Here is a 54,776-nt window from a genome sequence, read left to right as displayed (position 1 = left end):
GCGGTGGTGGGGCAGGCCTCTTCGCACAGGCCGCAGAAGATGCAGCGGGAGAAGTTGATGCGAAAGAACTCAGGGTACCAGCGACCATCTTCCCGCTCGGATTTTTGCAGCGAGATGCAGCCGACCGGGCAGGCCACCGCACACAGGTTGCAGGCCACGCAGCGTTCGTCGCCGTCCGGATCGCGGGTCAGCACGATGCGGCCGCGATAGCGGGGCGCCGCATAGACGGCCTGCTCCGGGTAGTTGAGGGTCTCGCGGGGGCGCCAGGCATGGGAGAACACCATGCCCAGGCTGCGTAACTGGGTGCCGACACCCTTGATGATGTTAATAATTTTCATAGTCGTGCCTCACTGCACATTCATCAGCACCACAGCCCGTACCGGCTGCATCCCGTGCGGGATGCAGGGCGGCGGGCAAGCAGACGTTCCAGCCAAACGGCATCACAATTTTTCTGTCCATCGGGGCCTCACTGCGCATTCATCAGCACCACGGCGCCGGTGACCAGCATGTTGAGCAGGGTCAGCGGCAGGCAGACTTTCCAGCCAAACGACATCACCTGGTCAAAGCGCGGGCGGGGTAGAGAGGCCCGCAGCAGGATGAAGAACACCATGAAGCAGGCGGTCTTCAGGGCAAACCAGATGAAGGGCGGCAGCCAGGGGCCGTGCCAGCCACCGAAGAACAGGGTCACGATGAGCGAAGAGATCAGCACGATGCCGATGTATTCGCCCACGAAGAACAGACCCCACTTCATGCCCGCATACTCGATGTGATAACCGTCGGCGAGCTCCTGCTCGGCTTCCGGCTGGTCAAACGGATGACGGTGGGTGACGGCGACGCCGGCAAACAGGAAGGTGATGAAGCCCAGGATCTGGGGGATCACGTTCCACAGTCCTACCTGGGCTTCCACGATATCGCGCAGGTTGAAGCTGCCGGTCTGGATGACGATGCCCATCAGCGACAGGCCCAAGAACACCTCGTAGGAGAGAGTCTGAGCCGAGGCGCGCAGGCTGCCGAGCAAGGAGTACTTGTTGTTGCTCGACCAGCCGGCGAACAGCACGGCGTAGACCGCCAGCCCCGCGATGGCCAGGATGTAGAGCAGCCCCACGTTGAGGTCCGCCACGCCCCAGGTGGGGGTGATCGGCACCACCGCAAACGCCAGAATGAAGGCGGTAAAGGCGATGATGGGGGCCAGCACGAAGATCCGCCGATCGGCGAAGGGCGGGATCCAGTCCTCCTTGAAGAACATCTTGATCATGTCGGCCGCCAGCTGCAGCAGGCCGAAGGGACCTACCCGGTTGGGGCCGTAACGATCCTGCCACAGCGCCAGCAGACGGCGCTCGATGAAGCTCATGAAGGCGCCGGCCCCCACGATCCCCACCAGCACGATCAATGCCTTGCCGATTTCCAGCAACAGATCGATCAGAGAGTCGCTCATGCGATGGCCTCCTGCAGGTTGGCGAGATATTGCTGGTGCAGGGCGGTCGGCAGACCGTTGACACCAAGCGGCAGGCCCACCAGACCGGCGGTCAGATGCTCGCTCAGACGCAGGGTCAACCGCCAGTGGTGGCCACCCCAGGAGAAGGCGACCTGGCTGCCGGCACTGAGGGCGAGACGGTTGGCGTCGGCCTGGTTCAGCACCAGCACGGGCTCGCTCATGCGGGCCTGGATGACCGGGCTTCTGGCAGACAGCTCTTCGCCGCCAAACAGCTGGTCATAGCTCACCACCTGCAGCGCCTCTTTGGCACTGAACGGGGCGGGGACGGTGTCGAACCAGCCGAGGCTCTCCTCGCCCGCTTCCAGCAGACGGCGACCGGGATCCCCGGCGCGCAGGTTGCCACCCACTTCATCCTGGAACTTGTTCCAGGCGGACGGGGAGTTCCAGCCCGGTGCCCAGGCGAACGGCACCTGTTGCAGCGGCTGGCGGGCACCGGCGTAGCCTTCCATGGAGAAGTTGAAGGGTGAGTCGGGATCCTGGGCGACTCTGGGCTCGCTCACGTTCTGATCCGCCAGCATGGAGGTGCGGCCACTGTAGCGGTGCGGCTCGCGGGCGAGCTTCATGCCGCGGATGCGCAGACCGGCGTTGGGCGCGGCCTCGCGCATGCTGGTCAGCAGCGGAGCGCTGGCGGCGCAGGCACTGCTCACCTCGTCGAAGGTGTTCCAGCGCAGCGGTTTGCGATCCAGCGCCCCTTGCAGGGCGGCCAGCCAGCGCCAGCTCTCGCGTACCTGGATGTCGGCGTTGTAGAAGGCGGGGGCATAGACCTGGAAGAAGCGTTGGGCGCGACCTTCCATGTTGATGAGGGTACCGTCTGCCTCGGCGAAGCTGGCGGCAGGCAGCACCAGGTCCGCCTTCTGGGCGGTGCCGGTGTCCTGGTGATCGACCACCAGCAGGTGCTGCAGGCGGTCGATGGCGGCATCGACGCGGCTGCGCGGTGCGCGGCGGTAGAGATCGTTCTCGAGCATCACCAGCGCGAGCTTCTCTTCTCTTTCGATACGCTCGAGGGCGGCTTCCAGCGGGGCGGCATTGCCGGCCAGCATGGCCAGCCCCAGGCTGTTGCTCTCCTGAGCGACCAGAGCGAGCTCCACGGCCTGGCCACGGCCCTTGAGGGCGCGGGCGATGTTGCTGGCCGCCTCGAGCAGCGCCTGGCTGCGGGCACCGGTGCCGGCGATGATGAGCGGCTTCCTGGCATTGCCGAGCAGTGCGGCCCAGCTGGCGGCCAGGGCCTGTTGCTCGGGGGCGAGATCGGTCAGGGCAGGGGCGCTGCCATCGAGCAAATGGGCGATGGCGAAGCCGAGGCGCGCCTGATCCGCGTGGGGGGCGTGCAGGGTGCCGCTCGCCACGTCGTCCAGTCGGGTGGTGTCGAGACTGGTGATGAGCAGCGGGTAGCGCTCGTTCTGGGCCAGGGTCTGCACCGCGGCGACCTGCCACAGATCCACCTTCAGCTTGCGGGCGATCTCGCGGCCCTTGCCCTTGACCGCCTGGCGCAGGGCCAGGGCAATGCGGGCGGCGGTCTGGGTGACATCCTCGCCGAGCACCAGCACGGCGTCGGCCTCTTCCATGTCGCGCAGGCTGGGGGTACGCACGCCACCGTGCTGCAGGATCTGCAGCATCTTCTGCAGGCACTCCCATTCGCTTTGCTCGACGCCGCTGTAGAAGTTGGCGGCACCCACCAGTTCGCGCAGGGCGAAGTTGCTCTCAAGCGACGCCCGCGGCGAGCCGATGCCGATGACGCCGGCGGCGGTGCGCAGGGCATCGGCGGCCCGGTTCAGGGCACCATCCACCGTGATGGCCAGCCTGTCATTGCCATCCTGCAGCAGGGGCTGGCGCGGGCGGTCGGTCAGATTGACGTGGCCGTAGCCGAAGCGGCCGCGGTCGCACAGGAAGTAGTGGTTCAGGGCGCCGTGATAGCGGTTCTCGATGCGGCGCAGCTCGCCATAACGCTCACCCGGGCTGATGTTGCAGCCGACCGAGCACCCCTGGCAGATGCTGGGGGCGAACTGCATGTCCCACTTGCGGTTGTAGCGCTCGGAGTGGGTCTTGTCGGTGAACACGCCGGTGGGGCAGACCTCCACCAGGTTGCCGGAGAACTCGCTCTCCAGGGTGCCATCCTCGACCCGGCCGAAGTAGACGTTGTCATGGGCGCCGTAGACCCCGAGATCCTCGCCGCCGGCGTAGTCCTTGTAGTAACGGACGCAGCGATAGCAGGCGATGCAGCGGTTCATCTCGTGGTTGATGAAGGGACCCAGATCCTGATTCTGGTGGGTGCGCTTGGTGAAACGGTAGCGCCGGCTGTTGTGGCCGGTCATCACCGTCATGTCCTGCAGGTGGCAGGCGCCACCCTCTTCGCACACCGGGCAGTCGTGGGGGTGGTTGGTCATCTGCCACTCCACCACCGTCTTGCGGAACTCCTTCGCCTCTTCGTCCTCGATGGAGATATAGGTGCCATCGGTGGAGGGGGTCATGCAGGACATGACCAGGCGGCCGCGCTTGTCGTCGGCATTCTGATACTGCTTCACCGCACACTGGCGGCAGGCGCCGACGCTACCGAGCGCCGGGTGCCAGCAAAAATAGGGGACGTCCAGCCCAAGGGAGAGACAGGCTTGCAGCAGGTTATCTGCCCCGTCTACCTCGAACTCTTTACCGTCTACATGAATGGTGGCCATACAACTTCCCTGACTTCAATGAGATAAATTCTGTGGCTCGCGCCGGTTCAGCGGGCCCGCAGCGGGCACGCTGTGCGCCTTACCAGCGCTCGCCCAGCAGGTTGGGCTGGATACCCTTGAGCTGCTTGTGACTATCCTGCGGCGCCCTGACGCCGGCCTCGAATTCGGAGCGGAAATACTTCATCGCACTGCCCAGCGGCTCGATGGCGCCAGGGGCATGGGCGCAGAAGGTCTTGCCCGGGCCGAGGAAGCTGACCAGCTGCTCCAGGGTGGCGAGATCCCCAGGCTGACCCTCGCCTCGCTCCAGCGCGCGCAGCAGCTTGACGCTCCAGGGCAGGCCGTCGCGGCAGGGGGTGCACCAGCCGCAGGACTCGCGGGCGAAGAACTCTTCCATGTTGCGCAGCAGGGAGACCATGTTGATGCTGTCATCCACCGCCATGGCAAGGCCCGTGCCCATCCGGGTGCCGACCTTGCCGATGCCGCCGGCGTACATCTGGGCATCCAGGTGCTCGGGCAGCAGGAAGCCGGTACCGGCACCGCCCGGTTGCCAGGCTTTCAGGCGATAGCCGGGCTTCATGCCGCCGGCGTAGTGCTCGAACAGCTCGCGGGCGGTGATGCCAAACGGCAGCTCCCACAGGCCGGGGTTGTTGACCTTGCCGGAGAAGCCCATCAGCTTGGTGCCGTGATCTTCCGAACCCGGCAGCGCCAGCCCCTGATACCAGGCCACACCGTTGCCGATGATGGCGGGCACGTTGCACAGGGTCTCGACGTTGTTGACGCAGGTGGGCTTGCCCCAGACGCCGGAAACGGCGGGGAAAGGGGGCTTGGCGCGCGGGTTGGCGCGGCGCCCTTCCAGGGAGTTGATGAGCGCCGTCTCTTCGCCGCAGATGTAACGACCCGCGCCGGTGTGGACGAACAGCTCGAAGTCAAAGCCCGAGCCCAGAATGTTCTTGCCGAGCAGACCGGCAGCCTTGGCCTCTTCGACCGCCCGGCGCAGGTTGGCCGCGGCATCGACGTACTCGCCGCGCAAAAAGATGTAGCCACGGTAGGCCTTGAGGGCCTTGGCCGAGATGATCATCCCCTCGATCAGCAGGTGGGGCAGCTGCTCCATCAACAGCCGATCCTTGTAGGTGTTCGGCTCCATCTCGTCGGCGTTGCAGAGCAGGTAACGGATATTCATGCTCTCGTCTTTGGGCATCAGGCCCCACTTCACGCCGGTGGAGAAACCGGCGCCGCCACGACCCTTGAGGCCGGCATCCTTGACGGTGCCGACGATCTCGTCCGGGCTCATCTGGCCCAGTGCCTTGCGGGCCGCATCGTAACCCTGCTTGCTCTGGTATTCATCCAGCCAGACCGGCTGGCCGTCGTCGCGCAGCCGCCAGGTGAGGGGATGGGTCTCGGCCGCGCGGGCGATGCGGTTGGCGGTACCAAGGGATGCCAGACTCATGGGTAAGCCTCCAGGGTCTTGAGCAGGCTGACGGCGTCGAGCCCACCGTAGGTGTCATCGTCGATCATCAGCGCCGGCCCCTTGTCGCAGTTGCCGAGGCAGCAGACCGGCAGCAGGGTGAAGCGGCCGTCGGCGGAGGTCTGGCCGGGGGCCAGGTTCATCACCTCTTTCAGGCCGGCCAGCAGTTGCTCGTGGCCGTTGATGTAGCAGACCATGCTGTCGCAGACGCGGATGATGTGGCGACCGACCGGCTGGCGGAAGATCTGGCTATAGAAGGTGGCGACCCCCTCCACGTCGCTGGCGGGGATACCGAGCTCGGCGGCGATGGCGTGGATGGCACCGTCAGGAACCCAGCCGCGGGCCTGCTGCACTATCTTGAGCGCTTCGATACTGGCGGCACGGGGATCTTCGTAGTGGTGTTTCTCATGCTCGATGGCATCGCGTTCTGCCTGGCTGAGGACGAAATCGTTCCCCTTGCCCTGGCATGAACTCTGTCCCTGCGGGGACGGATTGTGTTGGCACTGACATTGCTGGCTCATGGCATAACCTTTTGTGGCTTGTTCTTGTTGTCGTGTAACGGGTCTTGGTAACAGCCGTTACTCAACGGTCCACATCCGACATAACGAAATCGATACTGCCCAGATAGACGATGAGGTCCGACACCATCTGGCCACGGATCACCGAGGGGATCTGTTGCAGGTGAGCAAAGCTCGGGGTGCGGATCCGGGTCCGGTAGCTCATGGTGGAGCCGTCGCTGGTCAGGTAATAACTGTTGATCCCCTTGGTCGCCTCGATCATCTGGAAGGACTCGGCGGCCGGCATGACCGGGCCCCACGACACTTGCAGGAAGTGGGTGATCAGGGTCTCGATGTCCTGCAGGGTGCGCTCTTTGGGTGGCGGCGTGGTGAGCGGGTGATCCGCCTTGAACGGCCCTTCCGGCATGTTCTTCATGCACTGCTCTATGATGCGCATGCTCTGGCGCATCTCCTCGATGCGCACCAGGGCGCGATCGTAGGCATCACCGTTGGCACCGACCGGCACCTCGAATTCGAACTGATCGTAGCCGGAGTAGGGGCGCCACTTGCGCACGTCGAAGTTGAGGCCGGTGGCGCGCAGACCACCGCCCGTGGTGCCCCAGGCCAGCGCCTGTTCGGTGTTGTAGGCGGCGACGCCAATGGTGCGGCCACGCAGTATGCTGTTGCGCATGGCGGCCTTCTCATAGTCCATCAGCCGCTTGGGCAGCCAGCTCAGCAGGTTGTCCTGCACCAGTCGCTGCCAGCCGACGGGCAGATCGTGGGCCACGCCGCCGATGCGGAACCAGGCCGGGTGCATGCGGGCGCCGGTGATGGCTTCGATGATGGTGTAAATCCGCTGCCGGTCGGTGAAGGTGAAGAAGACCGGGGTCATAGCGCCCACGTCCTGAATATAGGTACCGATGAACAGCAGGTGACTCTGGATGCGGAACAGCTCAGCCAGCATCACCCGGATCATGTCGACCCTCTGTGGCACCTTGATGCCGGCCAGCTTCTCGACCGCCAGCACGTAGGGCAGGTTGTTCATCACGCCGCCCAGGTACTCGACCCGGTCGGTGTAGGGGATGTAGCTGTGCCAGGACTGGCGCTCGCCCATCTTCTCGGCACCGCGGTGGTGATAGCCGATATCGGGCACGCAGTCGCGGATCTCCTCGCCATCGAGCTGCAGTACCAGGCGGAAGGCACCGTGGGCGGAGGGGTGGTTGGGGCCCAGGTTCAAGAACATGTAGTCCTCGTTCTCGTTGCCCCGGCTCATGCCCCACTCTTCCGGTTTGAACATCAGGTTGCCCTGCTCCATGTCCTGCTTGGCGGCATCGAGCATGAAGGGATCGAATTCGGTGGCGCGCGCCGGATAATCCTTGCGCAGCGGGTGACCCTGCCAGCTCTTGGGCATCATGATGCGGGTCAGGTGCGGGTGACCGTCGAAGTTGATGCCCATCAGATCCCACACTTCCCGTTCATACCAGTTGGCGTTGGGGTAGTGGCGGCTGACGGTGGGCAGCGTCAGATCCCCCTCCTTGAGCGGCACCTTCAACATCAGGTCGGCGTTGCGATCGATGGAGATGAGGTGATAGAAGACGGTGAAGTCGCTGTCGGGCAGATCGTGACGATGGCTGCGCATCCGCTCGTCGGTGGCGCTCAAGTCAAACAGCATCACGAACGGGGAGGGCAGCTTTTTAAGGAACCCCATCACGTCCAGCAGCAGCTCGCGGGAGAGCCAGACCACCGGCACGCCGGTGCGGGTATTCTGGATGGTGAAGCGTTCGGCACCGAAATGGGCAAACAGCTCGCCGACTACCTGAGCGTCTTTGTGATCACTCGGTTGCCACTGGGCCATGGCGTAGTTGCTGGGAAATTCTCGAGTCAGTTTCATGGTCAGATCTCATCCGGCGTGCGCAGGTTGGTGACGTTGATCCGCTCGCCACGCTTGCGGTCCTTCTCGGCAGGCATCTGGGGGCGATAGATGCCCTGATCGCCCACCACCCAGGAGAGAGGACGGCGCTCCTTGCCGATGGAGTCCTGCAGCAACATCAAGGCCTGCAGGAATGCCTCGGGACGGGGCGGGCAGCCCGGAATGTAGACGTCGACCGGCAGGAACTTGTCGACGCCCTGAACGACCGAGTAGATGTCATACATGCCGCCCGAGTTGGCGCAGGCCCCCATGGAGATGACCCACTTGGGTTCGAGCAGCTGTTCGTACAGGCGCTGGATGACCGGGGCCATTTTGATGAAGGGGGTGCCGGCGATAACCATGAAATCGGCCTGGCGCGGTGAGGCCCGGATGACTTCGGCGCCGAAGCGGGCCACGTCGTGAGGGGAGGTGAAGGCGGTACACATCTCTACGTAGCAGCAGGAGATGCCGAAGTTGTAGGGCCAGAGGGAGTTCTTGCGGCCCCAGTTGACCGTATCCTGCAGCACCTCTTCGAGGCGCCCGATCATGATGCCGCGTGAGGCCTCTTGAGCCAGGGGATCCTCGACGGTCTGGCGCTGTTCCTGGGGGTAGCGCTCAACCGGCGCATCCGGGTCAATCCGGGTCAGGGTGTACTTCATGGTGCAACCTCAAAGGAATAATCAGTAATTCAGTCTGGCTTCTTGTCGGTCAGGACGCGTTTTTTCGGTGCCCAGTCGAGGGCGCCAATGCGCCACAGGTAGATGAGGCCTACCAGCAGCAAGGAGATGAAGATGGTGGCCTCGATGAAGCCGACCCAGCCGCTCTCCCGAACGGAGACAGACCAGGCAAAGAGATAGAGCGCTTCCACGTCGAAGATGACGAAGAACATGGCAACCAGATAGAACTTGGCGGAGAAGCGCAGGCGGGCATTGCCCACGGAGTCCACGCCTGATTCGAAGGGCTTGTTCTTGGCTCGGCCGTAGGCGCGGCCTCCCAGCAGGGCTGCCAGGCCGATCATGATCAAGCAGATACAGATGGCCCCAACTACATAGACAGCAAAAGCCCAATGCTGGACAGCAATATCAGCAAACATAGGAGTTTTCCCTAACCAAATTAATCACGAGACTTAACAAGGATGTTACGTATTATGCCACTTCGATACTGATTTACATGTCATTTCAGGGGATTAATTATTAATCAGCGGGAGGAAAATCGTATTTTGCTAGCGGGGTCAATGTTCCTATTTGAGAATCATTTTCACTCGCTTTTGTGATGGGGGGAAAATCGTGGGGCAGTTCGAAAAATAAACTAATCGAAAATGGCGAGACCCCGCCGGGCGGGGTCTGCTGGATCAGGGTTTGAGGACGGGGAGGGACTCTTCGGCGGCCTTGCCCTGGGAGAGGGTGATCTCGACCCGGCGATTGGCCTGCCGGTGTTCCGGGGTGTCGTTGGGATAGCGGGGCTGGGCATCCGCCACCCCCTGCGCGATGATCCGGGAAGCATCGAGCTTGGGGTTGGTGAGCAGGGTGTGCACGATGGAGGCCGAACGCAGCACCGACAGCTCCCAGTTGCTGCGATAGAGCTCTACCGGCGCCTGCGAGTTGTCGGTGTGACCTGTGACCACCACCTTGCCCGGGATATCCGCCAGAATGCCGGCGATCTTGTTGACCAGCGGAATGAACTGGGGCTGGAGGAAGGCGGAATCGGCCGGAAACAGCGCCTTCTCACCGATGCGGATCACCAGCTGGCTGCCCAGTTGTTCCACCTCCAGATCCTTGGATTCAATCTGTGCCTTGAGCTGCTGCTCCAGCTTCTTCTTGGTGACCTGCACCCACTCTTGTTCCTTGGTTTTGTGAGGCCAGGACTCCGTCGCACTCGGCTTCTCAGAGGCGCCTATGGTCTCGTTGAAGGGATCCGAGGCCGCCGCGGGGGCATCTTTCTCCAGCACGGTCTCCTTCTCGGGGCTGCTCGGGGTAGTCTTGGATTCCGGCTCAAGAATGCCGGTCCCCCCTTGCATGACAGGTGAACCGGCGGGAGGAGAGATCAGGCCTATTTTACCCAGCGATTCGATGAAGCCTTGGATCAGCACCCGGGTTTCAGACTGCTTGGCCATCGCGAAGGAGTAGAGCACCACGAACAGGGCGAACAGCAGGGTCATGAAGTCGGCATAGGAGACCAGCCAGCGTTCGTGGTTCTCCGGCGCCTCAGCCTTTTTCTTTTTTGCCACCATGGCCTCCTAAGTAGGGTTCGAGGGTGACTTGCAGACGTTGTTGGGATTCGCCGTCCACGATGCAGAGGATGCCGGTCAGGGTCATCTCCTTGTAGTGGCGGATCTGGTGGGCAAAGGCCTTGTAGCGGTTGCCAAAGGGCAGGAAGATGAGGTTGGCGGCCGAAACCCCGTAGATGGTGGCGATGAAGGCCACCGCAATGGCGCCCCCCAGCTTGTCCGGGGCATCCAGCAGCCCCATGGCGTGAATGAGGCCAAATACCGCCCCCACGATCCCCATGGTCGGGCAATAGCCCCCCATGGCCTCATAAAACTTGACGGTCTGCTCGAGGTCCTCCTGCTCGAACTCGATCTCGTTTTCCAGCACCTCGTGGATCTTGGTCTTCTCGTAACCGTCGACCATCATCTGTACCCCCTTTTGCAGGAAGGGATCCTTGATGTCGTCGATCATCCCTTCCAGGGCCAGCATGCCGCTGCGCCTGGCGTTGCCCGCCAGGTTCTCCAACAGCTCGGCCTGCTCCTGCATGTCGAGTTTGAGAGGGGTCAGCAACCACTTGAAACGCTTGAGGGTGCTGCCGACGACGGAGAAGGGGAACTGGGTCAGAGCGGCACCGATAGTACCGCCGATCACGATGAGGAAGGCGGGCAGATCGAGCAGGGCGCTGGGGTGGCCGCCCTCGATCATGTTGCCGCCCAGAATGGCGATCAATGCCAGAACCAGGCCGATTAAGCTCATTTATTACGCATCCCTGAAGATTGATAATGGCTAGTGTAGCTACTTAAGTATCAGTTTTTCAAAATGATATCCAATCGGTGAGCAATAAAGTGCGTTAGCGTCAGCTGCCGCCTGGGAGAGGTGTTTTCCGGATGGAAAGGGGTGTGCCACCAAGGTGGACGTTGCTGCCAGCAAAGGGAATTTGACGCTGCTGTGGTCTTGCGTTTGAGGCGCTTGGCTGCAGAGGTTGGCAGGCGGCGGAATGCTACAGCCAGCCATCAGGCAGGCTGTTCAAATGGGCGGTGAGATCGGTGCGCCATGGAGTGGAGCATTGCCAGCAGGACTGTCTGGAGGATAGATAGTGGCTGCCGGCCTGCTCGACGCTGGGTGAGAGGGCCGCTTTCGTCAGAGTCTGAAAGCAAAAAACCGACCATCTGGTCGGTTCTTTAAATTTGGCGGTGAGGGAGGGATGATTCGCCACTGCGTGGCTCACCCCTTCGGGGCGGCCTGCGGCCGTTCATCGCCGCAAGCTGCTCTGCTCGAACCCGGCGAGGGTTCTCACCCTCCCTCTTCGACATGAGCTGATAATTCTTCCCCAAAGCAAAAAAACCGACCATCAGGTCGGTTCTTTAAGATTTGGCGGTGAGGGAGGGATTCGAACCCTCGATACGTTGCCGTATACACACTTTCCAGGCGTGCTCCTTCAGCCACTCGGACACCTCACCAAATTTTGGTCTGTTGTTTAATGTGCTCAGCCAGCACGTCGTTCGTTGCGCCGTTGCGCTGGAACGGGGCGTAATTTAGGGGAAAGGGCTGCCGGGGTCAACCACTTTTCCCCTTATTTTTCATAATCTTTATCGAATGCCTATCCCTTGAACAGAATGCCGGTTTTTTAATCCTGTTCAGGGCTTGTCGAGGATGATCAGGCTGTCCGGCAGCTCGTTCTGGTCCCGAGTGGCGGGGAAGGCGTCGGTCAGAATGGCGCTGGTCCGCTCGATGCACTCGAGGAAACCCTGTTCCACCTCCTTGTTGCGCACCCGGCGGGTGAAGTCATCGATGATCTCCTGCCACTGGGCGTTATCGATGTGCTGGGCGATGCCGTCATCCACCAGGATCTCCACGTAGTGCTCGGCCACCGAGACGAAGATCAGCACCCCGAGCCGATCCCGGGTGCGGTGCAGCCCTTGCTCGACAAATTGCAGGCGTGCCATCAGGGCGGCCCTGTGCTGGCGCACCTGTTTCGGGATCAGGTACATCTTGATGGGGGTCCAGTGGCACAGGATGCTCAGTACCAGCCAGACCGACCACTGCACTAGCAGGATCTCGTACCAGCCGAGCCAGAAGCCGAGCTCGAACACCAGCAGCGGTGTCAGCATGGCCAGCAGGGCCGCCCACAGGGTGGGGATGTAGCGATAGCCGTCGCTGGCGGGGGCCAGTACGGTCACCAGCTCGGCATCGGTTGCCTGCTCCGCCTGTTTGACCCTGGCCTGCAACGTGTGAAAGAACTGTTTCGAAATCATGTGTCGTCTCTTAATCCCTGTTACCAACCACCGGAGGCGCCGCCGCCGCCAAAACTGCCGCCCCCTCCGCTGAAACCACCGCCACCACCAAAGCCGCCGCCGGAGCGACCGGCACCGAAGCCACCGGCGAGGTAAGCGGCACGACGCCGGCCACCTCGACCACCGCCGCTGCCACCGCCACGCAGGTTGTGCAGCACGATCATCACAATCACCATCAGGATGAACAGCCAGGGGCCGCCCAGCTTGTCCTTGCTGGCGCTGTCTACCGGTTTGTACTCACCCGCCAGCGCCTGCATGATCGCCTGGCTGCCGGCCACCACCCCGGCCACCATGTCGCCGCGCTTGAACGCAGGCAGGATCCGGGTCTGGATGATGTTGGCGGCGATGGCATCGGGCAGGGCCCCTTCCAGTCCGTAGCCCACCTCGATGCGCACCTTGCGCTCATCCTGGGCGATCAAGAGCAGTACGCCGTTGTCCTTGCCTTTCTGGCCGATCCCCCAGTGGCGGCCGAGCTGATAGCCGTACTCTTCGATGGTGTCACCCGCCAGCGTGTCGATGGAGACCACTACCAGCTGGATGCCGCTGCGCTTCTCGAACGCCGCCAGCTGCTGGGTGAGCTGGTGGGCCTGCTTGCGGGACATCAGGTTGGCCTCGTCCACCACCCGTCCGCTCAGGGCGGGGAAGGTGGGGGCGGCGGACACCACCGCCGTCCACAACAGCAGGCAGGGCAGCAGGGCACGGATCACGTGGTTCATTGGAAGCTGACCTTGGGCGCCTCATCGGCACCGGGCTTGGCGCTGAACGTGGGTTTGGCCTCCAGATCCGAGTAGAGCAGCTTGGACCAGATGACGCCCGGGAAGGTGCGGATCTCGGTATTGAATTGGCGTACCGCCTCTATGTAATCGCGCCGGGCCACCGAGATGCGGTTCTCGGTGCCTTCCAGCTGGGCCTGCAGGGTGAGGAACTGCTGATCGGCCTTGAGCTCGGGATAGCGCTCGACCACCACCATCAAGCGGGAGAGGGCGCCGGAGAGCTGGTTCTGGGCCGCTTCAAACTCCTTGAGCTGGGCAGGATCGCTCACCTGCAGGCTGCCGACCCGGGCTCTGGCATCGGTCACCGCCTTGAGGGTCTCCTGCTCGTGGCTGGCGTAGCCCTTGACGGTGGCCACCAGATTGGGGACCAGATCGGCGCGGCGCTGATACTGGTTCTCGACCTGGCCCCAGCTCGCCTTGACCTGCTCATCCAGGGTGGGAATGTTGTTCATGCCGCAACCGGTCAGGCTCAGCAGCAGCGTCAGGGTCAACAGGGACTGGGTCGCCCTCTGCCAGAGTGAAGTGGCCATCTTGTTGTTCTCCATTGATATTTTTTACAGATAACGGTTCACCATACCAGCTTGTGGTCAACCGCCACAACGGGCGGGCAGCCTGGGTTTGTGATAAGCCATCGAAACCTTGGGCAGCTGCGGCTTGTCCTTGAGCCAGGAGGCCAGCTCGGCACCGCAGCCGTTGCCGGGCGGGATCGGGGCCTGGGGCTGGCAATCCGGACTGTCGGCCGGGCAGCGCAGGCGCACATGAAAGTGGCTGAAGTGGCCGACCCAGGGGCGCAGCTTGCCGACCCAGGGCTCATCGGCCGCCCGTTTGCATACCTCGGCCTTGAGCACAGGGTTGATGAAGATGCGGGCCACCTCGGGCTTGCTGGCCGCCAGGCGCAGCAGATTGAGCTGCTGGGGGCCGAAGCGTCCGGGCAGCACCCGATAGCTGGGTTCGTCGATCAGCGCCCACTCCTTGGGGGCATCCTGCTCCCAGCGAGAGATGGGCTGGTTGGCCATGCGAAACCAGATGTCGGCATCGAGGCCGGTTTGATGGCTGCGATGGCCGGAGGTGAACGGGCCGCCGCGGGCCATGGCGAGATCGGCGATGTAGAGATCCGGCATGCCGGCCATGCGGGTCTGGTTGGCCAGGGTGGTGAGGTAGGCGATGAGCTCGGGGTGGCCGTAGTAGCGCAGTCGCTTGGTGCGGATCACCTGATAGCCGGGACCGCTCAGCGGCAGCGCTACCCCGTTCTTGAGGCAGCCGGCGGAGTAGCCGCCAATGGCCTCGGCCTGGCGGGGGTGAGGTTCGGCAAGAAAGGCACTGGCCATGAAAAGCAGGGTGGTGGCAAGCATGAGACTCCCGACAAGCGTGCAAATGGACTCAGATGGAGGGAATCATATCAAGAGTGCGGCGAAGCCGTCATCCAGCTGGCGGCACGGGTTGCATCCTGCGGGGCGGCTCGCGCACAATGCGCGACAAAAATGGCGCGTCCAGCGTCTATGAATAAGGAGAGATGAATGAAGGTCAGTGAGCTGGTGAACAAAACGGGGCTGGTCTGGCTGATGCCCCCCGCCCGCCGTTTCTATCCGGTGATGGCGGTTTTGCTGCTGGCGAGCCTGCTCACCGTGCTGGCCGCCATCGCTTTGGGTTACCCACAGATGGGGCTGCTGCCCTGGGTCGGGCTGGTGTTCGGCGGTATCGTGCTGCTGATGATGGTGCTGCCTCGCAGCTGGCAGCGCTGGCGGCTGGCGGAGCTGGCCTGGGACGAGACCCATCTCTATCTGCTCAATGGCAGCAACGATCAGGCGCTGGCGCTGCCCAGGGCGGCATTGGTCGGGGTCGAGCGGGATCGCAAGGTGGGCCACGATGGCCAGTGGCTGGCTTTCAGCCTGGATCTGGCGCTCGATGAAGAACAACTGGCTGCCGCCACCGCGCTGATGGGGCTCGGCCGCGAGGGAACCCACGCCGTGGCGCCCGGCATCTATCGTTTCGGCTTTAAGCGGGCCTGGCATGGCCGGCGTACGCTGCAGGGGCTGCTGGACGCCCTGCTCCCCATATGAGCTGACTATTTTCTCGACAATCTTTGCCAAAGCTCAGATACTGCCAGTGACTCGAATTGATCTTGTCCGCTCTGTTCGCCCAACAGATCAATGAGTTGAGTAAACGGAGCGGGGAAGTGCCCGGACACGACGTCCCGGCAGGTCCGGCATGGGGGGTGTGCCCTTACCTTTGTGTTGGTGATTGGATAGAGAAGGCACCTTGAATCGAGAGTGGATGGCATGAAGATTTACGTAGGTAATCTGTCGTACCGGATGACGGCCGACGAACTGAAAACCGTGTTCAGCCAATTTGGGCAGGTAGACAAGGTCGATATCATCATCGATCGCGATACAGGTCAGTCCAAGGGGTTTGGCTTCATTGAAATGCCTGTCAATGGCGAGGCCGAAAAAGCCATCGCCGGTTTGCATGGCACCGAGATTGGTGGCCGCACCATTACGGTCAACCAGGCCAAACCGAAGACAGATGCACCACGTGGTCGCCCCCAGCGTCATCGCTGAGCAGCCTCGATAACGCAAAACGGCATGGGTTTCCCCCATGCCGTTTTTGTTTCTGGCGTTTGCCGGATAAATCAGGGCACGTCGTAGCCGAGCGCCGCCTTGCGGATGCGGAACCACTGCTGACGACTGAGGACGATGGACTGGGAGGCCACGGCGGCGGCGATCCGCTCCCGCTTGCCGGAGCCTATCAGCGGCAGCGGCTGGCTTGGCAGCATCATGACCCAGGCATAGACCACCTGCTCGATCTGCTCGGCGCCCACCTCATGGCGGATCTGCTCGAGCTCGGCGCGCAGCGGGGCATATTCGGGGGCCTGGAACAGGCGTCCCCCCCCGAGGCAGGACCAGGCCATCGGCTTGATGCGCAGCTGCTGGCACTGATCCAGGGTGCCGTCCAGGGTGGTGCTCTGATTGAGCGGCGAGATCTCCAGCTGGTTGGTCACCAGCGGGAAGGGCAGGCGTGACTGCAGGAGCTCGAACTGACGGGCTGTGAAGTTGGAGACGCCGGCATGCTTGATCTTGCCCGCCTGCTTGAGGGTGATGAAGGCGTCGGCCACCTCGTCGGCATCCATCAGGGGATCCGGGCGGTGGATCAGCAGCAGATCCAGGTGATCGGTGCCGAGCTTTTGCAGGGAGGCCTCGGCGCTGGCGATGATGTGCGCCTTGCCGGTGTTGTAGTGATTCAGCGCGTGCTCCGGCTTGGCGGTGAGGGCGATGCCGCACTTGCTGACGATCTCCATCCGGTTGCGCAGGGAGGGGTCAAGGCGCAGCGCCTCGCCGAAGGCCTGCTCGCACTGGTAGCCGCCATAGATGTCGGCGTGATCGATGGTGGTGACCCCCAGATCCAGGTGGTACTTCATCAGATCCAGCAGGGCGCTCGGGGAGAGCTGCCACTCCATCAGGCGCCAGTAGCCCATGATGAGACGGGAGAAGGTCGGGCCCTCGGGATGGAGGGGGAGGCGAGATACGGACATGGAGGCTCCTTGGCTCATAAGGGTAAAAAGATGCTGCCCGCATCTTGGTCTCTTCTGGTTGGCAAGGCAATAATGCGGCTTTTGTTAATTCGAACTTTGGTTCTGAGGGAGAGGAAATGGACGGTTTTGCCGAACGCTTGCAGAGCTTGATAGGAACGGGCTGCGTCAGCGCCTTTGCCCGCAAGGTGGGACTGAGTGAAGCTCTGATCCGCAAATATCTGAAGGGGGCTGAACCCGGGCTTGGCAAGGCGAACCAGATAGCCATGGCCGCCAACTGCTCGCTGGAGTGGCTCGCCACCGGCTGTGGCTACCTCTATCGGCAGGCGGAGGTGGTGGATCGGGAAGCCCTGGAGGCGGCCGGCAGCCTGTTGCAGGAACAGAAGCCCGGATTGTCGCTGCCGGAAGCAGACGCACAGGTGATCCTGCTCGCCTATTACCAGTTCTTGCGCAGCCACAAGCAGGCTGACGGGTTTCTCGATCTGGCGCGGGCCCGTGAATTTGGCAGGCACCTGCATGAGGCATAAGCCCGGATGGGGATGGCCCAGCTACGGCCGGGGATTATTCTGATACCCTCTAAACAGATGAGGGCAGCGGGGAGAGGGCGATGGGCTATCTGATCTTGGGCAGCGGCGGCTTGGGTACGGCACTGTCACATGAGCTGTCCGCTCGCGGCGAGGAGCTGGTGCTGGCTGGCCGGCAACTGCCAAAAGGGGTGGATCCCGCCTGTTATTTCCCGCTGCAGGAGGTGGACGCCCTCTCCTTCGATGCCCTGTTCACCCTCTATGACACGGCGGCGTTGCCGAGCGTGGTGATCAACACCATAGGTCTGCTGCACGACATCAACTTCATGCCGGAGCGGCGGGTGGAGGAGGTCAACCCCAGGTGGCTGTGCGACAGCCTGCTGGCCAATGCCTGGCCGCACCTGGCTCTGGCCGCCTGCCTGAGCCGGCGCATGACGCCGGATGCCCGCCTCTGGCTCTGCACTCTCTCCGATCTGGCCGGCAGTCTCGGGGCCAACGAGACGGGCAGCCGTTACAGCTACCGGATGAGCAAGGCGGCGCTCAACATGGGGGCGAAAACGCTGGCCCACGAGTGGCGCGAACGCTTTCCCGCCGCCGGGGTGATCACCGTCCATCCCGGGCTGATGGATACCCCCATGAATCAACCCTTCCTGCATGAGCTGGCGACCGAGACCCTGCAGGATCCGGCGCTTGTGGCGCCGCGTCTGCTTGATCTTCTCAACCAGTTGTCGCCGGCCCAGTCCGGCAGCTTCCTCGACTTGCAGGGCCAGCCGCTACCCTGGTAAGCCGTCACCGGCTTCACATTCCGGAAACGGTCCGCTTGCCAAGCCAGCCATGGCTGGCTAACGTCATGCTCCAGCTTCAGGAGGGATGTCATGCGCTATATCGATTTACGAAGTGATACGGTCACCCAGCCCACGGATGCCATGCGCCAGAGCATGCTGCATGCCGAGGTGGGGGATGATGTCTACGGGGAAGATCCCGGCGTCAATGCACTGGAGGCCCGCGGGGCCGAGCTGCTGGGCAAGGAGGCCGCGCTGTTTGTCCCCTCCGGCACCATGTCCAACCTGCTGGCGGTGATGAGCCACTGTCAGCGCGGTGAGGGGGCCATCGTGGGCCAAGGAGCCCACATCTATCGCTATGAAGCTCAGGGGAGCGCCGTGCTGGGCTCGGTCGCACTGCAGGCGGTGCCCATGCAGGCAGACGGTTCGCTGGCGGTGACCGATGTGGCCGCGGCCATTGCCCCTGACGATGCCCATTTTGTACAGACCCGGCTGGTCTGCCTCGAAAACACCCACAATGGCAAGGTGCTGCCGCTTCACTACCTGCAGGCGATGCGCGAGTTCGTCAACGAACGTGGGCTGCAGCTGCATCTGGACGGGGCGCGCCTGTTCAACGCCGCCGTGGCGAGCGGTCACGGGGTACACGAACTGGCTGCTCCCTTTGACAGCATCTCCATCTGCCTCTCCAAGGGGCTGGGGGCACCGGTGGGATCGCTGCTGGTGGGCTCTCGTGCCTTCATCGCCCGCGCCAGACGGCTGCGCAAGATGCTGGGGGGCGGCATGCGTCAGGCGGGGATCCTGGCCCAGGCCGGTCTGTTTGCCCTCGAACAGCACGTCGCCCGCCTGGCGGACGATCACCGCCGGGCCAGACGCCTGGCCGAAGGGTTGGCCACCTTGCCCGGCATCACCCTGGATCTGGCCCAGGTGCAGACCAACATGGTCTTCCTGCAGCTGGCAAAAGAGCAGAGCGGCCCCCTGCTTGCCTTCATGAAGGAGCGGGGGATCCTCTTCTCTGGTTACGGCGAGATGCGGCTGGTGACCCATCTGCAGATCACCGATGACGACATCGACGAGGTGATCGACGCCTTCACCGAGTACCTCGGGGCCCGCTGAGCGCCTCACCACAAAACAGGGCGCCAAGGCGCCCTGTTTTCATTGTGCTGCAAAGAGTCTTCATGCCTGGCGCTGGCCGCTCATCAGCATGGCCTCGTCGGTGGCGTCGTAGATCATCACGGCGATGTGGGTCACCTGGCCGCCGAAGTCGGCCAGCGGCACCAGGGTCAGGTTCTGGAACATGTGGGGCGCTGAGCCCGTGATGGGGCGGTAGTTGGAGAAGCGCAGCAGATAGGGTTTCTGCTCCCAGGTGCTGAAGGCGCGGTTGTTGAGCTTGAACACCATGTTGGCCTTGCGTTCGAACCAGGCGCGATCTACGTCGGGGAAGAGGTCGAACAGCACGCCATCGCGCACCTCGCCGGCCAGCCGGCCGCTGTGGCTCTCCATGAAGCCGTTCCACACCTGTACCCTGTACTCCTTGTCGAGCACGACCAGCCCCACGTCCAGGTTCTGGACTATGTTCATCAGCCAATGAAATTCACGGATTTCCATGGTCACTCCTAGAGCATGTGCATGATTTTGTTGTTCATGGTGGCGATGGAATCTTCGGTAAACAGCAGCAGCAGATCGCACTGCACCGCGTAATCCTGGACCCGGTAGTTGATCTCGATGGCCAGCGTGCGGCGCCAGCGACTCTTGTTGGTGTTGATGAGCTCGTTGATGGGTCTGTGCTGGCCGAGCACCACAGGGTGACCCTGACTGAAGGGGGTATCGAGCTGGCTGGCGTAGCCGCGCAGGAAGGCGCCGATCAGCACGTTGGCGGTGTCCATCAAGAGCTCCAGCTCGGCATTGCGATCCAGCGTGCCCTGATGGTTCATCAGCCGGGCCAGATCCTTGAAGCTGGAGTCGTGAAACAGGATCAGCGCCTCGCCGGCGATGCCGGCGCCGATGAAACCCTGGCAGACGGCGGAGAGGGTATCCGAGTCGGCGGCAGCCGAGAGGGCCATGTGCAGCTCGGATACTTCCAGCACGTTGACGTTGGGAATGGGCAGCACCACGAAGGCGTTGAGCAGGCGGGCCAGCAGGTCGGCGGCCTGACCCATGGAGACGTTGGCGAGCTCCTGATAGGCATCGCGCACTTCGGGGCTGATCTTGATGCCGGTATCTATGCTGCCGGCATCGACCACCGCCTGAGCTGCGGGGCTGGCTGCTTCCGATACGGCAGTGCCCTTGGCCTGCCACAGATCATGCTGCTTCAACAGGGCGCTGAGGGTCTCCGGGGCGGCCGGTTTCTTGATGAAATCGAGCGCCCCCAGCCCCATCACCCGCTGATAGGCTTCCGGCTGGATGTCGCCGGAGACCACGATCACCTTGTTGCGCAGCCCTTCGCGCTTGAGGGTCTCCAGTACGCCGTAGCCGTCCATCTCCGGCATGGTCAGATCCAGAAAGATCAGATCCCCATGCCCCATCAGGACCTGCTCTATCCCTTCCAGCCCGTTGGCGGCGTAGTGGAGCGTCACGTCCCAGTCTGCGGGGAGGGCGCGGGCCAGCTGTTTACGGGCGAATCCTGAGTCATCACATATCAATACATTCATAGTGTTAGGCTGGCCTGGTCAACGAGGATTGCTATAAGTGTGGCCCGCCAACGGTCAGATGCAATGAGACAGGCTGGTCGCCGGTGAAAATTGGTTGTCCCACTGCAGGCTCCGGTAGCGCGCTGAATATTTTTCAACAAAATCAGCGAACATCTTAACACGCAACGGGGCAAACTGAGGCTGGCAACGCAACATGTAGAAGGGGCGGTTGCCGGTTTTCCAGTCGGGAAGTACCGCGATCAGCTGCTCATCCTGCAGGAAAGGGTGTACGTAATGGAGCGGGGCGTTGACGATCCCCAGGTGCCGTCTGGCCGCGCGAACCGCTGCCTGGGTCTGGTTGACGGTGAGCCTGGCGGCCCGCTTGATCTGCACCGTCTGCTCCTCCCGGTCGGTCAGTTGCCAGTGCTGATGGGGCCAGCAGTAGATGAGCGCATGCTCCTCCAGCTGGCCCGGATGGGAGGGGGTGCCCATCTTCTCCAGATAGAGGGGGGAGGCAAACAGGCCGTATTCGATGTGACCGAGGCAGAGCGCATTGGGCAGGGACTGGGGGAGCTCGCCGTTGAAAAACACCAGATCCCTATCGTTGTCGAACAGGTGTTGATGATCGTTGGTCTGGGTGATGTCGAACTGCACCTCGGGGTAGCGCAGGCCAAAGTCCGCCAGCATGTCGACCAAGATGGTGTTGGAGAGGGCGATGGGGGCCGCCAGACGGATCACCCCGTTGAGGTCGGCCTCTTTGCCCTGGATCTCGCCAGTGGCCTGCTCGATTTCACCGAGCGGGGTGCACAGGCGCTCGTAGTAGCGCAGTCCTTCATCGGTCAGGCGGAGTTTGCGGGTGGATCTGTGTAGCAAGGAGCAGCCGAGCTGCTCTTCCAGCTGAGAAATACGTCGACTGATGGTGCCGGTGGGCATGCCCAGTGCGGCGGCCGCGTGGGAGAAGCCTCCCTCTTGTACCACCTTGACGAACAGATAGAACTCTTCGATGTACTTCATAAGCGGTGTTCTGGGTGTAACAAGGCAGTGACCTTAAAAAGTGCGGCCAGCCTTGGCAAGCTCAATCCGGCGTTTAATTGATCTGGATTAGATTCGACTCCCGCTGGTACTGGTGCAAAAGCCGGACAAATTCGGCCGGATCCCGGTCCAGACTGTTGTCCGGCACCAGCAGATCGTAGCCGAGCAGATCGCGCAGCCGGGTCATGCGGTTGGCCAGCATGGCGATCACCCCCTCATAGCGTTGACCGGAGGGGGAGCGAAAGTGACTCTCCTCCAGCAAGCCTTCCCCCTGAAAAGGGTCACTGCAGCCCCCGCCGATGCATTCGGGTTGCTCACTGCGCAGTGCCTGCAACAGGACGCCACGCTGCTCGGTCAGCAGGCGCACTGCCAATCTGGGTGTGATCAATGTCAAAAAATCGTCGTAATCTTTGATCTTCAAACCTATGTAGGGCAGGGGGACCAGATCCCAGCCTAGATGAATGCGTGGCTGGTCGATTCGCTGAATATTTCTCCATTTCAGGATCCAACCGCCGTATTTGTGGTGATATTGCAGACAATCGTGACAGAGCGACAGGCTGAAATGGGGCTCGACCAGCTTCAATGAGCCGATAAAGATCATCATCAGACCCGCCAACAGGCCGGAGACCGGGGGGATTAGTGGTTGTTCACCGAGTAAAAAAAGTATAAAAATCATAGCAATGCTTACTATGATGCCCAACAATGCCAACGTGAGTCCGTTTTTCCTGACCATGGGTTTCACATGTAGCGTTTTCATATGAAGTCAGCCCCTTGCGCATGCTTGTTTCCATTATGGGCTGGATCCGATTTTGTACCAGCATCGGTTGCCCGGGAGGGCTCTCCGCCGCTGGGTTTCCCAGTGATCACATACCATGAATCACCATATTAGATGAATACGCTAGACGAACGGTTATTGAACGGGATGGATGTGTTGCATACCCCAATCTGGGTGTATGACATCCGGCATCACCATATCTATTGGGCCAATCGCGCCGCTTTGAATGTGTGGGAGGCCAGCTCGCTGGACGAACTGCAGTCGCGCGATTTCTCGGCCGACATGGCACAGGCCATCGATCTGCTGTTGCAGCGCTACCTCGGGGACTTTCAGCAGGGGCGCAGCTACAGCGAGTGGTGGACCCTCTCCCCAAAGGGGGTAAAGAAACAGGTTTATTTGCGCCTCTCCGGTATCCAGCTGGCGGGGCGGCTGATGATGATGACCGAGGCGGTCATCGATGCCGACACCCTCTATCAGGAGTCCTCCCTCGCCACCGGCGATACCCTGGCCTGCCTGTTTGACAACCTGGGCCGGCTCGAGAGCGGCAATCACCACTTCGAGATGTGCTTCGGCGATGAGGTACATCACCTCTCCCAGCTCTTCTCCGGCAATGACGACGCCTTCTATCAGAAGCTCTCCCGGCTCGATGAAGTGGTGGCAGAGGGGGAGTGCCGCACCCTCAAGGGGATGCGCTGGTTTCAGTACCAGTTTCGTCACATCCAGCAGGGGGCCCAGATCCTGCTCACCATGCGTGACATCACCGACCGCAAGCTGGAGGAGCTGGAACATCGCCACCTGGCCTGGCACGACTCGCTGACCGGGCTGCTCAATCGCTATGGCTTGATGAAATCGCTGGAAGCCTATTGCGGGCTGGGCGGGCGTTTCGCCCTGGTGTTCATGGACCTGGACAACTTCAAGCTGGTCAACGACAACTACGGCCACAAGGCTGGTGACCGGCTGCTGGAGCGGGTCGCCGGGCGGCTCAAGCAGATCTGCCCGCGCGATGTGGAGCTGGCCCGGCTCGGTGGCGACGAATTTACCGCGCTGGTGCCGCTCAGCCACTCCAGCGATCGGGCGCAGGAGGTGGCCGATCTCATGCTCTCCCAGATGACCAAGCCGTTGCAGCTGAGCGGGGTGCCCGAGGTGACCATAGGCGGCAGCATCGGCATCGCCATCTATCCGGATGATGCGGACGATGGCGACAACCTCATCACCCGCGCCGACATGGCCATGTACCAGGCCAAGCAGATGGGGCGGCTGCGCTGGCAGCGTTTCACCCCCAGCATGCAGCAGACCCTGCATCGCAAGCTGACCCTGAAGCAGTTCCTGGCCAAGGCCATCGGGCGGGGGGAGCTCAGCCTCTGTTACCAGCCCCAGGTGGATGTGGCAAAAGGCAGGTTGCTCGGGTATGAGGCGCTGCTGCGCTGGCACAATCCCGTACTGGGCCATGTCTCACCGGTGGAGTTCATCCCGCTGGCGGAAGAGATGGGGCTCATTCGCGAGATAGGCGGCTGGGTGCTGTCGACGGCGCTGGCCCAGATGGCCCACTGGCAGAAGGAGTGGCGGGTGAGCGTGCCGGTGTCGGTCAATCTCTCCGGCTTCCAGCTCTCGTCCTCCCTGCCGGATCTGGTGGCCCAGCAGCTCAAGGAGTTTGGTGTGGATGCCGGCCTGCTCACGCTGGAGCTGACCGAGACGGTATTGATGCTGGACATGAAGGGGTGCATCGAGATCCTCGATGGCCTGAGCGAGCAGGGGATCAAGATTGCCATCGATGACTTCGGCACCGGCTACTCGTCGCTGGCCTATCTCAACCGGCTGCCCATCGACACCATCAAGCTGGATCGCTCCTTCGTGGTGGGGCTCAACCTGCCGGTGATCCGGGCCACCGTCGCCATGGCCACCAGCCTGGGCCTTGGCATCATGGCCGAAGGGGTGGAGGACGAACACGAACTGGCCGCCCTGCGCACCCAGGGCTGCCACGTGTTTCAGGGGTTTTTGTTCAGCAGGCCGATGTCGGTGGCGCAGGTGGAAGAGAGCGGCTTCGTGGTCAGCTGCAAGGCGGGTAACTATCCGCTGGCCGGTTAGCCGGTGTGCTGTGATGCGAGCGCGGGGGGCCTTGGGCCCCCCGCTGTTTTTGGGTAGAGTGTGTGCTTCTTCATATGGAGGCAACATGAACCCGACTCTCGACCTTATTCTTGCCCATCGCTCCATTCGTCAATTCACCGCCGAACCCATCAGCGAGGCCCAGCTCGATCAGATCCTGAGTGCGGCCCAGGCCGCCTCCAGCTCCAGCTTTCTGCAGGCCAACAGCATCATCCGGGTGACCGACAAGGCCCTGCGCAGCCAGCTTGCCGAACTGGCGGGGCATCAGGCCTATGTGGCCCAGGCGGCCGAGTTCCTGCTCTTTTGCGCCGATTATCATCGCCACTGCGAGGTGGTACCGGATGCCCAGACCGGCTTTGTCGAGCAGTTGCTGATCGGCGCCATCGACGGCGCTCTGATGGCCCAGAATGCCCTGCTGGCAGCCCAATCCATGGGGCTTGGCGGTGTCTATATCGGCGGGATCCGCAACAACCCGGCTGCGGTGAGCGAGGCGGTGGGTTTGCCGCATCAGGTGATCCCGCTGTTCGGCCTCTGTCTCGGCCATCCGGCTCAGGCGCCTGAGCAAAAACCCCGCTTGCCCCGCGCTCTGGTGGTGCATGAAAATCGCTATCAGGCCGAACTGGATCGGGAGCTGCTTGCCAGCTATGACCGGCAGATCGAGGCGTATTACCAGTCCCGCAGCAGCAACAACAAGCAGCAGAGCTGGAGCGGCCAGATCCGGGGCATTCTTGGCAAGGAGGCGCGGCCCTTCATGCAGGATTTCCTGCGATCCCGGGGCTTCAGCCTCAAGTAATGAGCCCGATGGGCGATACTAAGGGATAATGGCGGTGTCGCCAGCGCCGCGTGATCCCGGTTTTCCCCCGTTTTTACGGCTACCTTGCGGCATAAATCGGGGGCAAGCCTTGCGGTGCGGACTACCTTAACTAGGTAAGCTGTTGTAGGATCACGCAATTGAATTGGGACAGGAGTTTGGACTTCCTATGATTTTAACCTTGGTATTGCTGTCTATTGGCGCACTCCTGTTTCTGGTCATCGCCTATAACGTGATGCAGCAATATAAGCAGAAGGCAGAGGCCGACAAGCGTCACGCCATCGCCCGCTACAAGTCGGTGGTGGATGAAACCGAAGAGATGCTGCTCAACGTCAACCTGGTGCCCTTCTCCAAGAACATAGTGCTGCTGTTGCAGCACAGGATCCTTGATGCCTATCGCGCCATCGCCCTGGTGATGCCCAATGCCCAGATCAAGCAGCGCATTGTCGACGTGCAGACCCAGATCAAGAACGTGCAAGAGAACTACAGCAGCCAGGATGAGGGGCATTTCAAGACCCCCGAATCGGATCGTCAGGCCATCCAGATGTTGCAGCTGGTCAAGAAGATGCGGGCCGTGCTGCGGGTCGAGCACAACAAGGGCAAGATAGATCCGCAGGGCTTTGCCCAGGAGGATCGCCGCCTCGAGCTGATGCAGCTCAAGGTCAACATCGCCAACCTGGTGAAGCGGGCCATGGATGCCCAGATCCAGGGGCAATACGGCACCTGTCGCCAGCTCTACACCAAGGGGCTCTCCGCCCTGGCCAGCGTCGCGGATAAAGATCCCTACCTGATGGCGCGGGAAGAGGACATGCGCCAGGGGCTGGCCGGACTCGACGCCCATCTCCAAGAGCACAGCGAAAAAGAGCTGCAAAACATCAAGGACAAAGAGGCGGACGAACTGGACGTCTTGTTCCAACCCAAGAAGAAATGGTGATCATGTCACATCCACTCGATACCACACTGGGGCCGATGGCCCCATTTGTTTGCCAGCTGTTGACCGAGCTGGACGCACTTGCCATTCATCCCGCCGCCATCGAGGTCGACCACCTCTGCTATCGGGCCGCCACCCTGGTGGAGTACCAGACCCTGAAGGGGCTGCTGGCAACCCATGGCGACCTGCTGGTGGAGGGGATGATCGGCGGACGGCCCATCGCCACCTACCGCCTGCATCAACCTGTGCCCCATGCCCACGGCAGCGTGCCCTGCATCGAGCTGGCGGCGCCCAAACCCGGTCGCAGCCATCAGGCCGGGCTGGAACATATCGAGCTGGTGGTGCCTTCGCTGGACGCCTTGCTGACGGCCCATCCCGAGGCGGCCTTCAAGACCGGCAACCTGAATGATGAACGCAATCCCGATGTGGCGGTGATGCTGGCCTCTGGGCAGATCAAATTCCATCTGCGCACCTTGGCCGAGGTGATCGAAGAAGAGGTGGCGAGCGGCGCCGTGGTGCCGGTGCCTGCCGGATACTACGACCAGGCTTGATGAGACGGGGCCGCTTGACTGGCCCCCGTCTGGTATCAGGAATGGCGTCAGGGATGACAGATGCGGGGGCGGGTGGGGCGTCCCTTCAAGTGACCGAGCCAGAGGCTCAATCCCGCCGTGATGACCAGTACCAGCTCGATGCCGAGCACCAATCCCCCGAGTCCTCCCTGCTCCCAGAAGGGGTGAAGATAAAGTCCCCCCAGACTGGCCCCCAGATAGTAACCCACCAGATAGAGCGATGAGGCGAGCGCCCGGTTGTGCTCCACGTGCTGACCGACCCAGGCGCTGGCACAGGCGTGGGCCAGAAAAAAGCCGAAACTCGAGATGAGCAGACCCGACAGGATGGCCCCGAGCGAGCCGCCCAGCAGCAGGGCACTGCCGAGTGCCATCAGCGCTATGCCGACCAGCAACAGGCGCTGTGCCCCCCAGCGATGGGCGCAGCGCCCGCTGAGGGAGGAGGCCACCGTCCCCGACAGATAGGTCAGAAACAACATGCCGAGCCACTGGGTCGGCAAGGAGAAGGGGGGGCTGGCCAGCAGGAAGGTGAGGTAGCTGTATTGGTTCAGAAACACCATGAAGTTGAGGCCGCCGATGAGGTAGGCCCCCACCAGCAGCGGATTGCCGAGGTGGCTGGTGATGGCCTGGCGAAACTGGCCCGGCTTGGCGATGACGGGCACGAAGCGGGTCTGGGCCGGCAGCAACCAGATGACGAGGGGCAGCAGGGCCAGGCTGATGAGGCCGATGCCGAGAAAGGTGTGCTGCCAGTCGCCAAACCAGCCGGCCAGCAGGCCGCCGACCACCCGGCCGGCGATGCCCCCCAGCGAGTTGGCGGCGATGTAGACGCCGACGGCGGAGAGCAGGGCCCGCTTGCTGAACTCTTCCCCCATGTAGGCGATGGCGGTGGCGGGCAGCCCCGCCAGCAGCACCCCCTGCAGGATCCGCAACAGCAACAGCTGTTCAAACTGGCTGACCAGGCTGATGAGCAGGGAGATCAGGATGGCACAGGCCAGGCTCCACAACATGATCCGGCGCCGACCGAAGCGATCCGCCAGCCGGGCGCAGACGAGCAGCGAGACGGCGAGCCCTGCGGTGCAGCCGGCCAGAGTCCAGCCGGCCGACAGCGAGCTGACGGAAAACACCTCGGCCAGCAGCGGCAGCAGGGGGTGGGTTTGATAGAGATTGAGAAACACCAGGAAGGAGCCCAGGCTGAGGGCCAGGGTGGCGCGGATCCATTCACGACTACCGACTTCGATCATATGCAATTGTCCTGACAGCTTTGTTGCAGGTTAGTGCGCGCCAGAACATAAATATAATATATTTAAGTTATCCATCTGATAAACCAAATTGATATGGACCTCAAACAGCTCACCTATCTGCTGGCGGTGCGGGATGCCGGCTCCTTTACCAAGGCGGCCAACGGGTTGCACGTGGCACAGCCCGCCATCAGCATGGCCATCGCCAAGCTGGAGCAGCAGCTCGAGCTGCGCCTGTTCGACCGTCAGGATCGCAACGTGCGGCTCACCCCGGAAGGGGAGGTGCTCTGCCGCCATGCCGAGCGCCTGCTGCGCCAGATGCATCAGGCCGAGGCCGAGATGGCCGAACTCAAGGGACTGGAGCGCGGAGAAGTACGCATCGGCATCCCCTACATGATGGGCTCCTATTACTTCCCGCCGATCCTGATGGCCTTCAAGCATCGCTACCCCGGCCTCAAGATCCGGGTGGAGGAGGCGGGTACCCGCGAGCTGTTGAGCCGGATGGTGGACGGTTCACTGGATCTCGCCATCCTCATCACCAGCGATCTGCCGCCGGCGCTGGAAGGGGCCCAGTTGCTGCGTGAAGAGATGCTGATGGTGGTGGGGGAGGAGCATCCGCTGCGTCAGGCCAGGAGTGTGTCGCTGAGCGACTTTTTCAGCCAGGAGCTGGCGATGTTTCGCCGCGGTTTCTATCACCGCGAGCACATGGAAGCGCTGGCTCAGGGGCTGGGCTGCGAGCCCGACATTGCCTTTGAGAGCAATCTTATCCCGCTGCTCAAGGCGGTGGTAAAGCAGGGTTTTGCGGTGACCACCTTCTTGCGGATGGCGCTGGACGAAGAGCCCGCCCTGACCGGGATCCCGTTTGCGCCCCCGATCTTTCTCGATCTCTGCGTGGCGTGGCGGCGGGGGGATCCGCTCTCCATGGCCAACCGGGCCTTGCGGGATTTTCTGCTGGCGCAGGCACAGCCATAAATGGCCAAGAAGGAAAGGCTATCAGGCAAAAGTTTGTTAGTATTAGTTCAAGTCGCCTTTAGAGCCTAACATCATGAAACTCCAACAATTGCGTTATATCGTTGAGGTTGCCAACCACAGACTGAACGTGTCGGCAACGGCAGAGAGTCTCTACACCTCTCAGCCAGGGATCAGCAAGCAGGTGCGCATGCTGGAAGATGAGCTGGGGATCCAGATTTTCGAGCGCAGCGGCAAACACCTGACCCAGATCACCCCGGCTGGACGGGACGTGATCAAGATTGCCAACGAGATCCTGGGCAAGGTGGAGAGCATCAAGTCGGTGGCGAGTCAGCACACTCACCCTGAACAGGGCACGCTCCATATCGCGACGACCCACACCCAGGCCCGTTATGCACTGCCTGACGTGATAAAAGGCTTCATCAAGCGCTTTCCCAAAGTTTCCCTGCACATGCATCAGGGCACGCCGACCCAGATCAGCGAAGCCGTGGTCAAGGGGCAGGCCGACTTTGCCATCGCCACCGAGGCGCTGCACCTGTACGAAGATCTCATCATGCTGCCCTGCTACCACTGGAACCGCAGCGTGATCGTGCCCAAGGGCCACCCGCTGACCCAGGTCGGCAAACTCTCCATTGCCGACATTGCCCGCTTCCCGCTGGTGACCTATGTGTTCGGCTTTACCGGCCGCTCCGAGCTCGATACTGCCTTCAACCGGGCCGGTTTCGAGCCCAACATCGTCTTCACCGCCACCGATGCGGACGTGATCAAGACCTATGTCCGGCTGGGGGTGGGGATCGGCGTGATGGCGACCATGGCGCTGGATCCCCAGGTCGATACCGATCTGGTGGCCCTCGATGCCAGCCACCTGTTTGCCCACAGCACCACCAAGATCGGCTTTCGCAAGGGCTCCTTCCTGCGTACCTACATGTATGACTTCATGACCCGTTTTGCCCCCCATCTGACCCGGGACGTGGTGGAGCGGGCCATTGCCCTGCGCTCCAGCGACGACGTGGATGCCATGTTTGCCGATATCGAGCTGCCCATCCGCTAGCGCCGCGGCGATACGAGAGCAACAAAAAACGCCTCCCGATGGGAGGCGTTTTTCATGGCAACGAGCGGCGAGGCGGGATCACTTCTTGAACATGTGATCCAGCTTGCTGGCCTTGGTCGAGAGGTAGAACTCGTTGTGGGGATTGCGCCCTTCCTGCAGGGGCACCCGCTCCGCCACCGGAATGCCGAAGGATTCCATCGCCTTCATCTTGCGCGGGTTGTTGGTCATCAGCTTGAGGGATTTCACCTCCAGCTGCTTGAGCATGTCGGCGCAGATGGTGTAGTCGCGCATGTCGGCGGCAAAACCGAGCGCCACGTTGGCTTCAACGGTGTCGGCGCCCTGATCCTGCAGATGATAGGCCCGGATCTTGTTGAGCAGGCCGATGCCGCGTCCTTCCTGACGCACGTACAACAAGACGCCACGGCCTGCCTTGGCGATGTTTTCCAGTGCAGCCTGCAACTGAAAGCCGCAGTCGCAACGCAGACTGAACAGGGCATCGCCGGTCAGGCATTCGGAGTGAATTCGGCCCAGCACCGGCTCATCACCCGTGATATCGCCCATCACCAGCGCGGCGTGATCCTTGCCGGTGCCAGTTTCCTGAAAGCCGACCAGCGTGAAGGTGCCCCAGGGGGTTGGCAACTTGGATTTGGCCACGAGGGTAACGCTGCTCATAGGTTGCTCCTTACTACAGCTGCTTAAAAAAGGGCGGCCAGTTTAGCGCGCCTTGTCCGGAACAACCATAAGAACAAAACCTTGCACTGTTTAATGGCTTGCCCCGTTGTACACAAAGAGGACAGTTGCGACCGGTTTTGCGCAATTGTGTGTGCTGGCGACTGCCAGGCTCGGCACATTTGGGTATAATCGGCGCCCATTACCCCATCCCTCCCGGGATGTGTGCAACAAGTGTGCAGGAGAGACGTTATGCCGCAGATGGCCCCCGTGATGACAATTGATGGCCCAAGTGGTGCCGGCAAGGGCACCCTGTGCCAGTTGCTGGCGGAAAAACTGGGTTGGCACCTGCTCGACTCCGGCGCCATCTACCGGGTGCTGGCCCTGGCGGCCTTGCATCACGATGTCGAGCTCGATTCCGAAGCCGCGCTGGTTCCCCTGGCCGCCAATCTGGACGTGCAGTTCCAGGTCGATGCCGAGCAGGTGAAGGTCGTGCTGGAAGGGGAGGATGTTTCCCGTACCATTCGTACCGAGGAAGTGGGCAATGCCGCGAGCAAGATTGCCGCCTTCCCGCGGGTGCGCGAAGCCCTGCTGCGCCGTCAGCGCGCTTTTCGCCAGGCCCCCGGCCTCATCGCCGACGGTCGCGACATGGGTACCGTGGTTTTCCCCGAGGCGGAAGTGAAGATTTTCCTCGACGCCAGCGCCGAAGAACGGGCGGCTCGCCGCTATAAGCAGTTGCAAGATAAGGGCTTTGATGTTAACTTTGAGCGTCTTTTAACCGAGATTCGGGAGCGTGACGATCGCGACAGAAATCGCGCCGTTGCCCCCCTGAAACCGGCAGAAGATGCTCTCGTGGTGGATTCAACCGCCATGTCCATAGACGAAGTGCTGGCAACGGTGCTCGCCTATGCGGAGCAACAACTCGGCGATGCCAGCGCAAGCTGACATCCGGTCGTCTGCACCATGGATGGCGCAGATTATTTAAAACAACCCCGCTTGTGCTGGATGACAAGTGGATGTTTCATTTGTGACATAAACAATGATCGAATCTTTTGCTCAACTCTTTGAAGAGTCCCTGAACGCCGTTGAAACCCGTCAAGGTTCCATCGTCAAGGGTACTGTCGTTGCTATCGAAAATGGTTTCGTACTGGTTGACGCCGGTCTGAAATCCGAGTCCGCTATCCCGGCTGAAGAATTCAAGAACGCCATGGGCGAGCTGGAAATCAACGTAGGCGACTCCGTTGACGTGGCTCTGGACTCTATCGAAGATGGTTTCGGCGAAACCAAGCTGTCCCGCGAAAAAGCCAAGCGCCACGAAGCCTGGCTGCAGCTTGAAAAAGCTTACGAAGAGCAAGCTACCGTTATCGGTATCATCAACGGCAAGGTCAAGGGTGGTTTCACCGTTGAACTGAACGGCATCCGTGCCTTCCTGCCGGGTTCTCTGGTTGACGTGCGTCCGATCCGTGACACTGCTCACCTGGAAAACAAAGAACTCGAGTTCAAAGTCATCAAGCTGGACCAGAAGCGCAACAACGTTGTTGTTTCCCGTCGTGCCGTGATCGAGACCGAGAACACCTCCGAGCGCGAAAGCCTGCTGGCTAACCTGCAAGAAGGTCAAGAAGTTAAGGGTATCGTCAAGAACCTGACCGACTACGGTGCATTCGTAGATCTGGGCGGTGTTGACGGCCTGCTGCACATCACCGACATGGCGTGGAAGCGCGTTAAGCATCCTTCCGAAATCGTCAACGTTGGCGACGAGATCGCAGTCAAGGTTCTGAAGTTCGACCGCGAGCGTACCCGTGTATCCCTGGGTCTGAAGCAGCTGGGCGAAGATCCCTGGGTTGCTATCGCCAAGCGTTACCCGGAGACCACCCGTCTGTCTGGCCGCGTGACCAACCTGACCGACTACGGCTGCTTCGTTGAAATCGAAGAAGGCGTTGAAGGCCTGGTACACGTATCCGAGATGGATTGGACCAACAAGAACATCCACCCGTCCAAGGTTGTTAACGTTGGCGACGTGGTTGACGTGATGGTTCTGGACATCGACGAAGAGCGTCGTCGTATCTCCCTGGGTCTGAAGCAGTGCAAATCCAACCCGTGGCAGCTGTTTGCCGAAACTCACGCCAAGGGCGACCGTGTTTCCGGCAAGATCAAGTCCATCACTGACTTCGGTATCTTCATCGGTCTGGACGGCGGTATCGACGGCCTGGTTCACCTGTCTGACATCTCCTGGAACAACCAGGGTGAAGAAGCAGTTCGTGAATTCAAGAAAGGCGACGAAATCGAAGCCGTTGTTCTGCAAGTTGACCCGGAGCGTGAGCGCATCTCCCTGGGCGTCAAGCAGATCGAAGAAGACCCGTTCAATAAGTACCTGTCTGACAACAAGAAAGGTGCTATTGTGAAGGGTAAGGTTACCGAGGTTGATGCCAAGGGTGCCGTGATCGAACTGGCTGACGGCGTAGAAGGCTACCTGCGTGCCTCCGATGCTGCTCGTGACCGCGTAGAAGACGCCACTCTGGTGCTGTCTGTTGGTGACGAAGTTGAAGCTAAATTCATGGGCGTTGATCGCAAGAACCGCACCGTGAGCCTGTCTGTCCGTGCCAAGGACGAGGCTGACGAGCGTGTTGCCATCGACAACCTGAACCAACAAGAAGAAGTTGTGTTCAGCAATGCCATGGCTGAAGCGTTCAAAGCCGCCAAGGGTGAATAATCCTTGATGCAAGAAAAGGGCGGCGTGTCACGCCGCCCTTTTTTATCTTGGCGTAATGAATATTGCATGTGATCGGGGAAGGAGATTTAACGTTATGACCAAATCAGATCTCATCGAACAATTGGCTGCCAGCCGCATGCATATGCCGGCCAAAGATGTCGAAGCCGCCATCAAGGAGATCCTTGAGCAAATGGCGTCGACTTTGCAAAACGGCGACCGGATTGAAATCCGCGGATTTGGAAGTTTTTCACTGCACTATCGTGCACCCCGTGTGGGCCGCAACCCCAAGACCGGGGACAAGGTTGAATTGACCGGGAAATATGTTCCGCATTTCAAGCCCGGCAAAGAGTTACGCGAGCGCGTGAACATCATCGAATAATGCAGAAAATGGCATACCTGGGTATGCCTTTTTTGTTTTTACGGTTTCTATTGTGGCAATTGTCCGGTTTTGCCAAGTCTTTTCCCATTCGCTCTAGAGTCTGCCGGTGATTTTAAGGATAATCAGCCTCTCATTAGCTACTGACAGGGAGCTCCTATGAAGCGTATCTTGGCCCTCATTCCACTGGTGCTGGTGTTTATCCTGACGCTGGCCATCGGTTCGCAAAATGGCCAGCTGGTGCAGTTCAATTATCTGATTGCCCAAGGAGAGTTCTCGCTCTCCATGTTGCTGGGATTCTTCTTTGGTGGTGGCTTCCTGCTGGGCTGGCTGGTTTTCGGTCTGCTGTTCTTGCGCCTCAAGATGCAAAACCGCACCCTCAATCGCACCATGCGCCGTCAATCCCGTGAATTGGAGCTGGCCCGAACGGCTGCCAAGGAATAATGTCCCTCGATGCTTGAACTGCTTTTCCTGCTGTTGCCCATTGCCGCCGGCTACGGCTGGTATATGGGGCGCAGGAGTGTTCGCCAGGACACCCAGAAACAGAGTAACCAGTTTTCCCGCCAGTACGTGGCGGGTCTCAATTATTTGCTGTCCGACGAATCCGACAAGGCGGTGGATCTCTTTATCCAGCTGCTGGAAGTGGACAGCGAGACCATCGAAACCCACCTCTCCCTCGGCAACCTGTTCCGTCAACGGGGTGAGGTAGACCGGGCCATCAAGATCCACCAGAACCTCATCACCCGCCAGCTTACCATGGAGCAGCGTCAGCTCGCCCTGCAGGAGCTGGCGCGGGACTTCCTGGCCGCCGGCCTGCTCGATCGGGCCGAGAAGCTGTGGCTCGAGCTCACCGAGGACGGGGAGTATGAGGAGACGGCGCTGGCCCAGTTGCAGCTCATCTACCAGCAGTTGCGTGATTGGGAGAAGGCGATCGCGGTGAGCGAGCAGTTGCAAAAATTCCAGGGCAAGAAGCTGGCTCCCACCATCGCCCATTACCAGTGCGAGCTGGCCGACATGGCCCTGCGCGAAGAGAATCGCAAGCAGGCCCAGCTGCGTTTTCGCAAGGCCCTGACCGCCGATGGCAACTGCGTGCGTGCCTCGCTCGGCCTCGGCTGGCTGGCCAAGGGGGAGGGCGATCCGCGCCAGGCGGCCCGCGAGTTTGAGCGAGTGCTTACCCAGGACATCGATTTCGCGAGCGAAGTGCTGGAACCCCTGTGCGAGAGTCTGGAACTGTGCGGCGAGGAGGCGCGTATCCCCGAGCTGCTCGGCCAGGCCCAGGAGGCGCGGGCCGGCTTCCCGGTCACCTTGCGGCTGGCCGATTATGTAGAGCGCCACAACGGGCGCGAGGCAGCCTCCGAGCTGGTGCTGCGCCAGCTGCGGCGCACGCCGTCGCTACGCGGCTTCCAGCACCTGATGGCGCTGCAGTTGCGTGGTGCTGAAGAGGGGCAGGCCAAGGAGAGCCTGACCATGCTCAAGGCGCTGGTCGACGAGCAGATCAAGATCAAATCCACTCACAAGTGCCGGCAGTGCGGGTTTGCCACCCACTCCCTGTTCTGGCAGTGCCCCTCCTGCCGCCAGTGGGGAGCTATCAAGCCGATCCGCGGTCTGGACGGGGAGTAAGAGCCACAACAATGTCATCAACCAGGCCCCTGTGGCCTGGTTTTTTCAGGCCGGGCCGGACTCGCTCCGGACGGCGCATAACCATCGATAGGAAGTGAGATGCTAGATCCCAAAGTACTGGTTGCGCTGGATTATCAGCACGAGGCCGATGCCTTCGCCTTCATTGAACGTATCTCCCCGGCCCAGTGCCGTCTCAAGGTAGGCAAGGAGATGTTTACCCTGTTTGGCCCCCAGTTCGTGCGTCAGCTGGTTGCCAAGGGGTTCGATGTCTTTCTGGATCTGAAGTTTCACGACATTCCCAACACCGTCGCCAAGGCAGTCGCCGCTAGTGCCGAACTCGGCGTCTGGATGGTGAACGTGCACGCCAGCGGTGGCGAGCGAATGATGCGGGCCGCCAAGGAGGCGCTGCTGCCTTATGGCGACAAGGCGCCGCTGCTTATCGGGGTGACCGTGCTGACCAGCATGGAGCAGTCCGACATGGCGCCGCTGGGCCTTGATGTGACGCCGGCCGAGCAGGTGATCCGGCTGGCCAAATTGACCAGGAACGCCGGGTTGGACGGGGTGGTCTGCTCCGCCAACGAAGCGCGTGAGCTCAAGGCGCTGCTCGGTGACGAGTTCAAACTGGTGACGCCGGGGATCCGCCCCACCGGCTCGGCTGCCGGGGATCAGCGCCGGGTCATGACGCCGCTGGCGGCAGTGGAGGCGGGTGCCGACTATCTGGTGATTGGCCGCCCCATCACCCAGGCGGCCGATCCTGCCGCCATGCTGGCCGGCATCAACGCAGAGCTGGCGGGTCGCTGATAAAGAGAATGCCGGCCCGATGGGGCCGGCATTGCATCCGGTGCAGGCTCACTCCTTGACGGCGTGGGGGCGCAAGGTGACCGGCAGCAGGCCGAGCAACAGGCCGGCGCCCGAGCCAATCAGATGTGATTCAATGTGTACCCTGGCCCCGATGAGGGCGGACACCGGACTTTCCCCCGCACTGTAGAAATCCACCCCAAGCTTGATCGCTACCCCTGCCAGCATCAACCAGCCGGAGTGGCGGCGATAGCGGATATCCTGTAGCGCGCCCCACACAAACAGGCCGTGCAGCGCTCCCGACAGCCCCATGTACCACTGGGTCTGCGGACACCACCACCAGATGCCGAGCCCGACGGCGCTCCCCAGCAGCAGCAGCAGCAGCGGCAGGCGACAGCCTGTCAGGTATTCGCGAAACAGGCTGTACAGTACGCACAGCCCACTCAGGTTGAGCAGCAGGTGCCACAGATTGGTGTGGGCCAGATTGCCTGTTATGATGCGCCACCCTTCACCCTGGGCTATCAGGGTACGATCGAAGGAGAGCTGGTGATTCGGCACGGTGAAAAAGAGCAGCAAACTGGCGAGTGAAAGCGTGATGACCCAGAGCAATCCTGATTTTTCTGACAACATGAAACAGTCCGACGACAACAAGAGTCGATACTGTACACGTTGCACCAGAGCCCTCAAAGCCTGTCTGTGCGATTATATTCGGCCGGTTTCACCCCATGCGCCCCTGCACATCCTGCAGCATCCAGGGGAGGTGGGTCATCCCAAGGGGACCGCCGTCCTTTTGGCCGCCTCGCTGGCGCAGGCCCGCCTGCATGTGGGCGAACAGGTGGCCGACGTCCCCGAGCTGGCGGCCTTGTTGGCCGATCCCGCGCTGCAGTGTTATCTGCTGTGGCCGGATGAGGAGGCCATCACCCTTGCCGAGGTGAGAGAGAGGGAGACGGCCGAGCCGGCTCGCCGAGTCTGTTTTCTGCTGCTCGATGGCACCTGGCGTAAGGCCTACCGGATGCTGCACAGCAACCCCGAGTTGCAGCAGTTGCCGCGAATTGGGCTGGATGCCGTCGCGGGGCAATATTCCATTCGCAAGAAGCCGTTTCCTGAGGCGCTCTCGACCCTGGAAGCGGGCTACCATCTGTTGTCCCAGTGGGAGGGCGCACCCGATCGCTTCGCCCCGCTGATGACCCTTTTTACCCATTTGAACCGGCAGTGGCATGATTTTGCCCAGGGCCGACGCAGTTGAACTGCCCAGAGGAGTGACATACGTGAAAAAAGCCGTCGTGGTATTCAGTGGTGGTCAGGACAGTACCACCTGCTTGGTCCAGGCCTTGTCCCGTTATGACGAGGTGCACGCCATCACCTTCGATTATGGCCAGCGCCATAGTGAAGAGATCGAGACGGCGCGCCGTCTGGCCAACCGGCTCGGCATCGCCGCCCACAAGGTGATGGACGTGACCATGCTGGGGGAGCTTGCCATCTCGGCCCTGACCCGGGACGAGATCCCGGTGAGCTTCGAGCTGCAGGAGAATGGCCTGCCCAATACCTTCGTGCCGGGCCGCAACATCCTGTTTTTGACCCTGGCCGCCATCTACGCCTATCAGGTGGGCGCCGAAGCGGTGATCACCGGGGTGTGTGAGACTGATTTCTCCGGTTACCCGGATTGCCGCGACGAGTTCGTCAAGGCACTCAACCAGGCTGTCTCCCTGGGGCTGGATCGCGCCATTCGTTTCGAGACGCCGCTGATGTGGCTCGACAAGGCCGAGACCTGGGCACTGGCGGATCACTACGGCCACCTCGATACCGTGCGCCAGCAAACGCTCACCTGCTACAACGGCATTGCCGGCGATGGCTGCGGCGCCTGTCCGGCCTGCGATTTGCGCAGCCGTGGCCTGCAGCAGTACCTGGCCGACAAGGCGGGCGTGCTGGTGCGTCTGCACCAAAAAACCGGGCTAGGTGAGAAAAGCGGATGCTGAGCCTGCGTCTCGGCCATGCTTGGGGTATAATCCGCGACTTTTGCAACCAGCCGTGACCAAGATGCACTACCCAATCAACGAGATATTCCAGACCATCCAGGGGGAGGGGGTCTTCACCGGCCTGCCCGCCATTTTCGTTCGCCTGCAGGGTTGCCCGGTGGGATGCCCCTGGTGCGATACCCGTCATACCTGGGTGGTCGATCCTGCTCGTGAAGTGGGCGTGCAGGCGGTGCTCGATTGCTCCAACGAATCCGATGGCTGGAGCAAGATGAGCACGGCGCAGATCCTGGCCAGCTTCCAGCAACTTGGCTATCAGGCGCGTCACGTGGTGATCACCGGGGGCGAACCCTGCCTCTATGACCTGCAGGATCTCTCTACCGCCCTCATTGCGGCAGGCTATCAGGTGCAGATTGAAACCAGTGGTACCAGCGAGATCAAGACCCATGAGCAGACCTGGGTCACCGTATCCCCCAAGATCAATATGAAGGGTGGGTTGCCGGTGCTGGTCTCAGCCCTTGAGCGAGCCAACGAGATCAAGCATCCGGTAGCCACCGAGCGCCACGTGGAGGAGCTGGATGCGCTGCTGGCCACCGCTCGTCTGCGCGACGACGTGGTGATTGCACTGCAACCCATCAGCCAGAAACCCAGGGCGACCCAGCTGGCCATGGCAACCTGCATTGCCCGCAATTGGCGACTCTCCATCCAGACCCACAAATATCTGGATATCGATTGAAATGGAGTGGTTGTCCGACGAGCGGGTCTTGCTGTCTCTGGCCAACAAGATGCCGTACGGCAAATATCGGGGGCGCCGCATCATCGATATTCCGGAGCCTTATCTGGTGTGGCTGGCCCGCACCGGTTTCCCGGCCGGATCGCTTGGTCAAACGCTGGCGCTTGCCTATGAAATCAAGCTCAACGGGCTTGAATCCATGATTGTTCCCATTATTAACAGGATGTCGGTATGAGAATATATACGAGGCAGGGCGACAAGGGCATGACTCGGCTGGCCGATGGCGTGCAACTGGCCAAAGACGATATGCGCGTGGAAACCTACGGCTATATCGATGAATTAAATTCTCATATAGGTCTTCTTATTGCCGAGGTGCCCGCAGCGGAAACCGGATTATTGGCAGACCTGTTATTGCTGCAACAGGAATTGTTCGATCTTGGCGGGGAGCTGGCATTTTCCAGTGACGCTCAGGAGGCCGCCATCTGGCAGGTGAATAACGAGTGGACCCTGCGGCTGGAACAACAGATCAATGCCTACAGCGCCAATTTGCCGCTGCTGCGCAATTTCATTCTGCCCAGCGGCTCCCGGGCGGCGGCGCAAGCCCATGTGGTGCGCACCCTGACCCGGCGCTGCGAGCGCCTGTTGCTGACTTTGGGTCGCAGCGAGCAGATCAATCCGGCCATTCTGCCCTACATGAACCGGCTGAGTGACTGGTTCTTCACCATTTCCCGCTACCTGCTGGCCTGTACCGCGACGCCCGAAGTGCTCTGGGTCAAGGCGGCAGAGCGGGAGTGACGGCAGGCCGCAGGCAATAAAAAACCTCGCAAGGCGAGGTTTTTTATTGGGCCAATGCTGTTTTATCAGATGGCAAAGTCTTCGACGGATTTACCTTCGGCGACCGCCTTGGCAATCACGGACGGCATGCGACCCTGACCGGTCCAGGTTTTTTCCACGCCGTTGTCCATATAGCGATATTTGGCCGGGCGAGGGGCACGTTTGCTCTTGGTCGCCTTGGCCGGTTCGGCTGCGACTGTGCCAACCAGTTCAGCAGGATCAATACCGGCGGCTTTCAGCATTTCGGCATATTCATTAATTTTGCGCTGATGTTCTTCACGAGCCTGACGCTCGGCGGCTTCATCCTGCTGGCGTTCGCCGACAATCGCGGAGAGCTTTTCCAAGCCTTCTTCCAATTGTTCCAGCGTCAGCTCACGGCAAGCGGCGCGCAGGCTACGGATATTCAGCAGTACTTTCAAAAATTCGTTCATAGTGTTCACCACGCGAGCAAAAGAGTGAATTAAATAAAAATAGTTATTTTGGCTAATTTATACGGCCGTTCGGGATTAAGTCAAGCGAGTCGAATTAATAAATTCATGCTTGGAATTAAGTAATGCAATTGAATTCAGGCCCGATTCAGCAATATTGGCCAGTGGCATACTCGACTGAGTTCCAAGTAGATGAAAATAGCGACAAAGTCATAATGTTTGCACCATTTGACTACCTCTTTGCCCTTTTGATCTTGCTTGCTTGGGGATTTAATCAAAAAACTTGCTATAACGTGTCGGCACGATAAAATGTGCCTCGAATACCTTTAAGTAGAGGCGCGCTGCCTATGACTACTTGTGCGGAGGGTGATGCCGATGATGCACAAGGAAAGGAGTCAGCGCCGAAGTGGCCAGGCCATCATACCGGGCTGCTGGTTCTGCATCTAATAGGTGCAGGACTGCCATAGTCATCCACTATGGAGCGCTACCTGAAGGGGCTGAGGAGTATTACCTCCCCATGGGTTTTGTTTCTTTATCCTCTCGGTAGATCTCCACCTGCTGTCTTTAGGTGCAAAGAGATCATGGACATCGTTCACTACGCCGACTCCGGTTGGTCAATCATTCCTCCTCTGCTGGCCGTCGCACTGGCGATCCTCACCCGCCGTGTGCTGCTGTCGCTTGGCGTCGGTATCGTTACCGGCAGCCTGCTGCTGAACCAGTTTTCCCCCCTCGACTCCCTGCATTACATGTTGAACACAGTGCTCAAGATCTTCTGGGTCGACGGGGCGCTCAACCGTGACAACATCAATATGCTGCTGTTCATGCTGCTGCTGGGCGGCCTCATCAGCCTGATGAGCGTCTCCGGTGCGACCCGGGCGTTTGCCGAGTGGGCTGCCAAGCGCGCCAAGACCCGCAAGGGGGCCAAGGCGCTCACCGGCATGATGGTGTTTGCCTTCTTCATCGACGACTTCTTCCACAGTCTGTCGGTGGGGGCTATCTGCCGTCCGGTTACCGACCGCTTCCAGATCTCCCGCGCCAAGCTGGCCTACTTGCTGGACTCCACCGCGGCGCCGGTCTGCGTGCTGATGCCCATCTCCTCCTGGGGGGCTTACATCATCGCTCTGGTGGGCGGCATCATGACGGCTCACGGCATCACCGGGCAGAGCCCCATCTCCGCCTTCGTCGAGATGATCCCGATGAACCTCTATGCGGTGTTCACCCTCATCATGGTGCTGGTGGTGATCGCGTTTCAGCTCGATATCGGTCCGATGCGCCAGCACGAGCAGTGGGCGCTGGAAGGCAAGCTGTGGGATGAGTCCAAAGGCCGGCCCATCGGTCTGGACATGGAGAGCCCGGAGGAGAGCAACGGCGGCATGATCGACATGGTGCTGCCGATCCTGACCCTGACCGCGGCCACCGTCTACTTCATGATCGACTCCGGTGCCGCCGTGCTGGCCGCCAATGGCGAGCCGTTCAGCGTCCTTGGCTCGTTCGAGAATACCAACGTGGGTTCCTCCCTGGTCTACGGCGCCCTGTGCAGTCTGGTGGTTTCCATCGGTCTGGCCATGCGTCTGAAGCTCGGTGCCAAGAACTGGCTCAAGGCCGCGCCGCAAGGGGTGATGGCCATGCTGCCGGCCATCAACATCCTGCTGTTTGCCTGGACCATTGGCGCCGTGGTGCGCGATGTGGAGACCGGCAAGTACCTGGCCTCCCTGGCCAACGGCAATCTGCCGGTGGAAGTGCTGCCGGCCGTGGTGTTCGTGCTCTCCTGCGCCATGGCGTTTGCCACCGGCACCAGCTGGGGCACCTTCGGCATCATGCTGCCGCTGGCGGGTGACATGGCGGCGGCCAGCGATGCGGCCCTGATGCTGCCGATGCTGGCCGCCGTGCTGGCGGGTTCGGTGTTCGGGGATCACAGCTCGCCCATCTCCAGCACCAGTATTCTGTCGGCCACCGGCGCCGGTTGCCATCACATCGATCACGTGATGACCCAGCTGCCCTATGCCCTGGCCATCGCCTTTGGCGCCGCCCTCGGGTATCTGGTGATGGGGCTGATGCACTCGGTGCTGGCAGGCTTCAGCGTGAGCGCCCTCTGGTTCGTCATCTTCTCCAGCTACCATTTGCGCAAGGCAAGGTCCCAGGCGGACCTGGCAGTTGCTTAAAACGTACAAGGGGCCGCAAGGCCCCTTGGTTTTGTTGGGGGCTTTGGTTAGCATGCGCCCCATAAATTCAGTTTCGGAACAGTATCATGGCTTCACTGCACTACAAGTTTGCCACCATGAATTCAGGCAAATCGACCCAGCTCATTCAGGCGCACTTCAACTATCTGGAGCGGGGCATGCATCCCTTGGCCATGACACCCGCCATCGACGACCGCTTCGGGGTCGGGGTGATCAGCGCCCGGGTGGGGTTGGAGCTGAGAGTAGAAGTGTTCAGAGAGAGCTGTGATCTGTTCGAGATGGTGAAAGCCCGTCATGCCGAGAAACGTATCGATGTGTTCATCGTCGATGAGGCCCAGTTCCTGACCAGGGAGCAGGTCTATCAGCTGGCCCGTATCGTCGACGAGCAGGACATCCCGGTGATCGCCTACGGCCTCAAGACCGATTTTCGCGGCGAGCTGTTTCCCGGCTCCTATCACCTGCTCTGTCTGGCCGACAAGTTCGAGGAGCTCAAAAGCATCTGCTGGTGCGGCAACAAGGCGCACATGAACTCCCGGGTCAACGAAGCAGGCCAGGTGATGCGAGATGGCGAGCAGGTGGAGATCGGTGGCAACGATCGCTATGTCTCCCTGTGCCGCAAACACTATCTGGAAGGGCGGGCCTTCAAATAACCCGCGGCTGATGGGGATAACATGAACAAGCAAGGCGCCAATCTGGCGCCTTGCTTGTTTCCGAGGGGTCAATCTATCTCGATATCGACCGGGGCTATGATGGGATCGGCCACCGGCAGGCGGTGGAACAGCTGGCGAAAGTGCTGCTGTACCCGGCCGATATCCACCAGCGACATGCCGGAGGCGAAGCCGAACCAGACGTAGAGGCCGGTGAGATCGCGAAACATGGGGGGCAGATAACGGGGCGTACTGATGAGCCCCTCCAGATAGTGCTGATAGAGCACCGGGATGTCGTCCAGGGTCACCTTGCCGACAAACAGCATGGGCAGGATCTCGGGGACGCCCTCCAGCACGGCGCTGCGGATGAAGTTGACCGTCTCCACATAGCCTTTCACATAGGAGAGATCCTTGGTGAAGCAGGCCCCCCCCTCGACCATGCCTCCGCGAAACACCCGCTGGGTGATCTTGTAGGCATCGTGCTCGCTGGCACCCTGATCGACGAAATGGCGGAACACCTCGATGAAGTCGGCGCCGCGCTCCGCCATGTCGATGGCCATCACCCGATCCGAGATGCGCTTGGCCCTGTCCGGAAAGGAGCTGAAGGTGAGTGTCTCTATCAGCACCGCCAACCCCTCCTGACAGGCGGTGATGCGCGGCGAGCCGGCACTGAGCCAGGTGGCATAGGGTTGCTGGCGCCCGTTGAGGGTTGTGCCCACATGCACCCAGCCCTCATGGACCTCCAGTACTTGCAGGTCGAGTTCGGAGAAGCGGGCGTGGGAGTTGAGCTTGATGTAATCGCCGCCGGCCGCGGCATCGGAGACGATGCCATCGCTCAGCTTGACCTGCACTGTGCCGTCACTGAAGTAGTTCGACAGCTTGCCCTGCAACCTGGCCACCGCCGCTTCCCCCTCGAACTCCTTGGGGTAGGGGCGCACCAGGTGGCGGGCGCCGGGCAGGGAGAAGATGTCGCACAGCCTGGCTCCCAGCTCCTTGAGGGTCTTGCGATCGCCGCGCAGGTGATCGCCGGCCGAACCGTACAGCAGCCGGCTGTAGCGCAGAAAGTCCGGTTGCCCGCGTTGGCGCAGCATCTCGATGACTACCATGTACTGATCCACCGTCTCCTGCAGGATGCGGCCAAGCTCATCCTGGGGGCCAAGCCGGCGCCGGATCCTGTCCCTCAGCTCCTTGAGCTCCAGGTACTTGTTGCGGGGATCGAAGCCGAGGGGAAGGCCATCATAGAAGGCCTTGTCGACGGCCGGCAGCGTGCGCCCTCCGCTGGCCAGAAAGTCGGCCTGCAGGTGACGGGGCCATTTGATGGCATCCAGAATGCGGATGGGCTTTTGCAGGATCAAGAGTTCATCCGAGAGGGACTTCAGATGCAGACGGTACTTTTCTTGGATGGTCATTTAGCCCCCTGTGGGGCGAGTGTGGCGCTGGAATGGGCTGAGTATATGCAGGCTGCTTGCCAAAAAGAAGCGAGGGCCGTGCTTATCCGGCCAGTGCGCTTTTGGTTGCCGGAAAATTGGTTTAGACTGCGCCCCTTGATCCCAATTGTGTCGTGGAAATGATGAATATCCCCAGCTCCGAAATGATAATGCGTTGGTTGCAGCAGGCTCGTATCGAGCACTATGTCTGTGATCAGTGCCATGGTATCCACATCGTCTCCCTGCAGTCCGTCGAGGGCATCCAGGAGAGCCGGATCTTCGTCGAAGAGGAAGGGGTGCTGTTTTCATCCGAGCTGGAGGTGCGTCCCTCCGCCTTGCTGCCGCTGGTGGCCGAGCTGGGTCGCCTCAACATGCAGTACCCGTCGCTCAAAGTGTTCCTCGACATCATCGATGACAACCTGCCGCGGCTGGTGGTGGGGCATACCGTCTTTACCAAGGCGGGGCTCTCCGTCGAGCAGTTCCTGCTATTTGTCGAGAGCACCATAGCCGCGACCCATGAAGTGGTCTCCGAATGCGAGCGGTTGGGCTTCCTGAATCTGCCGGAAATCCAGGTCGCACCGGAGTCTGTGCACTGATTTGTGCGTTAAATGTGCGAACGGTTCGCATGATGCAAAAAGCCGTTGACGCCGGCGGGGCTTTCCCCTAAATTACGCCCCGTTCCAGCGTAACGGCGCAACGAACGACGTGCTGGCTGAGCACGTTAAACAACAGACCAAACTTTGGTGAGGTGTCCGAGAGGCTGCCCACCGACGAAGTCGGCAAGATGCACGCGCAGCGTGCTCCGAAAGCCACTTCAAGAAGTAAAAATTTGGTGAGGTGTCCGAGTGGCTGAAGGAGCACGCCTGGAAAGTGTGTATACGGCAACGTATCGAGGGTTCGAATCCCTCCCTCACCGCCAAATAAAGCAAAAGGCCCCGTCGCAAGACGGGGCCTTTTGCTTTATCCGATGATGGGCGGCTCGGTTCGGGCCCTAGTTCGACAAGTGGGCAGGATAGCCCGCCTGGACGGCCAGGACCGCCCGCAGGGCGAGCGCCAGGGATGGTGCGAGTCAATCCCGACCCAGCGTACAGATTGAAAAGCCGACCCGATGGTCGGTTTTTTGCTTTTGGGAGCACAGCAAATCTGATGCCCACAGAGAGAGGGTGAGAACCCTCGCCGGGTTCGAGCAGAGCAGCTTGCTGCGATGAACGGCAGCCGGCCCCCGATGTTTTCTATTGTCAACGTACTGCTCAGTTGCCATCAAACCCGTGCGGATCATCAGGTTGAAATAAGTTCTGACTTGCGCAATGCATTGCGGAATTTCCAGTTTCTTATTCTGCATATGCAACTTTATCTGGATGAATATATCGGATGCGCAACTTGTTGCGTTATTGCGATAATGGATTGATTGGTAATTGACTCAAACTATTGTTTTAAAACAATAAAATGAATTGGCATGGTCACTGCTAACGGATTCGGTCGAGTGTCATTACCGTTCAACCAATCAGGAGCAATTCCATGCCAACTCCATGTTATATCAGCATCGAAGGTAAAACCCAGGGCAATATCACCGCAGGTGCCTTCACTTCCGATTCCGTCGGCAACATCTTCGTGCAGGGCCATGAAGACGAGATGCTGGTACAAGAGTTCCAGCACGTCGTGACCGTCCCAACTGACCCGCAATCCGGTCAGCCTGCTGGTCAGCGTGTCCACAAGCCGTTCAAGTTCACCGTTGCACTGAACAAAGCTGTGCCGTTGATGTACAACTCCCTGGCGTCCGGCGAAATGCTGCCGAAAGTGACCCTGAAGTGGTACCGCACCTCTGTCGAGGGCAAGCAGGAGCACTTCTTCTCTACCGTGCTGACCGATGCCACCATCGTTGACATCGACTGCCAGATGCCCCATTGCCAGGATCCGGCGAAGTCTGACTTCACCCAGCTGATCCAGGTCTCTCTGGCTTACCGCAAGATTGACTGGGAACACACCGTTGCCGGTACCTCTGGTAGCGATGACTGGCGTGCGCCTATCGAGGCCTAAGCCTCCCTTTCTTACTTTGGTATTCCTTGTAGTAAATCTTGTACTGTCTGGCCGGTAAGTTACCGGCCTATCAGCCCGTGCTTTCTCCGGCCAGCCGTGGGCTACCGGAGCTTTTATGTTTTGCCATCCCCCAGTTCTGGCCTTGTGAGCGGAGTGATGGCAAAGCACACAAGAGGTTTGAATTATGTGTCCCTCCATTGCACTGCTCGGTGACATCGGCACCGACCACGATGGCTTTCCACCGACCCCGGTGATAGCCGCCAGTCCTGACGTGTTCCTCGATGGCAAGCCGGTGGCCCGCCAGGGTGACCCGCTTGCCCCCCATGACAAGCCCAACAACCCGCCTCATCCCCGCGCCATTGCCGGTGGGGTCGGCTTGGTGTTGGTAAACGGCAAGCCCATCGCTGTCACAGGCACCGCTGTGGATTGTGGTGGCGTGGTAATTGGTTCGGGCAGTGGACAGGCAGGATAAGGAACAAGGTCATGGCACAGAGCACAGGATTACAATTCACCGCCAAGGTTGGCGCTCTGGCTGACAACACCTTTGCGGTCGCGAGCTTCAAGCTGGATGAGGGCTTGAACCGCCCGTTTAGCCTCCACCTGGAAGTAGCCAGCCAGCAACCGGACATCGACTTCGGTGCCGCGTTGGACCAGCCGTGCGAGCTGCTGGTGTGGTACAACGGCGAGCTGCAGCGCCGGGTATGCGGGGTGGTCAGTGACTTCGCGCAGGGGGACAGCGGCTTTCGCCGCACCCGCTATCAGCTGCTGGTGCAGCCGGCGTTGTGGCGACTCTCTTTACGTCAGAACTCCCGCATCTTTCAGGCGCAAAAGCCCGATGAAATTCTCAGCATTCTTCTGCAAGAGCACGGCATCACCGACTACGCCTTTGCGCTGAAAAACGAGCACGCCAAGCGGGAGTACTGCGTTCAGTATCGGGAAACCGACCTCGATTTCGTGAACCGCCTCGCCGCCGAAGAGGGGATGTTCTACTTCCACGAGTTTGAAGTGGGCAAGCATCGCATCGTCTTTGCCGATGACGCAGCCGCCCTGACTGCCGGCCCCGAGCTCTTCTTCAACCTCGGCAACCGCTCGCTAGAGCAGGGGCCCTATGTGCGGCAGTTCCACTACCGGGAGGCGGTGCGCCCCTCTGATGTGGAGCTGAAAGACTACAGCTTCAAGACCCCGGCCTACGGCTTATCCCACAAGAAACAGGGTGCAGAACTCGAGCACCAGCGCGACACCTACCAGCACTTCGATTTTCCGGGTCGCTACAAAGCGGACCCGAGCGGCAAGGCGTTTGCCCAACATCGGCTGGATGCGCTGCGCAACGATGCAGTAGCCGGAAGTGGCAAGTCCAACTGCGCGGCCTTGCAGCCGGGGCAGAGCTTCTCGCTCACCGAACACCCCAACGGCAGCCTCAACACCGACTGGCAAATCGTGCGTATCCAGCACACCGGCTTGCAGCCACAGGCACTGGAAGAGGAAGGGGGCAGTGGCCCCACCGTCTATCACAACGAATTTGGGGTGGTGAAAGCCAGCACCACCTGGCGAGTGCGCATAGGCAGCCCGGAAGCCCCTCACAAGCCCATGGTGGATGGCCCGCAAATCGCCATGGTGGTGGGGCCCGAGGGGGAGGAGATTTACTGCGACGAACACGGCCGGGTGAAGCTGCAGTTCCCGTGGGACAGATATGGCAGCTCCAACGACCAAAGCTCCTGCTGGGTGCGGGTGAGCCAGGGCTGGGCCGGGGGGCAGTACGGCATGATGGCCATCCCGCGTATCGGCCACGAAGTTATCGTGAGCTTTCTGGAAGGGGACCCGGACCAACCCATCGTCACTGGTCGCACCTATCACGCCACCAACCGCCCGCCCTACGAGTTGCCGGCCAACAAGACCCGCACCGTGTTGCGCACCGAAACCCACCAGGGGGAGGGCTTCAACGAGCTGCGCTTTGAAGACCAGGCGGGGCAGGAAGAGATTTACATCCACGGTCAGAAAGATCTGAACGTGCTGATAGAGAACGACGCGGCTTGGCATATCAAGCACGACCAGCACACCGATATCGACAACGAGCGAGTGACCCGCATCAAGGCTAATGACCACCTGACGGTGGAGGGCGAGAAGCGCGACCAGATAAAAGCCGACTATTCCCTCACCGTGGATGCATCGCTCCACCAGAAAATCGCACAGGCGCTATTGGTTGAGGCGGGTCAGGAAATTCACTTCAAGTCGGGTCAAAAGGTCGTGCTGGAGGCTGGAGCGGAAATTACCCTCAAAGTGGGCGGCAGCTTTGTGAAGGTTGACCCGAGCGGCGTCACCCTGGTCGGTCCCTCCATCAAGATGAACTCTGGCGGTAGCCCCGGTAATGGTTCCGGCTGGGGTGGACAGGCCCCATTCTTACCGAAAGTTGTCGCTACGGAACCCTCTCCGGAGCATGTCACTATCGTGCCACAAATCCCAACGCAGACGAGTACAGAGGCCTTGTTAAAGGCGTTTCCGCCCATGGAGAAACCTGTCTGCATCCCTTGCATGCTGAGAGCCATGGCTCAGGGCGATGCAGTGGTAAAGGGAGAGTAAGATGCTACCTGAATCAATCTGGCGTGAAGGAAAGACGGTAGCCCTTCTCGAAGCGGCCCATCTCAGTGCCGAGCAACGAGAGAGGCTGAGTGAGGGGCTGTTTTTGCCGCTCTATCTTTATGACGACCTGTTTGAGCTGGTCAATCTGGGCCCCTGGCTCTGGCAGTGCTCACAACAGGATGAAGGCTTGCTTGCCGAACTCGCCGAGCAGGGGCATGTCGTGGGTCTGATAGACAGCGAGCGACCTGTAGAAGCACTGCAAGAGCAGTTGGCTCTGGGAGCAAGAGTGATAGAGCCAAACGGCAAGTTCAGTATACTGCTGCGGTTCTATACCCCTGATGCCTTGCCCTTGCTGCTTGAGCAGCAGGATGCCCCCTGGCTTGGCGGTATCTTTGGTGGCATCAGCCGTTGGTGGCTGCGGGAGTGCAATGGCAACTGGCGTGAGCTGGACTTGTCTGTCCCCCCGGCAGAACCAGTTCTGGTACAGCTGACCCCGGCACTCTATCAAGCATTGGAAGGATCACCGCAAGCCCATCGACTGCTGGCTCTCTGGCAATCAGGGGATAATATTGCTCAGTTTCCGCCTTGTGAGCGGATGGCCATGGTTCGCAAGGCACTCGACAAGGCCAAGCAGGCAGGGGCAAGCGACGCTCAGTTAATGCTCTGGGGATTGGCCTATCTGGAAGGTGGGCGCTCATCCTTGGAGCAACTCAAGCAATCAGCATGACAGTAGAAAGAAGCCTGACACGATTTATCTCCACGATGGCCACGGCTGCGTGGGACTTGATGCCCCGCTGGGGGCGTTGGTTGAGTGCCATTGTACTGGTGCTCTGGCTGGGATGGACGTTTCTGCTGCAGGAGCAACATGGCGGGGCCTCTATCGTGGTCCATTCTGTGATCGACCGCCCCATCAGTTACGTCTACGTCAATGGCAAGATGGGGAGCAACACGTTTGCATTTGACGGGTTCAGTGCTGGTGGGGGCGGTAGTGCGGGCCCCTATCGGATCGATGGCGATACGGTGAAGATCGATTGGGAACTCGATATGACCGAGGAGCAAGAAAAAGCAGGCTACCGATTTGAAAAACACTCGCTCACCTTGCCCATGCCCAAGCGGGAAAAGGGGCAGAATAACTTTCATGTCCTCTTTTTGCCCGACAACAAAGTGATGGTGCGATGGGGAGGTTGGGCTGAGCCTGTGATGAATGACGTGATTGATAACTATCGGACGAGGAAATAGTGATGGTGGATAGGGATGATCTGAAGTGCCGTATTGAACGTGAAGAAAGCCTCCATCAAGTGGACATCGGCACCAGCTCGCAGGTTGAGCGTTTGGCCCAGGAAAAATGAAAGAGACAAGTATGACAGTAGAAAGAAGCCTGACACGATTTATCTCCACGATGGCCACGGCTGCGTGGGACTTGATGCCTCGTTGGGGACGCTGGCTGAGTGCCATTGTGTTGGTGCTCTGGCTGGGATGGACGTTTCTGCTGCAGGAGCGACATGGCGGGGCCTCTATCGTGCTTATGTCGGTGATCGATCGCCCCATCAGCTACGTCTATGTCAATGGCAAGATGGGGAGCAACACGTTGGCGTTTGATGGATTCGGTGCCGGCGGTGGCGGACGTGCAGGCCCCTATCGGCTAGATGGCGATACTGTGAAGATCGACTGGTTGCTGAGTACCACGCGAGACCAATTGGACAAGGAAGGGCTGCGGCCAGAAAAGCACTCTGTCACCCTGCCCATGCCCAAGCGGGAGAAGGGGCAGGATGATTTTTGTGTACTGATACTGCCCGATAATACCCCGATGATTCGTTGGGCCCATAGCTGCCCTGTTGAGCTGGATAGCATTGTTGATACCTATCGGACGAGGAAATAGTGATGGTGGATAGGGATGACCTGAAGTGCCGTATTGGTCGAGAAGAGAGCCTTCATCAGGCGGGGATCGGCACCTGTTCATTGGCCTTGCAAATAGGTTTCTTCTTCGATGGCACCAAGCGGAATATCTACACAGATGAAGAGATCCGGCGGCTGACCAATGTTGGACGTCTGTTTCGAGCCCATCCAGAGGAAATTAAGGCTCCACTCACCTCCTCTTATTCATACGCCAAGGTTTACATTCCAGGCTTGGGCACAGAGCTCAACGATACGACCTCCGAGCAACTGGACAGTATTCTTGATGCAAGGCAGAAGGCGTTGGCTGGCGATTACCTTGACGATTTGAAAAGTCAGGCTAAAGAAACGGTGGTCGAGGCCGTCAAGGGGGATTGGAGCAAGGTTCTGACCAACAAGCTCGGCGACATGCTGACCCTGAAGAGTAGTTTCGAGGCATCATTCTCCGCCGCCAAAAATGCGGCTAAGCGAGCACTGGTCGAAGCGGTAGCTCCTATCCGGGATAATCCGTTGGTCGCTGACCTGTTGATGACAGGGGTGGACGCCAGGGTCGATTATGCCAAGAACAATTTCAAACTGGCCGTTTCTGATGTGCAGAAGCTTAACCAGCTTCCCATCAAGCTGATCCAGGTGTCGGTCTTCGGGGCCGATCTGGGGGCGGCTCTTGCTCGCCGCTTTATCGAGGAGCTGCTGGATTCGGTCTGTACCAAGGTGGGCAACGAGTACCGCTATGAGGAGAGCAAGGTCGAGGTGATCTTCGCTGGCCTCTTCGACAACTCACGGCGTAGCCTGCTCGATATGGGGGACACTGTTGCTGAAGTGTCTGACTGGGCAGGTTTGTTGACCAAGAATCCGGCTGGCGTGCCGTTAGGCGTGGTAGCGGGTGCCAAGGTGATCGACTATAACAAGCCCCTTCACCCTGCCGTCAAGCGAGCCCTGCATCTGGTGGCTGCCCACGAGCGCCGTGACTATCGCCCACTGCTACCCCTTGGGCCGCTCAAGTCAGGTTGGCGGGAGGAGCTCTGCCCTGGCATCAGCGAGGATGTTACTGGGGGTCTGCTGCCTAATGAACAGCGGCCCAGTGCCGAGCTTTGCCGGGTGCCGCTTAGAAAGATGTTTGATACCGCTCGTCGGGCTCAGGTGCCGTTCCCTAACTTCCGCACGCTGGACAAAAATGACCCATATGTGGCGAGCTACTTCGTTATGCTGGACAACCTGGCTGGACGCTCGGTGCAGGATTTCAGCGACTATTACCAGAAGTGGGCAGGTCGGGCCGACCCGACTCCAGCAGGTTTCGAGAGGCATATGAACTGTTACTGCATCTGGCTCGGAGAAAAGCTGTTCGACTACCGGGCTCGTCTCGAGGTTGCTCGTGGTAGTGAACGCGATGAACTCAAGGAGCGTTGGGGTTGGCTTGAGCAGGTTGGCAGGGACGCAGAAGCCATAGTGGCGAATCAACCGACATGGAGCAAGACAGTGCAGGCAGCCAAAATAGTGTTGAACTTTAATGAATCCCTACGAGTTCCACGTGTTGTTGACGCATTCTTCAACTATTTCATGCATGACTTCAGCTCGAAGGAGCTCAAGCACGCCACGCTCCACGCTCAGGCCCATACCATGCTCCGCAGCAACAACTTCTTCGTCCCCCGTGGCATTGAGACGGTGGAAGCTGATGAGGAAGCAGCAGCGTGAAGCAGTACCAAAACTGGCTGGCCCAGTATCTGATTTGCCGTCTTGATAACGATCATGCCATGGCCGCAGAATTGGCCGAGAGCATCTGTGCTTTCTGACAGGTCAGAGGCGATAAGGCTGAGCATACCAAGTGGCAAAAGATCTATCAGGATCAATTGCCGCAAGCAGCCTGACAGGCAAGGCTAATCAAATGCCAGCTATCGTCTAATGTGCAGGAGCAGCATCAAGGCAAGTTGGTCAGTGAATGTCTCGATTGGTTTGAGCAGGCAGCCAGGCGGAATCATGCCGAAGCACATTTGATTCAGGCTCGGTTGTACAGAAAACAACCGCCGGTAGATACGGACGCCATCCAGTGGCGATTCAGTCTGCCTCACTGCCAAATATAAAAAACCGGGCTGACGCTCGGTTTTTGCTTTGTAGGACCGGTCATAGCTGCCTGCGGTAAACACAAAAGCCCGACCTCTGGCCGGGCTTTTGTGTATCAGGCTGGTGCGTGGCTGGGAGTGGCGCCTTGTATCCTGTAACCGTCTGGGCATCTTGCCTGCTGGCGCGAGTCAGGTGTCAGATGATATATCGATGGGAAAATAACAGGTCGACCTCGCGGGTTGTCGCCGCCACAGTTTTCCATCATCCATAACCAGGTTGTATCGACGGGCTGCCGGATCCCCGATGTTTCCCATTATCAACACACGGCTTAGTCGCTATCACATCCGTGCGGGTCATCAGGTTGAAATAAGTTCTGGCTTGCGCAATGTATTGCGGAATTTACAGTTTTTTATTCTGCATATGCAACTTTATCTAGATTAATATCTCAAATGCGCAACTTGTTGCGTCATTGCGATGATGGCCTGATTAATAATTGATTCAACCTATTGTTTTAAAACAATAAAATGAATTGGCATGGTCACTGCTAACGGATTCGCTCGAGTGTCATTACCGTTCAACCAATCAGGAGCAATTCCATGCCAACTCCATGTTATATCAGCATCGAAGGTAAAACTCAGGGCAACATCACGGCTGGTGCCTTCACCTCCGATTCCGTCGGCAACATCTTCGTGCAGGGCCACGAAGACGAGATGCTGGTGCAAGAGTTCCAGCACGTCGTGACCGTCCCGACCGATCCGCAATCCGGTCAGCCTGCTGGCCAGCGTGTCCACAAGCCGTTCAAGTTCACCGTTGCGCTGAACAAGGCCGTGCCGCTGATGTACAACGCGCTGGCTTCCGGCGAGATGCTGCCGAAAGTGACCCTGAAGTGGTACCGCACCTCCGTCGAGGGCAAGCAGGAGCACTTCTTCTCTACCGTGCTGACCGACGCCACCATCGTCGACATCGACTGCCAGATGCCGCACTGCCAGGATCCGGCGAAGTCTGACTTCACCCAGCTGATCCAGGTCTCCATGGCCTATCGCAAGATCGATTGGGAGCACACCGTTGCCGGTACCTCCGGTGCGGACGACTGGCGCGCGCCGATCGAAGCGTAATTCTCAGTCAAAGGGCACTGCTTGCGGTGCCCTTTTGCCGTTTCTGGCATTTTCCGCTCCGTTTCAATACACGCGTTTTTTCCTTTGCCCGTTTGCCTGAGGTGAGGGGGCACAAGAAAAAATCCGAGTTTACGTCTTGCCGCACGCCGTCAAGGGCGTGCGGTAGCCATGGTGTCAGAAAAACCGGGGCGAAGGCGGATCTCTCACACGGCTTGAAGTGCCCCGCCTGATGGGGCTGCACGATATCTCAGGGGCGAGTAACGATGGCAGACAGCACAGGATTACAATTTACCGTCAAGGTGGGGGCTCTGCCCGAAAACACTTTCGTGGTGGCCGAGTTTGCGCTTGATGAAGCGCTGAACCGGCCGTTCAACCTGCGCCTGGAGCTGGCAAGCGCCCAGCCCGACATCGACTTTGGCGCCGTGCTGGACCAGCCGTGCGAGCTGCTGGTGTGGTACAA

58 protein-coding genes, 2 tRNA genes, 1 other RNA gene and 1 riboswitch (1 of these 62 running past the window's edge) are annotated in these 54,776 nt (G+C 60.3%); of the genes, 35 read left to right on the top strand and 26 right to left on the bottom strand.

Annotated features, from left to right (window positions below):
* The 16 genes from nuoI to mepA form a co-directional block, all read right to left on the bottom strand.
* Positions 1-338 carry the 5' portion of an NADH-quinone oxidoreductase subunit NuoI gene (nuoI, locus tag G5134_RS07760; RefSeq protein ID WP_005299827.1) on the bottom strand. It extends 205 nt beyond the left edge of the window, so 338 of the gene's 543 nt are visible here — the first part of the coding sequence; it begins with the start codon at positions 336-338; its stop codon lies off the left edge, out of view.
* Positions 339-466: 128 nt separating this feature from the next.
* A complete protein-coding gene (gene nuoH, locus G5134_RS07755) occupies positions 467-1,435 on the bottom strand; it encodes an NADH-quinone oxidoreductase subunit NuoH (protein ID WP_065018554.1) in 969 nt (322 codons plus the stop codon).
* Positions 1,432-4,161, bottom strand: coding sequence for an NADH-quinone oxidoreductase subunit NuoG (nuoG, locus tag G5134_RS07750; RefSeq protein ID WP_065018553.1), 2,730 nt, complete (start codon positions 4,159-4,161; stop codon positions 1,432-1,434). Before nuoG ends, nuoH begins: the two co-directional genes overlap by 4 nt.
* A 79-nt stretch (positions 4,162-4,240) precedes the next feature.
* Positions 4,241-5,608 carry an NADH-quinone oxidoreductase subunit NuoF gene (gene nuoF / locus G5134_RS07745; RefSeq protein WP_065018552.1) on the bottom strand — a complete coding sequence of 456 codons (1,368 nt, stop codon included), beginning with the start codon at positions 5,606-5,608 and terminating at the stop codon, positions 4,241-4,243.
* A complete protein-coding gene (gene nuoE / locus G5134_RS07740; protein WP_005299836.1) occupies positions 5,605-6,147 on the bottom strand; it encodes an NADH-quinone oxidoreductase subunit NuoE in 543 nt (180 codons plus the stop codon). Before nuoE ends, nuoF begins: the two co-directional genes overlap by 4 nt.
* A 61-nt stretch (positions 6,148-6,208) precedes the next feature.
* A complete protein-coding gene (nuoC, locus tag G5134_RS07735; RefSeq protein ID WP_017765892.1) occupies positions 6,209-8,014 on the bottom strand; it encodes an NADH-quinone oxidoreductase subunit C/D in 1,806 nt (601 codons plus the stop codon).
* A gap of 2 nt (positions 8,015-8,016) precedes the next feature.
* Positions 8,017-8,691, bottom strand: coding sequence for a NuoB/complex I 20 kDa subunit family protein (locus tag G5134_RS07730; RefSeq protein ID WP_005299840.1), 675 nt, complete (start codon positions 8,689-8,691; stop codon positions 8,017-8,019).
* Positions 8,692-8,720: 29 nt separating this feature from the next.
* Positions 8,721-9,125, bottom strand: a complete 405-nt coding sequence (locus G5134_RS07725) for an NADH-quinone oxidoreductase subunit A (protein WP_005299842.1) — start codon at positions 9,123-9,125, stop codon at positions 8,721-8,723.
* A gap of 258 nt (positions 9,126-9,383) precedes the next feature.
* Positions 9,384-10,262, bottom strand: coding sequence for a flagellar motor protein MotB (locus G5134_RS07720; protein ID WP_010634270.1), 879 nt, complete (start codon positions 10,260-10,262; stop codon positions 9,384-9,386).
* On the bottom strand, positions 10,237-10,995 hold the full coding sequence (locus G5134_RS07715; RefSeq protein WP_017780023.1) for a flagellar motor protein: 759 nt from the start codon (positions 10,993-10,995) through the stop codon (positions 10,237-10,239). Before G5134_RS07715 ends, G5134_RS07720 begins: the two co-directional genes overlap by 26 nt.
* A 432-nt stretch (positions 10,996-11,427) precedes the next feature.
* Positions 11,428-11,556, bottom strand: a non-coding RNA gene (locus tag G5134_RS07710) — RtT sRNA.
* Between the two features lie 55 nt (positions 11,557-11,611).
* Positions 11,612-11,699: transfer RNA gene (locus G5134_RS07705), tRNA-Ser, on the bottom strand.
* Positions 11,700-11,876: 177 nt separating this feature from the next.
* Positions 11,877-12,494: a TPM domain-containing protein gene (locus G5134_RS07700; protein ID WP_421231939.1), complete on the bottom strand. Its 618-nt coding sequence runs from the start codon at positions 12,492-12,494 to the stop codon at positions 11,877-11,879.
* A 20-nt stretch (positions 12,495-12,514) separates the two neighbouring features.
* The gene (locus G5134_RS07695; RefSeq protein ID WP_065018551.1) at positions 12,515-13,249 is read right to left on the bottom strand and encodes a TPM domain-containing protein; all 735 of its coding nucleotides are present in this window, start codon (positions 13,247-13,249) and stop codon (positions 12,515-12,517) included.
* Positions 13,246-13,851: a LemA family protein gene (locus G5134_RS07690; RefSeq protein WP_017781667.1), complete on the bottom strand. Its 606-nt coding sequence runs from the start codon at positions 13,849-13,851 to the stop codon at positions 13,246-13,248. Before G5134_RS07690 ends, G5134_RS07695 begins: the two co-directional genes overlap by 4 nt.
* A gap of 42 nt (positions 13,852-13,893) precedes the next feature.
* Positions 13,894-14,658, bottom strand: a complete 765-nt coding sequence (gene mepA, locus G5134_RS07685; RefSeq protein WP_025201825.1) for a penicillin-insensitive murein endopeptidase — start codon at positions 14,656-14,658, stop codon at positions 13,894-13,896.
* A 165-nt stretch (positions 14,659-14,823) separates the two neighbouring features.
* Here mepA and G5134_RS07680 point away from each other — a divergent pair, with 165 nt between their 5' ends.
* Both G5134_RS07680 and G5134_RS07675 read left to right on the top strand, forming a co-directional pair.
* Positions 14,824-15,366 (top strand): hypothetical protein, encoded by a 543-nt coding sequence (locus G5134_RS07680; protein WP_017787266.1) that lies wholly within the window; start codon positions 14,824-14,826, stop codon positions 15,364-15,366.
* 219 nt (positions 15,367-15,585) lie between these two features.
* Complete coding sequence (locus G5134_RS07675; RefSeq protein ID WP_005299863.1) at positions 15,586-15,864, top strand: RNA recognition motif domain-containing protein; 279 nt, start codon at positions 15,586-15,588, stop codon at positions 15,862-15,864.
* A 71-nt stretch (positions 15,865-15,935) separates the two neighbouring features.
* Here the strand turns inward: G5134_RS07675 and G5134_RS07670 are convergent, their stop codons facing one another.
* Positions 15,936-16,835 (bottom strand): aldo/keto reductase, encoded by a 900-nt coding sequence (locus G5134_RS07670; RefSeq protein WP_005299866.1) that lies wholly within the window; start codon positions 16,833-16,835, stop codon positions 15,936-15,938.
* Between the two features lie 116 nt (positions 16,836-16,951).
* Here G5134_RS07670 and G5134_RS07665 point away from each other — a divergent pair, with 116 nt between their 5' ends.
* The 3 genes from G5134_RS07665 to ltaE all read left to right on the top strand — a co-directional run bounded on the left by G5134_RS07665 (position 16,952) and on the right by ltaE (position 19,251).
* The gene (locus G5134_RS07665) at positions 16,952-17,359 is read left to right on the top strand and encodes a helix-turn-helix transcriptional regulator (RefSeq protein ID WP_065018549.1); all 408 of its coding nucleotides are present in this window, start codon (positions 16,952-16,954) and stop codon (positions 17,357-17,359) included.
* An 80-nt stretch (positions 17,360-17,439) separates the two neighbouring features.
* Positions 17,440-18,141, top strand: a complete 702-nt coding sequence (locus G5134_RS07660; RefSeq protein WP_065018548.1) for a short-chain dehydrogenase — start codon at positions 17,440-17,442, stop codon at positions 18,139-18,141.
* 90 nt (positions 18,142-18,231) lie between these two features.
* On the top strand, positions 18,232-19,251 hold the full coding sequence (ltaE, locus tag G5134_RS07655; protein ID WP_373342039.1) for a low-specificity L-threonine aldolase: 1,020 nt from the start codon (positions 18,232-18,234) through the stop codon (positions 19,249-19,251).
* A 60-nt stretch (positions 19,252-19,311) separates the two neighbouring features.
* On the opposite strand, the gene G5134_RS07650 is transcribed toward ltaE, so the two are convergent.
* The 4 genes from G5134_RS07650 to G5134_RS07635 all read right to left on the bottom strand — a co-directional run bounded on the left by G5134_RS07650 (position 19,312) and on the right by G5134_RS07635 (position 22,554).
* Positions 19,312-19,743: a PAS domain-containing protein gene (locus G5134_RS07650; protein ID WP_005299876.1), complete on the bottom strand. Its 432-nt coding sequence runs from the start codon at positions 19,741-19,743 to the stop codon at positions 19,312-19,314.
* A gap of 8 nt (positions 19,744-19,751) precedes the next feature.
* Positions 19,752-20,786, bottom strand: coding sequence for a response regulator (locus G5134_RS07645; RefSeq protein WP_373342040.1), 1,035 nt, complete (start codon positions 20,784-20,786; stop codon positions 19,752-19,754).
* Between the two features lie 54 nt (positions 20,787-20,840).
* The gene (locus G5134_RS07640) at positions 20,841-21,779 is read right to left on the bottom strand and encodes a LysR family transcriptional regulator (RefSeq protein WP_017786151.1); all 939 of its coding nucleotides are present in this window, start codon (positions 21,777-21,779) and stop codon (positions 20,841-20,843) included.
* A 73-nt stretch (positions 21,780-21,852) separates the two neighbouring features.
* Positions 21,853-22,554, bottom strand: coding sequence for a DUF2982 domain-containing protein (locus G5134_RS07635; protein WP_421231938.1), 702 nt, complete (start codon positions 22,552-22,554; stop codon positions 21,853-21,855).
* 165 nt (positions 22,555-22,719) lie between these two features.
* Between G5134_RS07635 and G5134_RS07630 the strand changes: the two genes are divergently transcribed.
* The 4 genes from G5134_RS07630 (at position 22,720) to G5134_RS07615 (ending at position 26,968) form a co-directional block, all read left to right on the top strand.
* Positions 22,720-24,657 (top strand): putative bifunctional diguanylate cyclase/phosphodiesterase, encoded by a 1,938-nt coding sequence (locus G5134_RS07630; protein WP_411592246.1) that lies wholly within the window; start codon positions 22,720-22,722, stop codon positions 24,655-24,657.
* Between the two features lie 85 nt (positions 24,658-24,742).
* Positions 24,743-25,468 (top strand): oxygen-insensitive NADPH nitroreductase, encoded by a 726-nt coding sequence (gene nfsA / locus G5134_RS07625; RefSeq protein ID WP_005299892.1) that lies wholly within the window; start codon positions 24,743-24,745, stop codon positions 25,466-25,468.
* 187 nt (positions 25,469-25,655) lie between these two features.
* Positions 25,656-26,420, top strand: a complete 765-nt coding sequence (locus G5134_RS07620; RefSeq protein ID WP_005299895.1) for a hypothetical protein — start codon at positions 25,656-25,658, stop codon at positions 26,418-26,420.
* The gene (locus G5134_RS07615; protein ID WP_065018544.1) at positions 26,414-26,968 is read left to right on the top strand and encodes a VOC family protein; all 555 of its coding nucleotides are present in this window, start codon (positions 26,414-26,416) and stop codon (positions 26,966-26,968) included. Before G5134_RS07620 ends, G5134_RS07615 begins: the two co-directional genes overlap by 7 nt.
* Before the next feature lie 47 nt (positions 26,969-27,015).
* Here G5134_RS07615 and G5134_RS07610 read toward each other — a convergent pair whose 3' ends face one another.
* Positions 27,016-28,224, bottom strand: a complete 1,209-nt coding sequence (locus G5134_RS07610; RefSeq protein WP_065018543.1) for an MFS transporter — start codon at positions 28,222-28,224, stop codon at positions 27,016-27,018.
* Positions 28,225-28,317: 93 nt separating this feature from the next.
* On the opposite strand from G5134_RS07610, the gene G5134_RS07605 reads away from it, so the two are divergent.
* Entirely contained in the window at positions 28,318-29,193 is an 876-nt protein-coding gene (locus G5134_RS07605) for a LysR family transcriptional regulator (protein ID WP_065018542.1), read from the top strand.
* A gap of 73 nt (positions 29,194-29,266) precedes the next feature.
* Positions 29,267-30,241: an HTH-type transcriptional regulator CysB gene (gene cysB / locus G5134_RS07600; RefSeq protein ID WP_010634254.1), complete on the top strand. Its 975-nt coding sequence runs from the start codon at positions 29,267-29,269 to the stop codon at positions 30,239-30,241.
* Positions 30,242-30,319: 78 nt separating this feature from the next.
* On the opposite strand, the gene ribA is transcribed toward cysB, so the two are convergent.
* Complete coding sequence (ribA, locus tag G5134_RS07595; RefSeq protein ID WP_005299914.1) at positions 30,320-30,913, bottom strand: GTP cyclohydrolase II; 594 nt, start codon at positions 30,911-30,913, stop codon at positions 30,320-30,322.
* Positions 30,914-31,162: 249 nt separating this feature from the next.
* Between ribA and cmk the strand changes: the two genes are divergently transcribed.
* The 6 genes from cmk (at position 31,163) to pyrF (ending at position 36,417) form a co-directional block, all read left to right on the top strand.
* On the top strand, positions 31,163-31,855 hold the full coding sequence (cmk, locus tag G5134_RS07590) for a (d)CMP kinase (protein WP_010634252.1): 693 nt from the start codon (positions 31,163-31,165) through the stop codon (positions 31,853-31,855).
* A 94-nt stretch (positions 31,856-31,949) separates the two neighbouring features.
* Positions 31,950-33,620: a 30S ribosomal protein S1 gene (gene rpsA / locus G5134_RS07585; RefSeq protein WP_005299919.1), complete on the top strand. Its 1,671-nt coding sequence runs from the start codon at positions 31,950-31,952 to the stop codon at positions 33,618-33,620.
* Between the two features lie 94 nt (positions 33,621-33,714).
* On the top strand, positions 33,715-33,999 hold the full coding sequence (gene ihfB, locus G5134_RS07580) for an integration host factor subunit beta (protein WP_005299934.1): 285 nt from the start codon (positions 33,715-33,717) through the stop codon (positions 33,997-33,999).
* 156 nt (positions 34,000-34,155) lie between these two features.
* The gene (locus G5134_RS07575; RefSeq protein WP_005299936.1) at positions 34,156-34,440 is read left to right on the top strand and encodes a LapA family protein; all 285 of its coding nucleotides are present in this window, start codon (positions 34,156-34,158) and stop codon (positions 34,438-34,440) included.
* A 9-nt stretch (positions 34,441-34,449) separates the two neighbouring features.
* Positions 34,450-35,616 (top strand): lipopolysaccharide assembly protein LapB, encoded by a 1,167-nt coding sequence (gene lapB / locus G5134_RS07570; protein WP_065018541.1) that lies wholly within the window; start codon positions 34,450-34,452, stop codon positions 35,614-35,616.
* A gap of 99 nt (positions 35,617-35,715) precedes the next feature.
* Positions 35,716-36,417 carry an orotidine-5'-phosphate decarboxylase gene (gene pyrF, locus G5134_RS07565; protein WP_065018540.1) on the top strand — a complete coding sequence of 234 codons (702 nt, stop codon included), beginning with the start codon at positions 35,716-35,718 and terminating at the stop codon, positions 36,415-36,417.
* A gap of 48 nt (positions 36,418-36,465) precedes the next feature.
* On the opposite strand, the gene rrtA is transcribed toward pyrF, so the two are convergent.
* Positions 36,466-37,044 carry a rhombosortase gene (gene rrtA, locus G5134_RS07560; RefSeq protein ID WP_172442662.1) on the bottom strand — a complete coding sequence of 193 codons (579 nt, stop codon included), beginning with the start codon at positions 37,042-37,044 and terminating at the stop codon, positions 36,466-36,468.
* On the opposite strand from rrtA, the gene G5134_RS07555 reads away from it, so the two are divergent.
* The 5 genes from G5134_RS07555 to G5134_RS07535 all read left to right on the top strand — a co-directional run bounded on the left by G5134_RS07555 (position 36,974) and on the right by G5134_RS07535 (position 39,915).
* Positions 36,974-37,660, top strand: a complete 687-nt coding sequence (locus tag G5134_RS07555; protein ID WP_017785431.1) for a tRNA-uridine aminocarboxypropyltransferase — start codon at positions 36,974-36,976, stop codon at positions 37,658-37,660. The genes rrtA and G5134_RS07555 overlap by 71 nt on opposite strands.
* A 22-nt stretch (positions 37,661-37,682) precedes the next feature.
* Positions 37,683-38,390 (top strand): 7-cyano-7-deazaguanine synthase QueC, encoded by a 708-nt coding sequence (gene queC / locus G5134_RS07550; protein WP_065018539.1) that lies wholly within the window; start codon positions 37,683-37,685, stop codon positions 38,388-38,390.
* A gap of 61 nt (positions 38,391-38,451) precedes the next feature.
* Positions 38,452-39,123: a 7-carboxy-7-deazaguanine synthase QueE gene (queE, locus tag G5134_RS07545; RefSeq protein WP_010634247.1), complete on the top strand. Its 672-nt coding sequence runs from the start codon at positions 38,452-38,454 to the stop codon at positions 39,121-39,123.
* A gap of 1 nt (position 39,124) precedes the next feature.
* Positions 39,125-39,355: a DUF3820 family protein gene (locus tag G5134_RS07540; protein WP_005299948.1), complete on the top strand. Its 231-nt coding sequence runs from the start codon at positions 39,125-39,127 to the stop codon at positions 39,353-39,355.
* Positions 39,352-39,915 (top strand): cob(I)yrinic acid a,c-diamide adenosyltransferase, encoded by a 564-nt coding sequence (locus G5134_RS07535; RefSeq protein WP_065018538.1) that lies wholly within the window; start codon positions 39,352-39,354, stop codon positions 39,913-39,915. Before G5134_RS07540 ends, G5134_RS07535 begins: the two co-directional genes overlap by 4 nt.
* A gap of 65 nt (positions 39,916-39,980) precedes the next feature.
* On the opposite strand, the gene G5134_RS07530 is transcribed toward G5134_RS07535, so the two are convergent.
* On the bottom strand, positions 39,981-40,385 hold the full coding sequence (locus G5134_RS07530; RefSeq protein WP_005299952.1) for an H-NS family nucleoid-associated regulatory protein: 405 nt from the start codon (positions 40,383-40,385) through the stop codon (positions 39,981-39,983).
* A 320-nt stretch (positions 40,386-40,705) separates the two neighbouring features.
* Positions 40,706-40,877: riboswitch (Lysine riboswitch) on the top strand.
* 86 nt (positions 40,878-40,963) lie between these two features.
* On the opposite strand from G5134_RS07530, the gene G5134_RS07525 reads away from it, so the two are divergent.
* Both G5134_RS07525 and G5134_RS07520 read left to right on the top strand, forming a co-directional pair.
* On the top strand, positions 40,964-42,544 hold the full coding sequence (locus G5134_RS07525) for a Na+/H+ antiporter NhaC family protein (RefSeq protein ID WP_042050929.1): 1,581 nt from the start codon (positions 40,964-40,966) through the stop codon (positions 42,542-42,544).
* An 86-nt stretch (positions 42,545-42,630) separates the two neighbouring features.
* Positions 42,631-43,212, top strand: coding sequence for a thymidine kinase (locus tag G5134_RS07520; protein WP_017780003.1), 582 nt, complete (start codon positions 42,631-42,633; stop codon positions 43,210-43,212).
* A 68-nt stretch (positions 43,213-43,280) separates the two neighbouring features.
* On the opposite strand, the gene G5134_RS07515 is transcribed toward G5134_RS07520, so the two are convergent.
* On the bottom strand, positions 43,281-44,618 hold the full coding sequence (locus G5134_RS07515) for a flavohemoglobin expression-modulating QEGLA motif protein (RefSeq protein WP_065018537.1): 1,338 nt from the start codon (positions 44,616-44,618) through the stop codon (positions 43,281-43,283).
* 158 nt (positions 44,619-44,776) lie between these two features.
* Here G5134_RS07515 and G5134_RS07510 point away from each other — a divergent pair, with 158 nt between their 5' ends.
* The 11 genes from G5134_RS07510 to G5134_RS07460 all read left to right on the top strand — a co-directional run.
* Positions 44,777-45,232, top strand: a complete 456-nt coding sequence (locus G5134_RS07510; RefSeq protein ID WP_005299960.1) for a YbjN domain-containing protein — start codon at positions 44,777-44,779, stop codon at positions 45,230-45,232.
* Positions 45,233-45,467: 235 nt separating this feature from the next.
* Positions 45,468-45,555: transfer RNA gene (locus G5134_RS07505), tRNA-Ser, on the top strand.
* A 599-nt stretch (positions 45,556-46,154) separates the two neighbouring features.
* The gene (gene hcp1 / locus G5134_RS07500) at positions 46,155-46,673 is read left to right on the top strand and encodes a type VI secretion system effector Hcp1 (protein WP_017764274.1); all 519 of its coding nucleotides are present in this window, start codon (positions 46,155-46,157) and stop codon (positions 46,671-46,673) included.
* 184 nt (positions 46,674-46,857) lie between these two features.
* On the top strand, positions 46,858-47,145 hold the full coding sequence (locus G5134_RS07495; protein ID WP_017764275.1) for a type VI secretion system PAAR protein: 288 nt from the start codon (positions 46,858-46,860) through the stop codon (positions 47,143-47,145).
* Between the two features lie 11 nt (positions 47,146-47,156).
* Positions 47,157-49,250, top strand: a complete 2,094-nt coding sequence (locus tag G5134_RS07490; RefSeq protein WP_421231937.1) for a type VI secretion system tip protein VgrG — start codon at positions 47,157-47,159, stop codon at positions 49,248-49,250.
* A gap of 1 nt (position 49,251) precedes the next feature.
* Positions 49,252-49,977 carry a DUF4123 domain-containing protein gene (locus G5134_RS07485; protein WP_065017940.1) on the top strand — a complete coding sequence of 242 codons (726 nt, stop codon included), beginning with the start codon at positions 49,252-49,254 and terminating at the stop codon, positions 49,975-49,977.
* Positions 49,974-50,489, top strand: coding sequence for a DUF3304 domain-containing protein (locus G5134_RS07480; RefSeq protein WP_017781647.1), 516 nt, complete (start codon positions 49,974-49,976; stop codon positions 50,487-50,489). Before G5134_RS07485 ends, G5134_RS07480 begins: the two co-directional genes overlap by 4 nt.
* Before the next feature lie 121 nt (positions 50,490-50,610).
* Positions 50,611-51,129: a membrane protein gene (locus G5134_RS07475; protein ID WP_017781645.1), complete on the top strand. Its 519-nt coding sequence runs from the start codon at positions 50,611-50,613 to the stop codon at positions 51,127-51,129.
* A 2-nt stretch (positions 51,130-51,131) separates the two neighbouring features.
* Positions 51,132-52,835, top strand: coding sequence for a DUF2235 domain-containing protein (locus G5134_RS07470; RefSeq protein ID WP_065017939.1), 1,704 nt, complete (start codon positions 51,132-51,134; stop codon positions 52,833-52,835).
* A 962-nt stretch (positions 52,836-53,797) separates the two neighbouring features.
* Positions 53,798-54,316 carry a type VI secretion system effector Hcp1 gene (gene hcp1 / locus G5134_RS07465; RefSeq protein WP_010634242.1) on the top strand — a complete coding sequence of 173 codons (519 nt, stop codon included), beginning with the start codon at positions 53,798-53,800 and terminating at the stop codon, positions 54,314-54,316.
* Between the two features lie 263 nt (positions 54,317-54,579).
* Positions 54,580-54,776: hypothetical protein (locus tag G5134_RS07460; protein WP_421231936.1), on the top strand; the 197-nt coding region annotated here is incomplete at its 3' end.

Source organism: Aeromonas sp. 600276 (assembly GCF_049175815.1).
In the GTDB taxonomy this organism is placed as follows: domain Bacteria; phylum Pseudomonadota; class Gammaproteobacteria; order Enterobacterales; family Aeromonadaceae; genus Aeromonas; species Aeromonas dhakensis.
The sequence above is the reverse complement of the archived record's forward strand: the minus strand, read 5'-3'. Positions and strand labels throughout refer to the sequence as shown.

Bases quoted from the DNA above. Each gene is read 5' to 3' on its own strand.
- nuoH (WP_065018554.1), bottom strand. From the start codon at position 1,435: ATGAGCGACTCTCTGATCGATCTGTTGCTGGAAATCGGCAAGGCATTG.
- nuoG (WP_065018553.1), bottom strand. From the start codon at position 4,161: ATGGCCACCATTCATGTAGACGGTAAAGAGTTCGAGGTAGACGGGGCA.
- nuoF (WP_065018552.1), bottom strand. From the start codon at position 5,608: ATGAGTCTGGCATCCCTTGGTACCGCCAACCGCATCGCCCGCGCGGCC.
- nuoE (WP_005299836.1), bottom strand. From the start codon at position 6,147: ATGAGCCAGCAATGTCAGTGCCAACACAATCCGTCCCCGCAGGGACAG.
- nuoC (WP_017765892.1), bottom strand. From the start codon at position 8,014: ATGAAACTGACTCGAGAATTTCCCAGCAACTACGCCATGGCCCAGTGG.
- G5134_RS07730 (WP_005299840.1), bottom strand. From the start codon at position 8,691: ATGAAGTACACCCTGACCCGGATTGACCCGGATGCGCCGGTTGAGCGC.
- G5134_RS07725 (WP_005299842.1), bottom strand. From the start codon at position 9,125: ATGTTTGCTGATATTGCTGTCCAGCATTGGGCTTTTGCTGTCTATGTA.
- G5134_RS07720 (WP_010634270.1), bottom strand. From the start codon at position 10,262: ATGGTGGCAAAAAAGAAAAAGGCTGAGGCGCCGGAGAACCACGAACGC.
- G5134_RS07715 (WP_017780023.1), bottom strand. From the start codon at position 10,995: ATGAGCTTAATCGGCCTGGTTCTGGCATTGATCGCCATTCTGGGCGGC.
- G5134_RS07700 (WP_421231939.1), bottom strand. From the start codon at position 12,494: ATGATTTCGAAACAGTTCTTTCACACGTTGCAGGCCAGGGTCAAACAG.
- G5134_RS07695 (WP_065018551.1), bottom strand. From the start codon at position 13,249: ATGAACCACGTGATCCGTGCCCTGCTGCCCTGCCTGCTGTTGTGGACG.
- G5134_RS07690 (WP_017781667.1), bottom strand. From the start codon at position 13,851: ATGGAGAACAACAAGATGGCCACTTCACTCTGGCAGAGGGCGACCCAG.
- mepA (WP_025201825.1), bottom strand. From the start codon at position 14,658: ATGCTTGCCACCACCCTGCTTTTCATGGCCAGTGCCTTTCTTGCCGAA.
- G5134_RS07680 (WP_017787266.1), top strand. From the start codon at position 14,824: ATGAAGGTCAGTGAGCTGGTGAACAAAACGGGGCTGGTCTGGCTGATG.
- G5134_RS07675 (WP_005299863.1), top strand. From the start codon at position 15,586: ATGAAGATTTACGTAGGTAATCTGTCGTACCGGATGACGGCCGACGAA.
- G5134_RS07670 (WP_005299866.1), bottom strand. From the start codon at position 16,835: ATGTCCGTATCTCGCCTCCCCCTCCATCCCGAGGGCCCGACCTTCTCC.
- G5134_RS07665 (WP_065018549.1), top strand. From the start codon at position 16,952: ATGGACGGTTTTGCCGAACGCTTGCAGAGCTTGATAGGAACGGGCTGC.
- G5134_RS07660 (WP_065018548.1), top strand. From the start codon at position 17,440: ATGGGCTATCTGATCTTGGGCAGCGGCGGCTTGGGTACGGCACTGTCA.
- ltaE (WP_373342039.1), top strand. From the start codon at position 18,232: ATGCGCTATATCGATTTACGAAGTGATACGGTCACCCAGCCCACGGAT.
- G5134_RS07650 (WP_005299876.1), bottom strand. From the start codon at position 19,743: ATGGAAATCCGTGAATTTCATTGGCTGATGAACATAGTCCAGAACCTG.
- G5134_RS07645 (WP_373342040.1), bottom strand. From the start codon at position 20,786: ATGAATGTATTGATATGTGATGACTCAGGATTCGCCCGTAAACAGCTG.
- G5134_RS07640 (WP_017786151.1), bottom strand. From the start codon at position 21,779: ATGAAGTACATCGAAGAGTTCTATCTGTTCGTCAAGGTGGTACAAGAG.
- G5134_RS07635 (WP_421231938.1), bottom strand. From the start codon at position 22,554: ATGAAAACGCTACATGTGAAACCCATGGTCAGGAAAAACGGACTCACG.
- G5134_RS07630 (WP_411592246.1), top strand. From the start codon at position 22,720: ATGGATGTGTTGCATACCCCAATCTGGGTGTATGACATCCGGCATCAC.
- nfsA (WP_005299892.1), top strand. From the start codon at position 24,743: ATGAACCCGACTCTCGACCTTATTCTTGCCCATCGCTCCATTCGTCAA.
- G5134_RS07620 (WP_005299895.1), top strand. From the start codon at position 25,656: ATGATTTTAACCTTGGTATTGCTGTCTATTGGCGCACTCCTGTTTCTG.
- G5134_RS07615 (WP_065018544.1), top strand. From the start codon at position 26,414: ATGGTGATCATGTCACATCCACTCGATACCACACTGGGGCCGATGGCC.
- G5134_RS07610 (WP_065018543.1), bottom strand. From the start codon at position 28,224: ATGATCGAAGTCGGTAGTCGTGAATGGATCCGCGCCACCCTGGCCCTC.
- G5134_RS07605 (WP_065018542.1), top strand. From the start codon at position 28,318: ATGGACCTCAAACAGCTCACCTATCTGCTGGCGGTGCGGGATGCCGGC.
- cysB (WP_010634254.1), top strand. From the start codon at position 29,267: ATGAAACTCCAACAATTGCGTTATATCGTTGAGGTTGCCAACCACAGA.
- ribA (WP_005299914.1), bottom strand. From the start codon at position 30,913: ATGAGCAGCGTTACCCTCGTGGCCAAATCCAAGTTGCCAACCCCCTGG.
- cmk (WP_010634252.1), top strand. From the start codon at position 31,163: ATGCCGCAGATGGCCCCCGTGATGACAATTGATGGCCCAAGTGGTGCC.
- rpsA (WP_005299919.1), top strand. From the start codon at position 31,950: ATGATCGAATCTTTTGCTCAACTCTTTGAAGAGTCCCTGAACGCCGTT.
- ihfB (WP_005299934.1), top strand. From the start codon at position 33,715: ATGACCAAATCAGATCTCATCGAACAATTGGCTGCCAGCCGCATGCAT.
- G5134_RS07575 (WP_005299936.1), top strand. From the start codon at position 34,156: ATGAAGCGTATCTTGGCCCTCATTCCACTGGTGCTGGTGTTTATCCTG.
- lapB (WP_065018541.1), top strand. From the start codon at position 34,450: ATGCTTGAACTGCTTTTCCTGCTGTTGCCCATTGCCGCCGGCTACGGC.
- pyrF (WP_065018540.1), top strand. From the start codon at position 35,716: ATGCTAGATCCCAAAGTACTGGTTGCGCTGGATTATCAGCACGAGGCC.
- rrtA (WP_172442662.1), bottom strand. From the start codon at position 37,044: ATGTTGTCAGAAAAATCAGGATTGCTCTGGGTCATCACGCTTTCACTC.
- queE (WP_010634247.1), top strand. From the start codon at position 38,452: ATGCACTACCCAATCAACGAGATATTCCAGACCATCCAGGGGGAGGGG.
- G5134_RS07540 (WP_005299948.1), top strand. From the start codon at position 39,125: ATGGAGTGGTTGTCCGACGAGCGGGTCTTGCTGTCTCTGGCCAACAAG.
- G5134_RS07535 (WP_065018538.1), top strand. From the start codon at position 39,352: ATGAGAATATATACGAGGCAGGGCGACAAGGGCATGACTCGGCTGGCC.
- G5134_RS07530 (WP_005299952.1), bottom strand. From the start codon at position 40,385: ATGAACGAATTTTTGAAAGTACTGCTGAATATCCGTAGCCTGCGCGCC.
- G5134_RS07525 (WP_042050929.1), top strand. From the start codon at position 40,964: ATGGACATCGTTCACTACGCCGACTCCGGTTGGTCAATCATTCCTCCT.
- G5134_RS07520 (WP_017780003.1), top strand. From the start codon at position 42,631: ATGGCTTCACTGCACTACAAGTTTGCCACCATGAATTCAGGCAAATCG.
- G5134_RS07515 (WP_065018537.1), bottom strand. From the start codon at position 44,618: ATGACCATCCAAGAAAAGTACCGTCTGCATCTGAAGTCCCTCTCGGAT.
- G5134_RS07510 (WP_005299960.1), top strand. From the start codon at position 44,777: ATGATGAATATCCCCAGCTCCGAAATGATAATGCGTTGGTTGCAGCAG.
- hcp1 (WP_017764274.1), top strand. From the start codon at position 46,155: ATGCCAACTCCATGTTATATCAGCATCGAAGGTAAAACCCAGGGCAAT.
- G5134_RS07495 (WP_017764275.1), top strand. From the start codon at position 46,858: ATGTGTCCCTCCATTGCACTGCTCGGTGACATCGGCACCGACCACGAT.
- G5134_RS07490 (WP_421231937.1), top strand. From the start codon at position 47,157: ATGGCACAGAGCACAGGATTACAATTCACCGCCAAGGTTGGCGCTCTG.
- G5134_RS07485 (WP_065017940.1), top strand. From the start codon at position 49,252: ATGCTACCTGAATCAATCTGGCGTGAAGGAAAGACGGTAGCCCTTCTC.
- G5134_RS07480 (WP_017781647.1), top strand. From the start codon at position 49,974: ATGACAGTAGAAAGAAGCCTGACACGATTTATCTCCACGATGGCCACG.
- G5134_RS07475 (WP_017781645.1), top strand. From the start codon at position 50,611: ATGACAGTAGAAAGAAGCCTGACACGATTTATCTCCACGATGGCCACG.
- G5134_RS07470 (WP_065017939.1), top strand. From the start codon at position 51,132: ATGGTGGATAGGGATGACCTGAAGTGCCGTATTGGTCGAGAAGAGAGC.
- hcp1 (WP_010634242.1), top strand. From the start codon at position 53,798: ATGCCAACTCCATGTTATATCAGCATCGAAGGTAAAACTCAGGGCAAC.